This is a genomic window from Ramlibacter sp. (assembly GCF_050250995.1).
Classification (GTDB): domain Bacteria; phylum Pseudomonadota; class Gammaproteobacteria; order Burkholderiales; family Burkholderiaceae_C; genus Ramlibacter.
Genome location: NZ_JBFWNP010000002.1, coordinates 1 through 55,330 on the forward strand (window position 1 = coordinate 1; position 55,330 = coordinate 55,330).

The following is a 55,330-nucleotide window of genomic DNA, read 5'->3' on the forward strand; positions in this document are numbered from 1 at the left end:
GTATGGTCGAGGCATTGCTCACATTTTCGAAGGGGAGTGAATACCGGGCGTTGGCGCAGTTTCTGCGCGCAGGAATCTGGACGCTCAAGCCCGCGCACAGGGTCGTTACGCTTCTGAATATCGGCGAGCAGAACCACCTGCAGCGGAAGCTGCGCGTGGATGATCGGGCGCATATGTGTCTCGTTCTTCTCGCCACTCGCGCACTGGCAATCAGCCTTGGTTTGCTAATAAGTGAGCTGAACGTCGTGGACGTGCTCAACGTCGAGGCGCGACTGCGAGAGGAGCTTCATGATGGAGCGGAATCGCTTGCGCAAAAAGTAAGATTTGCAGATGCCATTCGTCGCCTGACGGGCGGCGCAGATTCGGAACAGGCCATCGATCACGCAGAGTTTCCCCGTCTCCTCGAAGAGGTCAATCGACTAATGATCAGGCGCTATGCGCTGAACGATGCCATCCGAATCACCGATCTAGCATTGCACTACTTCGCCGCCAGCACCGGCGCGCTGCCTCGCCACTTAAGCGGTAGCGATTCCAATCTATCCGCCAAGATGGCTTCCGACATTCTCACGCTGTTCGTCAAAAGTAACACGCTCGACATGGGCTTTTCCAAGGCCATCATCGGCCTGCTGGCGACGCCACATGACTCTATTTCTGATCAGGGCGACGACCAACGCACGGAAAACAGGGGAAAAGGCGAGCAGGTTTCATTGCTGGCCCCACTGCCTCCCCTAGAAGATCGGTGATCCGACCCTATTCAGAGCAAAGATGGGACAGTTCCCCCTGAGTGAAGTAGTTGCAGCGGCGCGAGCGAGAGATCAATCTGCGCAGCGCTGGATCACTGCGATCGATGCAAGCCACCGGCTAATGATCGAGAGCAGGACCGGACGATCACATGGGCGGCACCTCAGATCGGTGCCACGCCACTACGCACGCACCGCCCCCGAATCAATCGCTCTGAATATTGAACCGCTTCGCGCGTGAAGCCCACTTCTCCGCCTCGGCCGCGTTGAAGTCCTGGAACGCCTTCGGCCCGCTGCCGATCACGTTGCCGCCCACCTGGTGGATCGCTTCGCGCACTTCAGGCATCTGCGACACCTTGACCATGGCCGCGCCCAGCCTGTCGATCACGGCCTGGGGCGTGCCCTTGGGCGCCCAGTAGCCGTGCCAAGTCTGCGCGTCGACGCCGGGGAAGCCCAGCTCGGCGAAGGTCGGCACGTCGGGCAGTAGCGGCGAGCGGACCGGGCCGGTGATCGCCAGCACGCGGACCTTGCCGGAGCGCAGATGCACCATCGACGCGGCGACCGCGTCGAAGCTGATCGGCACGCGGCCGCCGGCCACGTCCATCGCGATCGCGGTGCCCGACTTGTACGGGATCTGCTTGACCTGCACGCCCGTGGCCTCGCGCCACAGTTCGGCGGCGAAGTGGCCGGCCGAACCGCGCAGCGTGCCGTAGTCGATCGGGCCGCCCTGCTTCTTGGCCCAGGCCACCAGGTCCTGGTGCGTCTTCACCGGCAGGTTCGCGTCGACCATCAGCACCATCGGCATGGCCGTGATCTGGCTGATGGCGACGAAGTCCTTCACGGGGTCGTAGGGCACGGCCTTCTGGAACACCGGCGTGATGACGTGGGCCGAGGAGCTCACGAGCAGGCGGTAGCCGTCCGGGTCCGAACGCTGCACGGCCTGCGTGCCGATGACGCCGTTGCCGCCGGGCAGGTTCTCGGTGAGCACGGGCTGGCCGAGCTCGGTCTCGAGGCGCTTGTTGATGATGCGCGCGATGATGTCGACGTTGCCCGCGGGTGCGTAGGGCGCGACGACGCGAACGGGTTTGGTGGGATAGGCCTGGGCCAGGCTCGCCGTCGAGAACGTGAGCGCGACCAGGGACGAAAGGAGTGCCAGGGTAAGACGCATGTCGAAAAACCTCATGGAAACGGGAACGGAAAAAACGGAAACGGAAAAATGGAAAGACTACAGGACACCCGAATGGGCGCCGCCGTCGAGGGTCAATGCCTGGCCGGTCATGAAACCGGCGTCGGCGGAACACAGGTAGGCGCATAGCGCCGAGAATTCCTCGGGGGTGCCGAAGCGGCCCGCGGGCGTGAAGACGGCGCGCTTCGCCACGACCTCGGCCTCGGTCAGGCCCTGTTCCGCGACGAGCCTGGCCGTGTTGGCCTTCTGCGTTTCGGTGTCGAAGATGCCGGGCAGGATCGAATTGACGGTGACGTTGTGCCGCGCGAGGTGGTTGCTGAGCGCCTTGATGTATGCGCTCAGGCCCATGCGGGCCGCCGCCGGAAGCGCGAGCTCGAACTCCGGCTCCTTGATCAGGCGCGACGTCACCACGACCATGCGGCCGAAGCCGCGGCGCGCCATGCCCTCGCCCACCGTGGAAAGCATCTGCGCCTGGCCGAGCAGCATGGACTCGAGCGCTCCTTGCCACGCCGCCGGGTCCCAGGGCGTGGCCTGCATGGCGCCTTTGGGCCAGCCGCTGCTCAGGACCAGGATGTCCGGGTCGGGGCACTTCGCCAGCACCGCGGCACGGTCCTCCGGCTTGGCCGTGTCGGCCACGATCCAGTCGGCGCGCACGTTGTAGCGCGTGCCGATCTCATCGCAGGTCGCGCGCAGCGCGCGCTCGTCCCGCGCGACGAGCGTCACGCGCGCGCCGGCCTCGGCAAAGCGCTCGGCGCACGCACGTCCGAGGCCCTTGCTCGCGCCCGTCAGCAGCGCGTGCCGGTTCTTGATCTTGAGGTCCATGGTCTTGCTTCGTCTGCTGCGATGCCTGCGCGCGACTTCAGTGCGCCGCCGGCTTGAACTTCCGGACGGTATCGGCAATGACGTCCATCAGCTCGGGCGAAGTGTTCGAATTGATCGAACAGTCCGGGCCGAGCACATGGTGGCGGCCCTTCATTTCCTCCAGCGAACGCTGCACGTGCGCCCGCAGCTCCTCGGGCTGCATGGCGGCGATCTTCGGCTTCGCGGGCGCGCCGGACATCACGGCGCGGCCGGTGAGCGAATGCATGTCCTGCAGCGACGGATTGCCGGGCGTCGTGGCCCAGCTGTAGACGTTCGCCGCGTGGTCCTTGAACCAGGGCGCCTGGATCGCGGGGCCGCACACGTGAAGAACGTTCATGGGGCAGCCCTTCGCCGCGGCGAGGATGCGGTCGTCGAAAGGACGCTGGAAGCGCTCGAACTGCTCCTTCGTACACTCGCCCGCGTTGCCGGTGGTGGTGGCGTAGAACAGGCCATCGACGCCCGCGTCGCGGCACAGGGCCACGTACTCTTCGAGCGTGCTCGTCATGCCATCGAAGGCGGCCTCGAGCGCGTCGGGGGCGCTGTCCTGCAGCGCCAGGGCGCCGGGCTTGCCGTCCTTGTGCATCAGCGTCATGTTCATCATGGGCGAGAACACGGTGGCGATGATGTGGACGTCGGGGCCCACGACGTCGCGGATGCGCCGGTAGGCGCGCACCTGCTCGGCGAGCGCGCCGGAATTGGCCGGCACCTTCCTGATGTTGCCGAGGTCGCCGTCGGCGTTCACCGCGAACTTGCTCGTCACGGGCCAGTCGTCGCGGCCCTTCGGCGGCGCCATTTCCTGGCCCCACATCTCCCCGAAGCAGTGCGCGCGGGTCTGGGGCTTGATGAAGTCGAAGTCGAAGCGCTCGTACAGGCGCACGGTCTCCTTGGCCAGGACCTCGTCGGAATATTCTTCCGCGAAGTTGTGCAACCAGATGCCGAAGGGCACCTTGTCGACGGCATCGCCGCGAATCGCGGCATCCATGCGCGCGCGCTTGGTCGTCATGTGTCTGCTTCCTCTCGTACTACGAAGTGCTAAGTGCCAGATGCTGGAGATACCGATTCTCCGCGACCGCCCGAGCATATAACGTCAATCGCGGGGCGAAATCCGGCCCCGGGAAGCATGGGATTCCAGGAGGCCGGAACTTCGTGAAATGATCTTTCCCGCGGGTCGATTTCACGCGCTCGCCAGCGCGAGCGGCAGCACGGTGGTGCTCTTGATCTGCTCCATCGAGAACGCGGACGAGACCCCCGACAGTCCCACCTGGCGGATCAGCTTCTTGTAGAAGCGGTCGTAGCCCTCGATGCTGTCGGCCACCACCTTCAGCATGTAGTCGACGTCGCCGCTCATGCGATGGAACTCCACCACCTCCGGCATCGAGGTGACGGTGGCCGCGAACCGCGCCAGCCACTTCTCGTCGTGCTGGCTGGTGCGCACGCTCACGAACACGGTCACGGGCAGGCCCATCTTCTTGCGATCGAGCACCACGAGGCGCGCCGCGATGTAGCCCTCGTCCTCCAGCCGCTTCACGCGCTTCCAGCAGGGCGTGGCCGACAGGCCGACGATTTCGCCGAGCTCCGCCATCGTGAGCGTGGCGTCGTTCTGCAGGGCGTCCAGGAGGTGCAGGTCGATGCGATCGAGACTTTCGAGCATGGAATTTCTCTGGAGGTCGGAGTCGGGAGTTCAGGATTCCAAATTATCGGCTTCCGCGGCGCGTTTCGCGAGTTTTTTCCCCGTGCTCCTTCCTAGACTCGATGCACCGCCAGCGAGCACCGCCCCACCGCCCCATGCACCACGAAATCTATCTCGACGCCAACGCCACGACGCCCGTGCTCCCCGCGGCCCTGGCCGCCGCGTCCGACACCATGCAGGCCAGCTTCGGCAACCCGAGCAGTTCGCACAGCACCGGGCTGGTGGCCCGCGAACTGCGCGAGGACGCCCGTGCAAGCGCCGCGCGCCTCCTGGGCAGCGGCGAGGGAACCGTCCTTTTCGTCAGCGGCGCGACCGAAGCGATCCAGACCGCCGTGCTGTCCAGCCTGTGCGAACTGCGCGAGCGCCGCAAGCGGGGCGACACGCGCCGGCAGGTGCTGGTGTACGGGGCCACGGAACACAAGGCAGTGCCCGAGAGCCTTGCGCACTGGAACCGGCTGCTCGGCCTCGAACTGGAGATTCGCGCGCTGCCCGTGAACGCGGAGGGCCTGCACGACCTGGAACTGCTGCGCGCCTGGGCGCCCGAGATCGGCATGCTCTGCACCATGGCCGCCAACAACGAGACGGGCGTGGTGTCCGATCTCGCCGGCATCGAACGCGCGCTCGTCGAAAGCGCAAGCCCGGCCCTGTGGCTCGTGGACTGCGTGCAGGCGCTGGGCAAGCTCGCACTGGACCTGAAGAACACGCGCATCGACTACGCCGCCTTCTCGGGCCACAAGCTCCACGCCCCCAAGGGGATCGGCATGCTGTACGTGCGCGAGGGCAGCCCATGCACGCCCCTGGTGATGGGCGGCGGACAGGAAGGCGGCTGGCGCTCCGGCACCGAGAACATGCCGGGGATCGCCGCGCTCGGCGCCGTCCTCTCCGCGGCGTGCCGCGGCGACACGTTCAAGCCGCACGAGACCCTGCATGCGTATCGCGACCGCCTGGTGCAGGCCTTGCGGGACGCGTTCCCCGGCGTCGCGTTCAATGCGCCGCTGGAGCGCACGCTACCCACCACGCTCAACTTCTCCGTGCCCGGCGTGAGCAGCCGCATGCTGATGGATCTGTTCGAGGCGGCGGGCGTGCGCGTCAGCGCGGGCAGCGCGTGCTCCGCGGCCAAGGCCGCGCCGAGCTACGTCCTCGAGGCGATGGGCCTTGCGGAGTGGCGCACGACGTCGGCGGTCCGCATGTCGTTCGGCCCCCTGGCGGACGAGGCGTTCATCGACGCGGCGTGCGCGGCGATCCGCGATTGCGGGCGCATCCTGCGCGACAGCGCCTCGGCGATCAAGCCGTCCGGCGAACGCGCCGCGAACGACGCCGATGCAGCCCACGTGCGGGCGCTGGACTGGCGAGAACTCGACACCCTGCTGCAGCGCGATCCGCAGGCCCTGCTGATCGACGTTCGCGAGCGTTTCGAAGTGGCCGCCGCCGCCCCCGTCGTCCGCGCGGGCAAGACGGCCGTCAATGTCCCCCTGACCGAGATCGAGCAGGAAGTGCCGCGCTGGATGCTCGAGCATGCGCACCCGCTGGTGTTCTTCTGCCGCAGCGGCAACCGCAGCCTGCAAGCCACGCTGGCCGTTCAGCGGGAGGGCCATGTGTCCTGCATCCAGCTGTCCGGCGGGCTGGCGCTGCAAGCCGTTCGCTGAGCCTGTTGCCCGCGCAGCAAGCCTCCGCGCCCCGGGCCGCGCCGGGGCTTGCGGCGTCTCTCGCTATTCCAGCTTCGCGCCGGCCTTCTTGATGAGGATCCCCCAGCGATCCTTCTCGTCCCTCACCTGCTGCGCGAACCGCTCCTGCGTCATGTTGCTGCCGACATAGCCCAGGTCGGCGAGCTTCGCGGCCACGTCGGGCTGGCGCACGATGCGCGCGATTTCGCCGTGCAGGCGCGACACCACGGCGTCGGGCGTCCTCGCGGGCACGAAGAGGCCGGCCCAGGTCATCATCTCGAGCCCCGTGTAGCCCTGCTCGGCGAACGTCATCACCTCCGGCGTCCACGCCGAGCGCGTGGAGCCCGTCACGGCGATCAGGCGCACCTTGCCCGCCGCGGCCTGCGGCTTGAGCGTGACGTAGTCGAGGATCACGGCGGACACTTCGCCGCCGAGCAGCGCGTTCAGCGCCACCGAGCTGCCCTTGAACGGCGCATGCACCATGTCGAGCCCCGCGCCTTCGTTGAGCGCGTGGCCGAAGAGATGCGTGGTGGAACCCAGGCCGATCGAGCCGTAGCTGTGCTTCTTCGGCTGCGACTTCACCTCGGCGACGAACTCCTTCAGGTTGCGCGCATTCATCTTCGCCGGGTTCACCGCCATCCACAGCGCGGAGTTCACCACCTCGGCCACCGGAACGAGGTCGCGGATCGGGTCGTAGGGCAGCTTCGACATGAGGCTCGCGGTCTGCACGACCAGCGGCACGTTCAGCAAAATCGTGTGGCCGTCCGGCGCGGCCTTCGCCACCGCGTCGGTACCGATCACCGTGCTCGCGCCGGGCTTGTTGTCGACGATGACCTGCTGGCCGAGCGACTCCGAGAGCTTGCTCGCGAGCAGGCGTCCCAGCACGTCGCCACCGCCGCCGGGCGCGAACGGCACCACGAGCCTGAGGGTCTGCGACGGGAATGCGGCCTGCGCGCTTGCCATCCCGGGCAGCCATACGCCGGCGGCCAGCGCGCCAGCCGCGCGCAACATCTCACGACGGTTCCGAACCATGGTCTTCTTCCTTGCGTCCCCGACCGGGGCATTTCGACAGGACGCAAGGCTAGGCGCTCAGGCTGGCGGGCGCCGCTTCCCGTTTCGATATCCTGACGGCCGTTTTGCCATGACGAACGGCCACCATCCCCGATCAGCGGCGCGGCCGGGTCACCGGGCGCAGTTGGAAGTTGCCGGACTTGATCTGGTCCATGACGGAGGCGAAGTCGCGGCTGACCGTGGCGTTCGGCCCCGATTCCCGTGCGAGCGCGGAAATCACCGGCGTGCCGACCAGGCGGCCGAAGGTGGTCTGCTGCCGCTTCAGCGTGGAATAGATCTCTTCCCAGATCAGCTTGTACAGCGCATCGGTCGGGTGGACCTCGTCGATCGTCGTGATCGGCCGCACGCCCGATGCGTAGCTGGTGGAGCTCACCTGCGTGGCGCGGCCCGTCATGGCGCCGGCCATGAGCCCGTAGTTGCCCTCGAACAGGCGCGCGATCGTCTCTTCGTTCAGCACGTTGCCGACCTCGGCCACCATGTCGCCCTGCGCATTGGCGTTGATCGCCATCTGCGTGTTGTACGCCATGACGCCGACCTCGAAGTTCTTGATGAGCGCGATCTTCTCCTCGATCTCGCGGATGGCGCGGCCCATCTTGGTGAAGCGGTCGCCCGTGTGCCGCCGCGCGGTGGCGACGGCCAACGCCTGCTGCGCATGCCACAGCGAGCTTGCACGGCCACCGCTCACGGTGGCGACGCGCTCGTTGTTCAGGGCGCGCAGGAGCGCGTTCTCGGCCTCCTGCAACTGCTTCGTGTAACGCACCGAGGTCAGCGCGCGCGCGAGGTTGCAGAACACGAAGCGCGATTTGCCGCCCTTGCCGCGGACGATCTCCTGCAGCCGCGCGCGCTGCGTGTTGCCCACCATGTTCGCCACGTCGCGCATCTCGACGGCCTTGCGCCCGGCGGTGTAGAGGTCGTTCGCGCCGAACCAGACGATGAACAGCGTGTTGCCCAACTGCAGGTTGGGGTTCTTGCGGAGGTCTTCCTCGAACCAGTCGACCTCGTCCTTGAAGGTGCTGAGGAAAGGCCCCTTCGACGCCGGCTTGTCGCCGCAGGCGCCGCCTTCGGCGTAGTTGACGTACTGGAAGGGATGGTCGAGCGAGCCGAAGAGGCTGTCTTCGCTCAGCTCGATGTGCATCTTCGACAGCGCGATGGTGCCCTCGGCCGTCCTCGTGACCTGCGGCTGCCCGGTCGCCGCCTCGATCATGTAGTCGCACCAGTTGCGGCAATCGCTGAAGCGCCCGCTCGGGTTGACGTACATCTGGTTGGTGGCCGTGGCCATCTTGCCCGACTTGGTCTTCCACTTGCGCCCGATGTCGGAGAGCGAGTCCCCGAACACGACGACGCTGTCCATGAGCATTGGGCCCGGCATACAGCACCTCCACTGAAATGTCAGCAGATACTAACCGGCGCGTGCGGTGCGCGCCATGCCGGACCGCCGAATGGCGGACGAAACTCGGTAAAAACCCGCAGCCGCCGTTCTACTCGGCCTTCGCGCCCGTGTACTTGATCACTTCGCCCCAGCGCCCGATCTCGGACCTGATCCATGCGGAGAACTGCTCCGGCGTGCTCGCCACGATCTCGAACTCCATCTCGCGCAGGCGAGCGGCGATGTCGGGCATCGCGAGGATCTTCATCATCTCGCGGTGGTAGCGGTCCACGATGTTGCGCGGCGTGCCGCCCGTGGTGAGCAGGCCGATCCACGAGGTCGCCTCGAAGTCCTTGTAGCCCGCCTCGATGAGCGTGGGCACGTCGGGCGTGCTCGGGAAGCGCTTCGTGCCGCTGGAGGCGAGCAGCTTCAGCTTGCCCTCCTTCACGAACTGCTGCACGTTGCCCGGCACGAAGAACGCGGCATGCACGTTGCCGGCGAGCAGGTCGGTGACGGCCGGCCCGGCGCCGCGATACGGGATGTGCGTGATGTGGAACTTGCCCGCCGACTTCAGCATTTCCATCGTGAGGTGCGAGGCGCTGCCCACCGCGACCGACGCGTACGAATACTTGCCCGGCGCCGCCTTGGTCTTGGCGACGAAGTCGCGCACGCTCGCGATGCCCGAGTTCGAATTCACCACCAGGTACTGCGGCGACTTCACCATCAGCGTGATCGGCGCGAGATCCTTCGTGGAGTCGTACGGCATCTTGTCGAACAGCGTCGGGTTGATCGCGAGCGGGCCGTTGTAGCCGATCAGCAGCGTGTGCCCATCGGGGGCCGCCTTCGCCACCATGTCCGCGCCGATGTTGCCGCCGGCGCCGGCGCGGTTCTCGACCACGACGGGCTGGCCCAGCACTTCCTGGAGCTTCGGCGCGATGAGGCGCGCGAGCACGTCGTTGGTGCTGCCGACGATCGGCACGATGATGCGCACGGGGCGCGTGGGATGCCACTCCTGCTGCTGCGCACGCGCGAGCGGCGCGGCCGCGACCGCGGCGACCGCGGAGGCGATGAGGGTTCTGCGGGCGATGGGCATGTCGTCTCCTTGGGGTCTTGTCGTTGTGGTTGTCTGTCGATGTCGATGTCGGGGTCGGGGTGTCAGGGTCGCTGCGCCTGCAGCACCACGAGCGCGGGCCGCTCGCCCTCGGCCTTGCCCGTGATCGGCGCGGGCGGCAGCGAATCGTCGCCGGGCGCGATGGTGAAGGTGTGCTCCAGCGAATACCAGGGGCCGGTCACGTCGCCGTCGGGCGCGGGGTCGGCATCGTGCCGCACGTAGTGGCCGATCAGCGCGCGCGTCACGCCGAACTGCACGTCGGTCAGGAGGTTCGGGTCGTCGCTCGAATACACCTGCGAGAACTGCGTCTTGTACCCGGGCTTGTGGACGAGGAAGTGGATGTGCGCGGGCCGCATGTTGTGCCGGCCCTGCGCGCGCAGCATCGTGCCGACCGGGCCGTTCACCGGGATCGGGTAGCCGCTCGGCTTGACCGTGCGGAACGCGATGCGCCCCGCCTCGTCGGTGACGAATCGGCCACGCAGGTTCATGTCGGCCTGGGCGCGGTCCTGGTTCTCGTAGAAGCCCTCGCCCGACGCTTGCCAGATGTCCACCGAAGCACCGGCGACGGGGTGGCCCTTTTCGTCCTTCACCCAGCCGATGACGAACACGGGCTCGCCGGGCGTGGTGGAGCGCACGATGGAATCGCCGTTCTTCATCGCGGGCGCACCCTCGCGCCAGAACGGGCCCATGAGGTTGGCCGTGGTCTCCGCGTGCGACGCGTCGGTGTTGTTCAGCATGCACACCAGCGCGGACACGCCGAGCGAGCCGGCCGCCAGCACCACTTCGTTGTGCGAGCTCGTCGTGAGCTGGCCGCACTTCGCGATGGCGCCGCAGAGCTGGCGGAATTCCGCTTCGGTGAGTCTCGCGTCGCGCACGAAGTCGTGCAGGTGGCGAATGGCCGCCTGCAGGATCGTGCGGAATCGCTCGTCCTCCGTGCCCGCCGCTTCGGCGAGCACGGCGCGGGTCAGGTCCCGGTCGTTGGTGATCATGGATTCACTTGATGTGCAGGCCGCCGTCGACGACGAGGGTCGTGCCGGTGATGAACGAAGCTTCCTCGGACGCGAACCAGAGGATCGGATACGCGATCTCCATCGGGTCGGCCCAGCGGCCGAGCAGCGACGTGTCCTGCCGCTGCGTCTTGAGCTCCTCCACGCTCTTGCCCGCGGCCACCGTGCGGTTGACGTGGAATTCGGTGAGCGTGGAGCCCGGGCACACCGCGTTGACGCGGATGCCGTGCGCGACCTCCTCGAACGCGAGCGTGCGCGTCATCGCCAGCAGCGCGGCCTTGGTCGCGTCGTAGATCGCCATGCCCTTGCGGCCCTTGACGGCGTAGCAGGACGACACGTTGACGATCGCCGCCTTGCCTGCCTTGCGCAGGTGCGGCAATGCCGCGCGGCAGTAGTTCGCGTTGCCCATCAGGTTCACGCCGAGCACCGCCCGCCATTCCTCGGTCGAGGCGTCGGCGAAGGACGAGTAATTGCGCATCGCCGCATTGTTCACGAGGATGTCGATGCGGCCGAAGGCGTCTATGCATTGCGTCGCGGCCCGCTGCGCGGCGGACTCGTCCGCGACGTCGGCGGCGAGGAACCGCACGCCCGCGCCCGGCGCCGCCTCGCGCGCCAGCGCCGCCGTGCGCTCGAGCCCCTCGGCGTTCATGTCGACGAGCATCACGCTCGCGCCTTCCTTGCAGAAGAGCGCCGCCGTCGCCGCGCCGATGCCGCCGCCCCCGCCCGTGACGAGCGCGACCTTGCCTGCAAGACGTCCGCTCACAGCGAATACACCGGCATGTTTTCGTCGTAGACGAGGTGCGTCTTCGCCCAGTCCTGCGGCTTCTGCTCGCGCGGCAGCAGCACACCGGCCGCGCGCACGTGCTGCGCCCGCGGCCTCACCGCCGTCGGCTCGACGCCTTGCGACAGGCCCACCGTCGCTTCCCACAGCATGCGCCGAGCCATCACGATCGCGCGGTCGGAGGGCAGCAGCTTCTCGATGTCGTGATTCTGGATCGGACCCATGCTCTCCTGCAGGGACGCATCCTGCGCGGCGAAGCCGAAGACGCCGCTGAAGGCACGCCCTTCCTTCTGCGCGACCCGGTCGATCAGGTAGTCGTTGTCCTTGTTCGCCTTCGGCCGCCAGGTGCCGCCGGGCACGTTGGTGCCGGGCTCGTACTCGCAATGCACGCCCTTGCCGTCCCGCAGGTGACCGAGTTCCTCGTCCGACAGCGGCTTCGTCGGATGGAAGTTGATGCTCCACGCCCAGCAGTTGTGGTCGTCGATCGGCACCCACATGTGGCCGCCCAGCGCATGGTCGCCGAAGGGCGGGATGAGGTTGTACCAGGGGAAGATCCACTGCGTGACGCGCCAGTAGTACGAGTCCGGCTCGCCGTTGCGGCGTCCGAAGAGCGTGAGGCCGCCGTCGTGCTTCTCGACCTCGAACGTGACGTTGCCGTCCGCCTTGATGTAGTCGTTGGCCTTCGTGCCCTGGTGGAACGGGTCGTTGTCGACCTCGAACTTGTGGACGAAGGAGACGTGGCTCGTGTCGATGCCGCCTTCCATGGCCTGCAGGTAGTTGCACTCCTGCAGCCGCTTGGACGCGAAGACGTGGCTGTCGGGCAGGTTGGCCCACTCGACGCCGGGCCCCTCGGGCTGCTTGTCCTTCGGACCCATGTAGGCCCACACGATGCCGGCACGCTCGAGGCACGGGTAGCCGGCGATGGAGAACTTCTCGCACATCTGCGGCGCCTGCGGAATGTCGACGCACTTGCCGTGGATGTCGAACTTCAGGCCGTGGTACGAGCAGCGGATGCCGTTGCCCTCGTTGCGGCCGAAGTAGAGCGAGGCGCCGCGATGCGAGCAGAACTCGGAGATGAGGCCGGGCCGGCCTTCGCTGTCGCGAAAGGCAAGCAGCTTCTCGCCGAGGATCTGCACGCGCACCTGCGGCCCGTCGGGCTCCGCGATCTCGCTGGACAGCAGGATGGGGATCCAGAAGCGGCGCAGCAAATCGCCGGTGGGGGTGCCGGGGCCGGTGCGCACCAGCGTCTTCATCATTTCATTGGCGGCCATGGGAGTTCAATCGTGGAGGGGTGTTCGTACTGCGATCAAGCTGTCCATTGTACGGACTCTAGGAATCCCAGCCAAGCGCGCGCGAAATTCCGGACGCCGCCTTGCCGAGGTAGCGGCCGAACTCGTGGACCTGCGCTTCCGTGAGACGCACGTCGGGGCCGAAGACGGCCACCGATCCTGCGATGGCGCCAGTGGCGTCGAAGAACGGCGCGGCCACCGCCCAGGCGCCCTGGATGAGCTCGTTGTGGCCCATCGCGTAGCCACGCTCGCGCGTGAGTTCGAGCTGCTTGCGCGTCCACGCGACGTCGACGGCGGTGCCGGCCGCGAATTGCTCGATCTCGCCTTCGGCGAGCGGCGTGAAGGCGAGGATGGCGCGGCCGCTCGCGCCCTTCACCAGCCGCTCGCTGGAGCCGATGCCGCGGCTGAAGCTGAGCGGCTGCGGGCTGCGCAGCTCGGCGATGCACAGGCGCATGTCGCCGCGCGGCACGAACAGCGCCACCGTCTCGCGCGTGTGCGCCCACACGTCGTTGAGCACCGGCCGCGCGAGCGCGGCAAGGTCGAGGTTGGCGACCCACACGTTGGCAATTCGCCCGAGCGCCGGGCCGAGGTGGAAGCGCTGCGGTTCGCCGCCGCCGGTGACGAAACCTTTCTTCTCCAGCGTGCGCAGCAGCCGGTAGAGCGTGGGCCGGCTCAGGCCGACGCGCTTCTGCAGGTCCGCGACCAGCAACTCGCTGTCGCCGGTGGCGAACGCCGAGAGAATGTCGAGCGCACGCTCGACGGCGCGAACGCCACCGTCTTTTTCGGGGGCTTCAGGGGCTGCTGGGGCTGCTGGGGCTGGCATACTGTCCATATTGTGCGGCAACTGTCCGCACAGTGGACAGTACCATACCCATCCCCAGGAGACGAATCCATGACCCAGCGGGTCTTCACGCGCCGCGCGGCTTCCGCCCTCGCCCTTTCGCTTGCCGCCACCCTGCCCCTTGCAGCCCACGCGCAGCAGGACTATCCGAACAAGCCGATCCGCCTCGTCGTGAGCTTCGCCGCGGGCGGCCTCACCGACGTCATCGCACGCGCGATGCAGCCGAAGCTCTCCGAAGCGCTGGGCCAGCCCATCGTGATCGAGAACCGGCCCGGCGCGGGCGGCACGCTGGCCGAGGCGCTGGTCGCGCGCGCGCCGGCGGACGGCTACACGCTGCTCATGACGGCCGACAGCGTGCCGGCCAACCCGCACCTGATCCCGAACCTGAGCTACGACGCGATGAAGGACCTGATTCCCGTCGCCGTCCTCACGCGCATCCCGCTCGTGATGCTGGTGAATCCGTCGCTGCCGGTGAACAACGTGAAGGAACTCGTCGCGTACGCGCAGGCGAACAAGGGCAAGGTGAGCTACGCGAGCCCGGGCATCGGCACCAGCAATCACCTGTACTTCGAGGTGTTCAAGGACCTGGCGAAGGCCGACATCGCGCACGTCGCGTACAAGGGCGGCGGCCCGGCCATGGCGGACGTGCTCGCGGGCCACGTGCCCGTCACGCTCATCTCCTCCACCCTCGCCGCCCCGCAGGTGGCGGCCGGCAAGGTGCGCGCCATCGCCGTGACGAGCGAGACGCGCTCGAAGCAGATGCCGAACGTGCCGACCTTCGTGGAACAGGGCTTCGCGGACTTCAAGCCGCAGCAATGGAACGGCCTGTTCGTGCCGGCGGGCACACCCGCGCCCATCGTCGCGAAGCTCACCGCGGAGTTCTCGAAGGTGCTGAAGTCGCCGGAGGTCGTGGCCAGGCTCACGGAGCTCGGCGCGGAGCCGGTGATGAGCACGCAGCAGGAGTTCTCGTCGCTGCTGCGGCGCGACTACGACGTGCTGGGCAAACTGATCCGCGAGCGCGGGATCAAGGCGCAGTAGGTCTCCGACCCGTCACGACACCGCCTGGTAATACAGGTTCTGCGGGTGCCGCGCCTGCGCGAAGAAGAACCAGCGCTCGGCCAGCATGCCGAGCGCATGCGCGACGAGCGCGAGCAGCCAGGCCGCCGAGGCGCCCGTTGCGGCGGCCCAGGCGAGCAGCACGAGCGGCACGGCGAACGCGAGGATCTGGAAGCCCGCCTTCACGTTGCCGATGGCGTGCGCCGTGGCGCCGTGGAAGAACTCGCGCGTGTTGAACGACCCGCCCGTCATGCCCATCGCCGTCTGGACCACGCGCGCGGCCTGGATGCCGGTGGCGGATTGAATCGTCGACCTCGGCACGAGCCGCGCGTTGCGGCGCAGGGACAGCGTGCGCGTCAACCAGGCGAGCCAGAGCGCGGCGATGGCCCAGCCTGCGATGGCTCGAGCGAAGGCCACGTCTCCCGCCAGCACCGACACCGCCCCCGCCACGATGCAGCCCGACGCGAGCCCCAGCGTCACGTAGTTCACCGCCGTGAGCGGATGCGCCCACTCCTGGATGAAGCGGATGCAGGCATAGATCATCGCGGTGCAGTACCAGAGCGCGAACGCCCCGAGGATCGCGAGCGCCGCCAGCAACCTCGATGCGGGCATCGTCGCCCATAGCGCCACGAGCGCGATGAAGGCCGGCAGCACGATCACCTCGCGCGACATCCACGAGGTGCGCCACATCAGCACCGTGCGCCATGCGCGCTGGGGGTGGCCCAGGTGGAAGAACGACGCGACGAGCGCCGCGACGAGCAAGGCGACGGCCGTCCACAGCATCGCCGCGGCGGGCCCGGGCGCCGCGCCGGCCAGGGTGGCGCCGGCCGCCACGACGCACATGCCCTGCGCCGCGCCCGCAAGGGTCGTGAACAGAATGATCGATGCGGCCGGCTTCATCGCGTCGTCACCTTGCGCGGCAGGTACTGGTTCGCCGGCTGCGTCTCCCACTCCGGCATCAGCGGGTAGCCGCCCCGTTCCCTGATCGCGACCGAGACGTCCGACGTCGGGTCCTTCACGTCGCCGAAGAGGCGCGCCCCCGTCGGGCAGGCCTTCACGCAGGCCGGCTTGCGGTCCTGCGGCGGCAGCAGCTCGTCGTAGATGCGGTCCACGCACAGCGTGCATTTCGTCATCACCTTGCGCTCTTCGTCGAACTCGCGCGCGCCGTAGGGGCAGGCCCAGCTGCAGTACTTGCAGCCGATGCACTTGTCGTAGTCGACGAGCACGATGCCGTCGCTCTCGCGCTTGTAGCTCGCGCCGGTGGGGCACACGGGGACGCAGGGCGGATCTTCGCAGTGCAGGCAGCTCTTGGGGAAGTGGATCGTCTGCGTGTCGGGGAACTCGTTGGCTTCGTACGTCTGCACGCGATTGAAGAACGTGCCCGTCGGCTTCTCGTCATACGCGCGCAGGTCGCTCAGGGGGCCGGCGGCGCCCGAGGTGTTCCACTCCTTGCACGAGGTCACGCACGCATGGCAGCCCACGCAGACGTTGAGGTCGATGACGAGGGCGAGTTGCTTCGCGAGGGTTTCGCTCATGCCGCCCCCACCTGCGGAAAGGATTCGTCGGCTTCGTCCGGCTCGGCCGGCGAAAGGTTCACGCGCACGTCGTACCACCCGGCCTGCCCCGTGATCGGGTCGGAATTGCTGATGCGCCCCTCGCCGAACGGCAGCTCCTCGGTGATGAGGTGGTTCAGCAGGAAGCCCTTGCGCGATTCGTCGGCCTGCGGCGACAGGTTCCACGCGCCCGAGGCCTTGCCGATCGCATTCCAGGTCCACACCGTCCCCGGCTCCACCGCTTCGCTGTAGCGCACCATGCAGCGCACGCGGCCCCAGGCGCTGCGCACCCAGGCCCAGCCGCCGTCGGCGATGCCGGACGCGCGCGCGGTGAGCGGATTGACGTGCAGATAGTTGTGGCTGTGGATCTGGCGCAGCCACGCATTCTGCGAATCCCATGAGTGGTACATCGCCATTGGCCGCTGCGTGATCGCGGAAAGCGGGAACTCGGCTTTGTCGATGCACGCATCCTCGAGCGGCGCATACCAGAAAGGCAGCGGGTCGAAATAGGTCGCGATGCGTTCGCGCAGATGCTCGGGCGGCTGGCGCCCCGCGGACTTGCCCTGCGCCGCGAGACGGAAACTCTGCAGCGTGTCGGAGTACAGCGCGAGCTGCACCACGTCGTTCTTCTGGCGCCAGCCTTTTTCCTTCGCGAAGTCGAGGTACGCGCGGTTCCAGTTGCGCATGTACTGCTGGTCCGGCCGCAGGTGATGGCGGAACACGCAGTTGTTCTTCGCGTACATCTCCCACTGGTTCGGGTTCGGCTCGCCGCGCAGGTGCTCCGTGCCGTCCTTGCCGCGCCAGCCCATGAGAAAGCCGATGCCCGGCTGCGCCTGGTAGTTGACGACGAAGTCCGGGTAGTCCTTGAACTTGCGCGTGCCGTCCTCGTTCGTGAAGGCGGGGAAGCCGAGGCGCGAGGCCAGTTCGACCAGGACTTCCTGGAACGGCCGGCATTCGGCATGCGGCTTCACGACCGGCACGCGGACCGAATCGACCGGCCCGTCGAACTCCGAGATCGGCCGGTCGAGCATGCTCATGACATCGTGCCGCTCGAGGTAGGTCGTGTCGGGAAGCACGAGGTCGGCGAAGGCGACCATCTCGCTGCGGAACGCGTCGCACACCACGAGGAACGGGATCCTGTATTCGCCGTCTTCACGCTTCGCGTTCAGCTTCGCGCGGACCTCCATCGTGTTCATGGTGGAGTTCCACGCCATGTTCGCCATGAAGATCAGCAGCGTGTCGATCTCGTACGGGTCGCCGCGCACCGCGTTCGTGATGACGTTGTGCATCAGTCCGTGCGCCGACAGCGGATGCTCCCACGAGAACGCATGGTCGATGCGCAGCGGCGTGCCGTCCTCGGCGATGGCGAGTTCTTCCGGGCTCGCCGGAAAGCCGAGCGGCGCGGCGTTCAGCGGCGTGTTGGGCCGGATCATCGCCGGATCGTTGAACGCGCGGTAGTTCGGCACGATGTGCCTCGGATACGGCGCCTTGTGGCGAAAGCCGCCCGGCGCATCGATCGTGCCGAGCACGCTCATGAGAATCGCGAGCGCGCGCACGGTCTGGAAACCGTTGGAGTGCGCGGCCACGCCCCGCATCGCATGGAAGGCGACGGGACGCCCCTTCGTCGTTTCGTGGCGATGGCCCCACGCATCGGTCCAGGGGATGGGGAGTTCGAACGCCTGCCGCAGCGCCGTCTCGCCGAGTTCACTCGCCAGCGCCCGGATGCGCGCGGCGTCAATGCCCGTGATCTGCGCGGCCCACTCGGGGGTGCAGCTCGCGACGCGCTCGCGCAGCAACTGGAACGAGGGCGCGACGCGCGTGCCGTCCGCCAGCGTGTAGTGCCCTTCGAGCGCAAGCACGCGCCCCGCTTCGATGCCTTGCGGATACGCCTGCACCACCTGCCCGCTCGCCGTGTCCCAGGCCAGCTTGTTGTGCGGATTGCGCCCGTCGCCGGGCACGCCGGCCTCGGGATCGAAGGCGAACAGGCCTTCGCGCTCGCCGTCGTCCAGCACGACGAGCTGCGGTGCATTCGTATGGCGGCGCAGGAAGTCATGGTCGATGCGGTCGGTCGCGATCAGTTCGTGCAGCAGCGCCATGAAGAGCGCGCCGTCGGTGCCGGGGCGGATCGGAATCCACTCGTCCGCGATGGCGGAGTAGCCCGTGCGCACCGGGTTGATCGAGATGAAGCGACCGCCCGCGCGCTTGAACTTGCCCAGCGCGATCTTCATCGGGTTGCTGTGATGGTCCTCGGCGGTGCCGATCATCACGAACACCTTGGCGTGCTCGAGGTCGGGCCCGCCGAACTCCCAGAAGCTGCCGCCCACCGTGTAGATCATGCCGGCGGCCATGTTGACCGAGCAGAAGCCGCCGTGGGCCGCGTAGTTGGGCGTGCCGAACTGGCGCGCGAAGAGGCCGGTGAGCGCCTGCATCTGGTCGCGGCCGGTGAAGAGCGCGAACTTCTTCGGGTCGGTCGCGCGCAGGTGCCGCAGGCGTTCGGCCAGGATGTCGAAAGCGCGCTCCCACGAGATGGGCTCGAACTCGCCGTCGCCGCGCTGCGCGCCCGGTTTGCGCAGCAGCGGCTGCGTGAGTCGCGCGGGGGAGCGCTGCTTCATGATGCCCGCGCTGCCCTTGGCGCAGATCACGCCCTGGTTGATCGGGTGGTCGGGGTTGCCGTCGATGTAGCGGACATCGCCGTCGCGCAGGTGGACGCGGATGCCGCAGCGGCAGGCGCACATGTAGCAGGTGGTGGTCTTGACCTCGGTGTCCGCGGTGGCCGTCACCTGCGGATCGTGGACGGGGGCGCGCGAGAGGAACTTCAGCATCGTTCCATCGTCGCCGATGCGGCGATCCGATTCGCGGATAATTCCGCTTTCTGTGACCCGGAAAATCGATCAGCAAACTCCTTGCTGGTCATGCTGCTTTGCGGCTCGCCTGCCGCGTGGAGTACCTCTGTCCTCAAAAGCCGATCAACGCCTCAAGCTCACCCTGCGCCAGCTCGAGGTGTTCGCCGCCGTCGCACGCGGCGGCACCACGCGCGCGGCGGCCGACGAGATCTCGCGTTCGCAGTCGGCCGCAAGCAACGCGCTCGGCGAACTCGAGGCGGTGCTGGGCGTGCAGCTGTTCGACCGCGTTGGCAAGAAGCTCGCGATCAACGAGAACGGGCGCGCCCTGCTCCCGCGCGCTGCCGGCATCCTCGAACAGGCGGGCGAGACCGAGACGCTCTTTCGCAGCGCGCATGCCGCGCCGCTGCGGATCGCCTCCAGCTACACCATCGGCGAATACCTGCTGCCGGAACTGATCGCGAAGTGGAAAGCCGCGCATCCGCACAGCCACGTCCACGTGCGCATCGCCAACACGCACGACGTCTTCGAATCGGTGGCCGGCTTCGCGGCCGACGTCGGCTTCATCGAGGGCACGCACACGCATCCTTCGCTCACGGTGCGCCGCTGGCGCAGCGACAACATGGTCATCATCGCGCCGCGCGGGCATCCGCTCGCGGGGCGCAAGGTAAATGCGCGCCAGCTTCATCGCGCCACGTGGGTCCTGCGCGAAGCCGGCTCCGGCACGCGCGAGGCGTCGGACCGCTGGCTCATCCCGCATCTGGCGGAAATGCAGGTGGAGCTGGAACTCGGAAGCAACGAGGCGGTGAAGCGCTCGGTGGCCGCGGGCATCGGGCTCGGCTGCCTGTCGAGGCTCGCGGTCTCCGATGCCGTCGCGCAAGGCTGGCTCGTGCAGTTGCAGCCGACCTTCCCCATCGTCGAGCGCACGCTGTCGATCGTCGTGCATCGCTCGAAGCGCCTCGGCGCGGCCGCCGAGGGATTCATCCGCCACTGCGTGACGCAGTAGCCGCGACGGCGTTCAGGCGCGACGCGGCTTTCGAACCGCGCGCCGCTTCAGTCCCGTCGGGTCCGCCGAAGGCAACGACCCCTGCGCCGCGGAGCGCAGCAACCGCTGGAACGTCGGGCACTCGGCATGGCGCGGCGCCGGACAGACGCTGGCGTGGCGCAAGCCGTTGCTCATGGCCTTCAGGCGCTTGATGGTGGCGTCGAGCTCGTCGGCCTTGGCGGCCAGCATCGCGCGGTCGATGCTCGGCTCGCCTTCCGAAGTGAACATGGTGCCGATCTCCACCAGCGAGAAGCCCGCCGCCTGCCCCAGCGCGATGAGCGCCAGCTGGTCCAGCACGTTCGGCTGAAAGCGGCGGCGCAGGCCCTGGCGCTCGACCGACGCGATCAAGCCCTTCTCCTCGTAGTAGCGCAGCGTCGACGCGGGCACGCCCGACCGTCTGGCGACTTCGGCGATGTCCATGCAAATACCTCTTGACCTCAAGTTGACTTGAACTTCTATAGTGGCTTCACACCACCCCGAAGTCAACCGGAACCGCACCATGATCACACTCGCCGACGACGCAACCCGCATCCTTTTCATCGGCAGCGGCGCGACGGCCGTCATGGATGCGTGGCTGTTCCTGCTGAAGCGCTTCGGCATCGCCGGCCTCAACTTCGCGATGGTGGGCCGCTGGGTCGGCCACCTGGTGCGCGGACGGTTCGCGCACGCGGCCATTGCCAAGGCCGCGCCGATTCGCGGCGAGGTCGCCTTGGGCTGGTTCACGCACTACGCCATCGGCGTCGTCTTCGCATCGATGCTCGTCGCGATCGCGGGCGAGTCGTGGCCGGGCGACCCGCAACTGCTGCCGGCCGTGGCCTTCGGCCTCGCCACGGTCGCCGCGCCGCTTCTCGTGATGCAACCGGCGATGGGCGCAGGCATCGCTTCATCGAGAACGCCGACGCCGCTCGCGAACAGCCTGCGCAGCGTCGTCAACCACACCGTCTTCGGCGCGGGCCTGTATCTCGCCGCCGCGTGCATCGAATGGATCTCGCGATGACACGGATTGCCTCTCCAGAGATCGCCCCCTCCACTCCAAGGAAAACACCATGATCCCCCGCCGCTTCGAACCCTTCCTCTTCAGCTTCATCCTCTCGGGCCTGATGTCGCTCGCACTCGCGGCGCTCTCGACCGCGGTGTTCCGCGGCATCGGCTCCGGTTTCGCGCTCGCATGGGCCAAGGCATGGCTGCCGGGCTGGCTCACGGCCTTCCCGCTCGTGCTGGTGGTCGCGCCGCTCGCGCGGCGAATGGTCGGCTACCTCGTGGGCCCGAGGTCGGGATCCTGACGCGCCGTCAATCCAGCTTGATCCCCAGGTCCACCGCCAGCTTGATCCAGCCGGGCACGTCGCGCTCCCAGTCCTTGCGCGTCTCGGCCAGGTTCTTCGGCTTGTTGGGGATCGCGAAACTCTCGCGCAGCTTCGCCGCGGTCGGCGTGTTCGACCACTCGACCGCCGCACGCGAGAGCACCTGCAGCACGGCCTCCGGCGTGCCGCCGGGCGCCATGAGCGGCAGGCCGCCATCGAGCGTGACCAGCGTCCCCTCGATCCCCTGCTCCACCAGGGTCTGAACATCGGGCAGCCTGGGGCTGCGGTGGTAGCCGGTCACGCCGATGGGCCGCACGCCGCGCGTCGAGATCGTATTGAAACCCTGATAGCTCCCGACGGCGATCTGCACCTGCCCCCCGGCCAGGTCCACCCACATCGGCGCTTCGCCGCGGTAGTGGACCGCCTGGATCTTCGTGCCTTCGGCTCGGTTGATCTGGTCGGCCACCATGTGCGGATACGAGCCGGCGGCATACGAACCCATCGACGTGGGATTCTTCTTCGCGAAGGCGATGAATTCCTTGAAGTTGGACACGCCGATCTTCTCGGGCACCGCGACGACGAGCGCGCCCGCCGGGAACAAGGCGATGGGCGTCAGGTCCTTGTCGAGGTTGTACGGCAGCTTGGTGTAGAGCACGCGGTTCTGCCAGACGGTGCCCGAGGTCGTCATGAGCAAGGTGTAGCCATCCGGCGGGGACTTCGCGACGGCCTCGATGCCGATCATCGCGCCGGCGCCCGGCTTGTTCTCCACCGTCACCTGCTGGCTGAACTTCTTCGAGAGGAACTCGCCGTAGTGGCGCGCGTATGCATCGGTGAGGCCGCCCGGCGGGAAGGCGACGATGATGCGGATCGGCCTGGACGGGTATCGGGCGGACTGTGCGAACGCCGCCGGCGCCAGCGTCGCCACGCCCACCGAGGCGGCCGTCATCAGGAAACCGCGGCGTCGCGTGCCGTTCGCCGCGCCGCAGCGCTGTTCCGTGGAGGGACGAGGATCAGGCATGGACGGCTCCTTGTTTCGGATGCGGTGTCAGGCATTGTGACTATTCCTTGCGGCCAAGTCATCAGTAATTCGCTCCTTTTTTCATGCGCCATCCCCGCCCCGCTGCGGCGCGCGGACGACAATGGCCGAAACGAAAGGATCGTCGCGCCATGCCCATCGCCATCTACGGCCACCCGTTTTCCTCGTACACGCAGAAGGTGCTGATCGCCCTTCACGAGAACGGCACGCCGTATGAACTGCGCACCGTCTGGCCGGAGAACGAGGACACGGCCGAGTGGCTGCGCCGCTGGCCGATCCGCAAGTTCCCGATGCTGCTGGAAGACGGGCAGCATGTCGTCGAGACCAGCATCGTCATCGAGTACCTGCAGCTGAAGCATCCCGGCCCGGTGCGCCTGATTCCGGCCGAACCGATGGAGGCGCTGCAGGTGCGCTTCCTCGACCGCTTCTTCGACCTGCACGTGATGAACGCGATGCAGCACGCCGTGGACGGTGCGCTGACCGGCGATGCGACGAAGCGCAAGGACGGCCTCGACCTCGCCATCCAGAAGCTCGATCGCTCCTATGCATGGCTCGAAGGGCATCTCGCCGGCAAGACCTGGGCGAGCGGCGATGCGTTCACCATGGCCGACTGCGCCGCGGCGCCTTCGCTGTTCTACGCGGACTGGACGCATCGCATTCCCGAGTCCTGCCCGAACCTGCGCGCCTACCGCGCGCGCTTGCTCGCGCGGCCCTCGTTTGCCCGTGCGGTCGACAATGCGCGGCCGTTCCGCAAGCTGTTCCCGCTGGGCGCGCCGGACCGGGACTGAGGCCGCAAGCGATGAACCTGCGCATTGTGCTCACCCTGGCGCTTGCCGCGCTCCCCGCGCTCGTCGCGTCCGCGCCCGACGAAGTCCTCCTCGGGCGCGACGAAGGCTATCCCCCGCCGCCGCGGCCGATGCAGACGCATCAGCAGAAGCACATCGTCGCGTCCTTCAGCGGGATGGATGCGATCCTGCCGCATTGCAGCCTTGCGCCCTCGCCCACCCCCGCGCCCCTGCGGCCCGCCGCGATTGCGCAGCCGGTGACCTATCGCTACCAGGGCCGCGCGTTCACGCTCGACGACTACATGGACCATCAGCGCGCGACGGCCGTCGTCGTCGTGCGCGACGGCGAACTCGTCGCGGAGCGCTACAACTACGCGCGCACGCCCGAGATGCGCATGCTGTCGAACTCGATCGCCAAGACACTCACCGCGCTCGGCATCGGCGCCGCCATCGCGGACGGCCGCATCCGCTCGGTCGACGACCGCGCGGCGCAGTACGTGCCCGAGCTGAAGGGCACGCTCTATGGCGAGACGCGCATCGAGGACCTGCTGCGGATGGCGTCGGGCGCGAAGTATGTCGAGGACTACACGGCCAACGACGACCGCACGCGCTACAACCTGCTCGCCCGCCGCGAAGGCGTGGTGGCGGCGGCGCGCAGCATCACCGAGCGCGAGGCCGCGCCGGGCGAGCGCTTCAATTACAGCGGCGCGCAGACGGACGTCCTCGCGCTGGTGCTGCGCACGGCGACGGGCAAGGGCCTGTGCGAATACCTCGGCGACAGGATCTGGCGGCCGATGGGCGCCGAGGCGCGGGCGACCTACATCATCAATCCGGGCGACGGCTCGGAGCAGGCGCAGGGCGGCTTCAATGCGACGGCGCGCGACTACGCGCGGCTCGGCATGTTGCTCGCCAACGATGGGCAGGCGCAGGGCCGACAGGTCGTCCCGCGCGACTGGGTGCTGGCCATGACCGACGCAGCGCGTCAGCCCGCGGCCTTCCGGCCCGGCACCATGGAGAACCGCGGCAACCGCTATTTCGGCTATGGCTACCAGGTGTGGCTGCTGCCCGGCCCCGACCGGCAGTTCGCACTGCTCGGCATCTACGGCCAGGCGATCTTCGTCGACCCGAAGCACAAGCTCGTGATGGTCCACATGGCCGTGGCACGGGATGCATCGGGCGATGCGAGCGGCTCGCGGCTGGGGGCGGAGCGGATGGCGCTGTGGCGGGGGGTTCTGGCGCAAACGTCGCCCTGATCGCCGGAGCGGATCGCTCGGATCCACGTGCATTTCACGCCGGACTTCCGGCGTTTCGTCGCAGCCGGCTGGTTCTGCGAGGGGGCATTGCGCACATTACGGCATCGGCCCACCGGCCACGTCCCCCCACTCCCCGGAGAACCCCATGCTGCTGCAACTCGTCGTCAACCATCCCGAAGCCATCGTCACCATCGTGCGCAACACGCCGGTATGGGTCTGGGGCCTGCTGGCCGGCCTGCTCGCCCTCGGCGCGAGCCAGCTGCGCGACCGCACCGCCAGCTTGATGCGCGTGTCGCTGCTGCCGCTGGGCATGACGGTCTTCTCGGCATGGGGCACGCTCTCGGCGCTGGGCGCATCGCCGCATCTTGCGAACGTGCTGGCAGCGTGGCTCCTCGCCGCCGCCATGGCCTTCTCCCTGCTCGTGCCCGGCCGCGCCGCGGCGCAGTTCGACGCGGCGCGGCGGACCTACCGGCTGCAAGGCAGCGTCGTCCCGCTGCTGCTGATCGTCGGCATCTTCATGACCAAGTACGCCGTGGGCGTCGAGCTCGCGATGGCGCCGCAACGGGTGCAGGAGACGCAGTTCGCGCTCGGCATCGCTGCGCTCTACGGCGCATTCACGGGCATCTTCGTCGGGCGCGCTGCACGGCTGTGGAAGCTGGCCCTCCGGCCGGCGACGGTGGGCCTGGCGGCGTGATGCGGTTCGCGACCGCGAGTAATTCCTCCTCGATTCCCCCCGTTCTTGACCTTGACCCTGCGTCAGGGTTTCCAATGGGGACATGAACGAGAAAACTCCGGCGCCGGCCGACTGCTGCCAGGTCGTTCCCCCCGGCCCGCAGGCCCACGAACACGGTCACGCCCACGGCGCCCATCGCAGCGAAGACGGTCGCGATCATCACGATCATCACGACGGCCACGGACACGACCACGACCACGCCATCGAGGGCGGCTTCGCCCGCATGGGCATCGCGCTCGGCCTCGCCATCGCGGCGGAAGCCGCCGGCTACTTCCTGCCGGAGAGCCTCGGCTGGAAGCTCCTGGGGATGGCCCTCGCGGCGGCCGCGATCTGGATGGCCGGACTCGACGTCTACAAGAACGGCATGGCGTCGCTGCTGCGCGGCAAGCTCAACATCAACGCGCTGATGGCCGTCGCCGTGACGGGCGCCTTCGTGATCGGGCAGTGGCCCGAAGCCGCGATGGTGATGGCGCTGTATGCCATTGCCGAGCTGATCGAGGCGCGCGCGGTGGACCGGGCGCGCAACGCGATCCAGGGCCTGCTCGCCCTTGCGCCCGAGGAAGCGCTGGTACAGCAGGCCGACGGAAGCTGGCAGGCGACGCCTGTTGCTCAGGTCGCGATGGGGGCTGCCGTGCGCATCCGTCCCGGCGAGCGCGTGCCGCTCGACGGCGTGGTCACGCGCGGCAACGGCGCCATCGACCAATCGCCCGTGACGGGCGAAAGCATCCCCGTCGACAAGCGCGCCGGCGACGCGGTGTTCGCGGGGACCATCAACGAGACCGGCGAACTCGAATTTCGCGTGACGGCCGCCGCGGGCAACACGACGCTCGACCGCATCATCCACGCGGTGGAGCAGGCGCAGGGCAAGCGTGCGCCCACGCAGCGCTTCGTGGACCGCTTCGCCGCGATCTACACGCCCGCCGTGTTCGCCATCGCCGTCGCGGTCGCCGTGCTCGCGCCCTTCCTGATGGGCATCCCCTGGCTCGAAGCGATCTACAAGGCGCTCGTCCTGCTGGTCATCGCCTGCCCGTGCGCGCTCGTGATCTCGACGCCCGTCACGGTGGTGAGCGGGCTCGCGGCGGCCGCGCGGCGCGGCATCCTCATCAAGGGCGGCGTCTACCTGGAGTCGGCGCGCCGCCTGAAGGCCATCGCGCTGGACAAGACCGGGACCATCACCGAAGGCAAGCCGAAGCTCGTGGCGTGGCGCACCTGGAACGGCGCGAACGAGCCCGATGCGCGGCTCTGGTCCGCGAGCCTGGCCAGCCGCTCGGACCACCCCGTCTCGCGGGCCATCGTCGCGGGTCTCGACGGCGAAGGCGAGCGCGCCGAGGTCGAGGACTTCACGGCGCTGCCCGGCCGCGGTGTCAAGGGACGCGTGGCCGGGGGCGAACTGCTGCTGGGCAACCACCGCGCGATGCATGAGCTGGGCCTGTGCGGCGACGAGCTCGAAGCCGAACTCCGCACGCACGAACGGCAGGGGCGCACGGTCACCCTGGTGGCGCGCGACGGCCGCGTGGTGGGGATCTTCGCGGTGGCCGACACGATGAAGGATGGTTCCCGGCAGGCCATCGAGGAACTGAAGGCGCTGGGCGTCGCGCCCGTCATGCTCACCGGCGACAACCTCGCGACGGCGCAGGCCATCGCCGCGCAGGCCGGCATCGCGGATGCGCGCGGCGACCTGCTGCCCGAGGGCAAACTCGCGGCCATCGGCGAACTGCAGCGCCGCTACGGACCCACCGGCATGGCGGGCGACGGCATCAACGACGCGCCCGCGCTGGCCCGGGCCGACATCGGCTTCGCGATGGGCGCCGCGGGAACCGACGTCGCGATGGAAGCCGCCGACGTGGTCATCATGAACGACAAGCTCCAGCGCGTCGCCGAGACGGTGCGCTTGTCGCGCCGCACGCACGCCGTGCTGTGGCAGAACATCGCGCTGGCGCTGGGCATCAAGGCCGTGTTCCTGGTGCTGGCCGTGTTCGGCTCCGCCACGATGTGGATGGCGGTGTTCGCCGACATGGGCGCGAGCCTGCTGGTGGTGGGCAACGGCTTGCGGCTGCTGCGGGGCGCGGGCGCCGATCCCGCGCCCGCGCGAATCGCCTAGAACCGGATCGCCAGGTCGATCAGGTTCGCCGGTCCCGTGGCCCCGCCGATCGGCGCGATGGCGGCCAGCACGCCCGTCGTCAGGTTCACGTTGTAGAGCGTGAACGGACCGCTGCCCCCGGTGCGCGCCGCCGCGAGGGCCACGCCATTGGCGCCGCCGCCGATGTCGAAGGCCGTCGCGCCGGACACGTTCAAGCCGAGGGCGCCCACGTCCACGAGCGTGCCGTTGTTCGGCGGGTTCTGCAGCGCGAGCTGGTCGGTGTTCTGCTCGATGTCGTAGAGCGAGGTCGTCGCCGTGCCCGCGAAACTGTTCGTGTAGGCGCCCGCCACGACCGACGCCGCGCCGCTCGCACGATTGATCGCGCCGTCGGTGGTCGTGTGGCCCGCGGTCACGGTCACGCCGTTGGCGGTCGCGGTCTCGACGACGATGCGCAGGTTCTGCCCATCGCTGGTGATGACGCGCAGGCGGTCGGCGGCCGGGTTGAAGTCCACCGCGGTGACGAGGCCCGTGAGCCCGGCGTAGGGCAGCGTGGTGTCGCTCGGGTCGGCGGCCAGCGCGGCGCGGAAGGTCGCGGCGCCCGTCGCCGTGTCGATCGTGTAGAGACGCGCCGTGTTCGACAGGCCCCACAGCACTCCGTCGCGCGGCCGCACGTCGATGCCGACCAGCGTTTCGCCCGCGGCGAGGCCGGTGACGAGCGTGGTACTCGAGATCGTGCCGGGCTGGCGCGGATCGATCGTGTGCAGGCGGTTGTCGTTGGCGAGCGCGAGAACGCGCGGCGCGGCGGTTGCCGCGAGCGCCAGGCCCACGATGGCATCGCCCTCGCCGATCGCGCCGATGCGCGTCGCGGCCGCATCGGTGGCGGCGAGGTTGATGCTGTACAGCACGTTCTCCGTGCCGACGCGCATCGCGGCGTAGCCGACGTTGGTGCGCGCGTCGATGTCGAAACCATTGACCTGGTTCGAGGTGACGCCGAGTCCGACGCCGGCATTCAGCGTGCCGTTGTTCGGCGGGTCCTGCAGCTGCAGGCGGCCGGAGCCCGTGTCCAGCACGTAGAGCTGCGTCGTCGTCGTACCGGCGAACGAGTTCGTGTAGCCGGCGGCCGAGACCGCCGCCGTGACGGGATTGATCGCGCCATCGGTGATCGCGTCGCCGGTGTCGACGTTGATGCGCAGGTTCTGCCCCGTGTTGCTCACCACGCGCAGCCGATCGGCCACGGGGTTGAAGTCCACGGCGAAGCTGCCGCCGAGAAGCGCCGCATAGGGGTTGTCGTCGCCCGCCGCGGCGCGCAGCGCGGACTTGCGCGTGGCCACGCCCGTGGACGCATCGAGCTGATAGATCGTCCCGGCATTGCTCAGGCCGTACAGCATGCCGTCCGCGGGCCGCACGTCGATGCCGACCAGCGATTCGCCGGTGCCCAGACCACTCAGGGCGATGCTGCCGACGCGCGTGGCGGGCGCCGCACGGTTGAAGGACACGAGCCGGCCGGTGGCCGTGAGCGCCACGGTGTCGCCGACGGCGACGGGCGTGGGAGGGGTCGGGCTGACGGGGGCCGGCGAATCGTCGCCGCCGCCGCCGCATGCGGCCAGGAAAAGGGTGACGAAGGCCAGAGCCGGCCAGCGGCCGGACGGTCGATACGACATGGAAGCTCCCTGATTTGTTGCCGCCGTCCGAGAAATCCGAAGGCCGGCAAGCGGACGATACGGACGAGCGACAACCCCGTGGGGTCGGATCCGGGGCCCACTTGTGCGAAGTTGTAACTACGGTCGAGCGGATCATTGCATCGCGTCACGCGTTTTGGATGCACGCCGGGCTGCGGGATTCGCGAGTTGCTCGACGAATGCGGCCGCAATGCTCGACAGGTGCGACCCTTTGCGGTAGGCCACGCCGAGCGCGCGCTTCGCGAGGGCCCCGGCAATCGGCACCGTCTTCAGCCCCTGCATGTTGAGACCGCCGATCAGGCTCGAAGGCAGCGTGGTGATGCCCAGTCCCTCGCGAACCATCGCCACCGCGGTCGCGACGTACTCGACGTCGAACGCGGCCTTCAGACGCAGGTTGCTCGCGAGCAGCGCGCGTTCGGCCGAGCCCCGCCCCATCATGATCATCGGAAAGTTTTCCAGCTGCCGCCACGTGACGCCCGGACCCGCGAGTGCGTGATGTGCCGGCACGATCGCGAGCAGCTGGTCGCTGCCCAGCGGCACCCATTCGAGTTCGGGATCGGGGCGCAGCAGGCAGCCCAGTCCGAGTTCGGCCTCGCGGGCCTTCACGGCGTCGAACACCTCTTCGTTCATGCGCTCGCGAAGCACCACCTCCACGCCGGGCAGCGCCGCGCGAAAGCCCGCGAGCACGCGCGGCACGAGGTCGAACGACATCGATGGCAGCGCCGCCACGACGAGCCGTCCGCGCTTTCCCGCGCCGATTTCCTTCATGTGCGCGTAGACGCTCTCCAGGTGCTCCAGCGGCGAACGGAGCGTGTCCGCCAGCACGCGTCCCGCGTCGGTGAGCGTGCATCGCCGGGTGGTGCGTTCGAAGAGCACGACGCCGAGGTCGTGCTCGAGTTCCTTGATGAGCGTGGAGAACGAGGCCTGTGTCACGGCCATCGCATCCGCCGCGCGCGTGAACGACTGCGTCTGCGCCGCGAGCGAGAACGCCTTGAGCTGGCGATACTTGATATTCATAGCCTACGGCTGATAAACGTCAAAGAATATCAGATTGATCTGAATCAAAGGTCCTGCGTGTAATCAGGCATCGACACCGCAAGAGGAACAGAAAGCACATGACGACGACTTCCACGGACAAGCGCCGCCGCCTGCGGGAACGGCTGGGACAGCCGGGCATCATCGTCGCACCCGGCACGGGCGATGCGCTGGGCGCGCTGCTCATCGAGGAGGCGGGTTTCGAAGCCTGCTACATGTCGGGCTACGCGGTCGAGACGACCTGCGGCAAGCCGGACGTCGGCCTGCTCACCCTGCCGGAGATGGCCCGCCGCGCCGCCGAGATCGACGAGGCGACCTCGCTGCCGCTCATCTCGGACGCCGACGCCGGCTACGGCAACGTCGTGAACGTGACGCGCATGACCCGCGAATTCGAGCGGGCCGGCGTCGCGTGCATCCAGCTGGAAGACCAGACCATGCCCAAGAAATGCGGCTCCATGAAGGGACGCGGCGTGGTGCCCGTGGCCGAGATGGTGGGCAAGATCAAGGCATTCCTCGATGCGCGCACCGACGAGAATTTCACGATCATCGCGCGCACCGACGTGTGGTCCAGCGAAGGCATGAACGCCGCGCTGGACCGCATGGCCGCGTATCGCGACGCCGGGGCCGACCTGCTCATGACGATGGGTCCCTACGACGAAGCCGAGCTGGCCGAGTACGTGCGCCGCGCCGCCGGGCCGGTCGCCCACCTGAACTCGGAATCGTTCACCATGGCCATGGTGCCGTCCGACCGGCTGGAGGAGATGGGCGTGAAGATGGTGATCCTCCCGCTCGCGCTCACCATGTCCAAGATCCACGCGATGCGCCGCACGCTGCAGGTGATCCGCGAGAACAAGGCGGACACGCGCAGCCATGCGAAGGAAGCGATGGCGACGTGGGCCGATTGCAACCGGCTCACCGGCTTCGACGAGATCACGCGCATCGAAAAGACTTTTGGCGTCACCGCCTGAACCCCGCAGGAGCTTCGAATGACTTCCCTCTCCCTCAGCCGCCGCCGCCTGCTCGCATGGGCCGGCGCCACCTCCGCCCTCGCTGCCGCCACCACGCTCCCGCGCATCTCCTTTGCCCAGGCTTTCCCGACGAAGGCCGTGCGCCTGGTCAATCCCTTCGCACCCGGTGGCTCGGCGGACATGACGGCACGCCTTTTCGCCGCGAAGATCGCGCAGTTCTCCGGCGCCAACCTCTTCGTCGAGAGCGTCACCGGCGCGGGCGGCACGATCGGCTCCGACCGCGTCGCGAAGTCGGCGCCCGACGGCTACGGCCTGCTGCTGTCCAACGTCGCATCGCAAGGCGTCGCGCCGAGCCTGTACCCGAGGCTTCCCTACGACGTGATGAGCGACTTCGAGCACATCGCGTTCTTCGGCAGCTTTCCCAACGTGCTGGTCGTCCCTTCCGATTCGCCGGTGAAGACCTTCGCCGAATTCATGGCGGTGGCGAAGAAACCGGGCGCGATGCTGAACTTCGGCTCGGCCGGCAACGGCACGACGACGCATCTCACGTCCGAGCTGTTCAAGGCGCGCATGGGCATTGCCGCGCAGAACATCCCGTTCAAGGGATCGGGTCCCGCCATGATCGCCCTGCTCGGCGGCCAGACGAACTTCATGTTCGAGAACCTCACCGGCGCGCTGCCGCACATCCAGTCGGGCAAGCTGCGCGCGCTGGCGATGACCGGCGCGAAGCGCGCGCAGCTGCTGCCGAACGTGCCCACCATGCAGGAAGTCGGCGTGTCCGACTTCGTGATCGGCTCCTGGTACGGCCTCTCGGCGCCGGCGAAGACGCCCGCCTCCGTCGTCGACTACTTCTCGAAGGCGACGACTGCCGCACTGAACGATCCCGCAACCCAGAAGCAGATGGCCGAAGCCGGCATCGAAGCCACCGCGATGACGCCTGCGCAATACCGCTCATTTGTCGACGCCGAGATCAAGCGCTGGAACCACATCGTCAAAGTCAGCGGCGCCAAGCTGGACTGACCTGCGCCGCAAAACGACAGAGAGACAAACATGAGCATCGAACTGAGACAACTGTCCGCCGGCCTCGGCGCCGAGATCGTCGGCGTGAACCTGTCCGCCCCCATCGACGACGCGACGTTCCGCGAGATCGAGGATGCGTGGCGCAAGCACCAGATCCTGCTGTTCCGCGGCCAGAAGCTCGATCACGCGACGCACATCGAGTTCAGCCGCCGCTTCGGCCAGCTCGACGATCACGCCGCGCTGCCGCGGCTGCGCCATCCGGAGCAGCATGAGATCCTGCCCGTGACCAACCAGGAAGTCCTCGGCCGCAAGCAGGCGGTGGGCCAGCAGTGGCACTCCGACCTCTCGCATACGCTCTACCCCGCGCGCGCTTCGCTGCTGCGCTGCGAGGTGATCCCTCCGGTGGGCGGCGACACGATGTGGAGCAACCAGTACCTGGCGTACGAGACGCTGTCGGCCACCATGAAGTCGGTCGTCGACAAGCTCTGGGCGGTGCACGACATCACGTTCTCCAAGGTCAACGAAGGCCGCAGGGACATGGACGAAATGCGCGTCAACACGCCGCCGGTGATGCAGCCCATGGTGCGCGTGCATCCGGAGACGGGCCGCAAGGCGCTGTACATCAGCGAAATGGTCACGAGCGACATCGTCGGCATGCGCCGCGAGGAGTCCCAGCCCTTGCTGAACTACCTCTTCACGCACTCGGCCAGGCCGGAGTTCTGCTACCGCCATCGCTGGCAGGTGGGTGACCTCATTGCGTGGGACAACCGCTGCACCAACCACCTCGCGCTGACGGACTACGACATGGCCACGCCGCGCCGCCTGTTCCGCACCACGCTGCTCGGCGAAGCCTGCGGCAAGCGCCTGGCGTCCGAAGAAGCGCTCGCGTAGTGCGCATCCTGCCGGTCAACCTCGACGCCGTGCTGCTGGAACTCGACGATCTTTCGCGGACGCTGTCGGTTCTCGACCAGTTGCAGGCGAATCCGATTGCCGGTGTCGAGGAGCTGATCCCGGGGGCGCGGACCCTGCTGGTGAAGGCGAGCAGCGCCCGTACCCTTGCCGAAGTGAAGGAGTCGCTGGGCCGCATTCGCGCGGGCGCACGCTCGCAAGGCAGCGGCCGAGTCGTCAAGGTGCCGGTGCGCTATGACGGCGAGGATCTCGACGAGGTCGCGCGGATCGCCGGACTTTCGCGGCAAGAGGTGATCGATCTGCACACAGGCGCCGAGTACCGCGTCGCCTTCACCGGCTTCGCGCCGGGCTTCGCCTATCTCACGGGCGGCGACGCGCGGCTGCACGTGCCGCGTCGGGCGGTGCCGCGCACGCGCGTGCCCGCGGGTTCCGTCGGCCTCGCGGGACCTTTCAGCGGCATCTATCCGCGTTCGAGCCCGGGTGGATGGCAACTCCTCGGAACGACGGGGCTTGCGATGTGGGACCTCGCACGCGAGCGACCCGCGCTGCTACAGCCCGGGGATCGCGTGCAATTCGTGGCGGTGGACGAGGCTTCGCTCGACTCGATCAAAACCGCTTCGTTCCTCGACATGCCGGCGCCGCAAGGCGAACCCGCATTCGAGGTTCGAAAGGCCGGCCTGCAGACACTGTTCCAGGACCTCGGCCGCCCGGGCCTTGCCGGACAAGGCGTTTCCCGCTCGGGGGCGATGGACCGACAGTCGCTGCGAACCGCCAACCGTCTTGTGGGCAACGAGATCGATTGCACGGTGCTCGAACTGTTCGGCGGCGGCCTCGAACTCGTTGCCTTGCGCGACGCCGTGCTCGCGCTCGCTGGAGCCGACGCGGTCATCGAACTGCATCGTGCCGACGGATTCGTCGAGTCGCTCGCGCGTGGCATGCCATTTGCCGTCTGCGCGGGGGACATCGTCCGCTTGAAGTCGCCGCAAGCCGGCGCGCGCGCCTACCTCGCCGTGCGCGGCAGCTTCGACGCACCGCGTGTTCTCGGCAGCTGCGCCACCGACACGCTCGCCGGCATCGGACCTCTCGCTATCAGGCCCGGCGATCGCCTGCACGTGCATAAGTCGAGAGCCGCACACATCGTCGCAACACCCGACATGGCGTCCCCGCCTGTTCCGCGCAGCGGCGAGACCATGACGCTCGACGTCGTCCTCGGCCCGCGCGACGACTGGTTCTCCGCAGACGCGATGGCGCTCTTCCGCGGCCAGGCGTGGGACGTCACGCACGAATCGAGTCGCGTCGGATTGCGCCTGCGGGGCGCGGAGCCCCTGAAGCGAAACGACGCCACCGCGCAGGCGGAATTGCCGAGCGAAGGCGTCATGCGCGGCTCGATCCAGGTGCCGCCCAGCGGCCAGCCCGTGATCTTCATGGCCGATCATCCGCTCACGGGCGGCTACCCGGCGATCGCCGGCATCGCCAGCCATCACCTCGACCTTGCCGCGCAACTGCCCCCCGGCTCGCGCGTGCGTTTCCGCCCCCTCCCGAAAACATGAAGAAAGTCCTGATCGCCAATCGCGGCGAGATCGCCGTCCGCATCGCGCGCGCCTGTGCCGACCATGGTGTGCGCTCCGTCGCGGTGTATGCCGACGCCGACGTCGGCGCCCTGCACGTGCGCATGGCGGACGAAGCCTGGTCGCTGGAGGGAGAGCCGGCGGCGGACACCTACCTCGACATCGCCAAGCTCATCGCGATTGCCAGGCGCAGCGGCGCGGACGCGGTCCATCCCGGCTACGGCTTCCTCTCGGAGAACGCGGCGTTCGCGCGCGCGGTCGTCGATGCGGGCCTGGCCTGGATCGGTCCTCCGGCGAACGTCATCGAGTTGCTGGGCGACAAGGTGAAAGCGCGCGCGGCTGCGGCCGCAGTGGGCGCGCCGCTCGCGCCCGGAACGCCCGACCCCGTGAAAGGGGCCGATGAAGCCGTGGCGTTCGCGCAGGAGCATGGCTTGCCCATCGCGATCAAGGCGGCCTTCGGCGGCGGCGGCCGCGGCATCCGCGTCGCACGCAACATCGAAGAATTGCCCGAGCTCTACGACTCGGCCGTGCGCGAGGCGACCGCGGCCTTTGGGCGCGGCGAATGCTTCGTCGAGAAATTCCTCGACCGGCCCCGGCACGTCGAGGCACAAGTCATCGCCGACACGCACGGCCACGTGCTGGTGCTCGGCACGCGAGACTGTTCGCTGCAGCGGCGCAACCAGAAGCTGGTCGAAGAAGCGCCGGCCCCCTTCCTCTCGGATGCGCAGCGCGAGCGGATCGAGTGCGCGGCGCGGCGCATCTGCGCCTCCGTGGGCTACGTGGGCGCGGGCACCGTGGAATTCCTGGTCAGCGCCACGGGCGAGGTCTCCTTCCTGGAGGTCAACACGCGACTGCAGGTCGAGCATCCGGTGACGGAGCAGGTGTTCGGCATCGACCTGGTCGTCGAGCAGCTTCGCGTGGCCGAGGGGCTGCCGCTTTCGCTGACCGCAACGCCTTCCCCGCGCGGGCATGCCATCGAGTTCCGCATCAATGCGGAGGACGTGGGGCGCGGCTTTTTGCCCTCACCCGGGACTGTCGTCGAGTTCGCCGCGCCTTCGGGTCCGGGCGTGCGTGTCGATTCCGGCGTCGAGAGCGGCAGCGTCGTTCCGGGTCACTTCGACTCGCTCGTTGCGAAGCTCGTCGTGCATGGTGCGACGCGCGGCGAAGCGCTGGCCCGCGCGCGCCGCGCGCTTCGCGAACTGCGCATCGAAGGCGTGCCGACCGTGCTGCCCTTCCATCGCGCGGTCGTCGAGCATCCGGACTTCGCAGGCGAGGACGGATTCCAGGTTCACACGCGCTGGATCGAGACCGAGATGCAGCAGGACTTCGAGCCCGCGAAGCGGCCCGCACCGCCGGTCGCGATGGCACTGAAAAGATTCCTGGTGGAAATCGACGGGCGCGTCGTTCGCATGGGTCTGCCCATGGAACTCCTGCAAGTCCTGAACTCGACAGGCGCATCGCCCGCACCTCATTCCCGAGAGGCGCAAGCGCAGTCGGTCGACGTCACCGTCCCCGCCGCCGGCAAGCTCCACAGCTGGAAAGTCGACGAAAGCGCGCTCGTCGCGGCCGGCGACCCGATCGCCATCGTCGAATGCATGAAGATGGAAATGGAAATCAATGCCCACCGCGCCGGAAGACTCACGCGGCGAGTCGCGAGCGGATCGCTCCTCGCCGCGGGCGCTGCCATCGCATCGATCGATTGACACACGCGGGACCGGCAGGCCGCCTCGCTCGATCAGGCCGTTCGATTCGGCGTCTTCTGCGCCGACTGCTCGATGACGCGCAGCGTCTGCACCGGGCCCAGCGTCGCGTAGCGCGGCCCGCCGAGCCGCGCCACCGGGTCGAGCTTCTCGGTCTCGATCTTGCCGTTGACGATGATGTCGTCGCGCACATGGAACAGCACCACTTCGCCGACGATGAACTCCGCGCGCTCGCCGAGGCGCATCGAATCGTGGAAGCGGCACTCCATCGCCACGCGCGGCGCGACGAGGCGCGGCACCTTCACATGCACCGAGGGGATGTATTCGAGGCCCAGCAGGTCGGGCTCGCTCACCTCCGGCGGATGTTCCTCCGAGCTCTCGTGCATGACGTGCAGCAGGCTGTTGTCGACCACATGCACCACGTACTCGCGATTGGCGAAGATGTTGCGCGCGGTGTCCTTGCGCACGCCCGGCGTGCGCTGGCCGCAGTTGAAGCCCAGCATCGGCGGGCGGGAACACACATAGGTGAAGGCGCTGAAGGGCGCGAGGTTGACGACGCCCGCTTCGGACATCGTCGTGATCCACGCGATGGGGCGCGGCACGACGACGCCCGTGAGCAGCTTGTACATCTCGGCGTTGTTGAGGTCGGAGCTTCTGATTTCCATTCAGCCTCCGCAGAGCCGCCTCAAGGCGGCTGAAGCCCCCTCGGGGGGCAGCGCAGTACACGAAGTGACAAGCGTGGGGGTCGACATGACTCTACCCTATCGCAATCCGCCATCGACCACCCAGCCCGCCGTGGGAAACCCCACGTGGACCGACGTGCCCAGCGGATGACACTGAGCGCCCGCGAGCGGCTCCATCACGCGAAACTCCTTCTTGCCCACCTGCACGGTGTACTTGGCGAGGACGCCGAGGTACTCCGCCGCGATGATCGTGCCGGGATGCCAGTCGACGCCGTCGATGGCGTCGGGCGCGGCGCCAGGGCGCAGGCTCAGGCGGTCCGCGCGGATGCGCGCGTGAACGTCGGCGTCGTTACCGGCCATTCCCGCCATGCCCGGCGAGCGCACCGCGAACAGGCGGCCGCTTTCCGCATCCGCGATCGTGGAAGTCCCCGCCTCGCCGGAGGCACGGCCCGCGATCTCGTTCACGTCGCCGAAGAACTGCGCGACGAAGGCCGAGGCCGGCGCGCTGAAGATCGCGTGCGGCGTGCCTTCCTGCTCCATGCGGCCGGCGTTCATCACGATGACCTTGTCCGACATGGAAAGCGCCTCGGCCTGGTCGTGCGTGACGAACAGCGTCGGGATCTTCAATGCACGCTGGATGCGGCGCAGTTCGCCGCGCATCTCCTCGCGCAGGCCCGCGTCCAGCGCGGACAGGGGCTCGTCGAGCAGCAACAACGAAGGCTCGATCACGATGGCGCGCGCGATCGCCACGCGCTGCTGCTGGCCGCCCGACAGCTGCGACGGAAAACGGTCGGCCAGGTGCGGCAGCTTCACCATCGCCAGCGCGGCATCGACCCGGGCCTTCACCTGCTCGCGCGAAACGCTGCGGAACTGGAGACCGTACGCCACGTTGTCGCGCACGGTCTTGTGCGGAAACAGCGCGAGGTTCTGGAACACCATGCCGATGTTGCGCTTGTGGATCGGCACATCGTTGACGCGCACGCCGTCGATGCGGATGTCCCCGGCCGTCGCATCCTCGAGGCCCGCGATCATGCGCAGCGTCGTTGTCTTGCCGCAGCCCGACGGGCCGAGCAGGGAAACGAACTCGCCCGGCGCGATGTCGAACGAGACCTCGTGGACCGCGACCGACTTGCCGAAGTGCTTGGCGACGCCGCGCACCGAAACCGCTGCGTTCTCGCCGCTCATTCGCCCATCCCCTTCGCGAAGCGCTTCTTCAGCAGCCACCCGACCAGCGGGAACAGCAGGGTGAGGAGGATCAGGACGGTCGCGAGCGCGTTGACGACGGGCGTGAGGGAGAACTGCTGCATCGCGAGAATCTGCGTCTGGATGGTTTCGGTGTTGGCGGGTTTCCAGAACATCGTGGCGGTGACTTCATCGAAGGACATGGCGAAGGCGAACACGGCGCTGACGGCCACCGCCGGCAGGCTGATGGGCAGCACGATGTGCAGGACGGAACGCAGCTGCGAAGCGCCGAGGCTGCGCGCGGCTTCCTCGTATTCCTTGGGCATGCGTGCGAAGCGCGCCGCCATCGTGGTGAACACGTAGGGCAGCGTCAGCGCGACGTGGCCGCAGACGAGCAGCGTGAAGCTCTTGGACGCGCCGATGGCGCCGAACAGCAGCAGCACGCCCACGCCGATGATGACGTGCGGAATGATCAGCGGCGCGGCGAACAGCGTGCCCATCGTGCCAGCGCCCCGGCGCCAGTAGCGGCGCAGCGAATACGCCGCGAGCGCGCCGAAGATCGTGGAGAAGATGCCCGACACCACGCCCAGCAGCAAGGAGGTGCGCAGCGACTGCAGGATCGCCCGGTCGTTCACGAGCTCGGTGTACCACTTCGTCGTGAAACCCGTCATCGGATAGCCGCCGTTGGGGGACGGGTTGAACGACAGCAGCATGAACGAGAAGATCGGCAGCAGCATGAACACGACCACCGGCGCGAGCGCCAGCACCATGAGCCCTCGCAGCAACCATCGGCGCGCCTTCATGCCGTCCCCTTGCGCAGCAGCTTGTCGAACCCGACGAAGCGGCTGAAGATGCCGATGGCCAGCGCGATCACGCCGAAGAACAGGATGGCGAGCGCCGCGCCGAGCGGCCAGTTGAGCTGCATGATGAGCGATTCGTAGATCAGCAGACCGAAATACGCGGACTTGGGTCCGCCCAGCAGCATCGGCGTGATGTAGGCGCTCGACGCGAGGATGGTGCAGATCAGCGAGCCCGCGGCCAGGCCCGGCAGCGACAGGGGGAACGTCACCGTCCAGAACGCCGACCATGCGCTCGCGCCCAGCGTGCGCGCGGCGCGCTCGATGTTGCGGTCGAGCGACTCCAGCCCCACGAAGATATTGATGATCATGAAGGGCAGCAACCAGTAGGTCAGACCGAGGACCACCGCGAAATCGGTGTAGAGGAGTTTCAGCGGCTTGTCGATCCAGCCGGCCCACAGCAGGATGCGATTGAGAAGACCGAACTCGGCCAGCACCTCGGTCCACGCCATCATGCGCACGACGTAGCTGATCCAGAACGGCACGACCAGCGTGCCGAGCAGCAGGCCGCGGGTCCAGCCTTTCGTCGACGCGATGGCAAGCGCCGCCGGATAGCCCACCACGACGCAGATCGCGACGCAGATCGCCGCCGTCTTGAGCGTGTGCAGCAGCACCGAGAAATAGAAGTCGTCCGCGAAGACTTCCTTCCAGGTGACGAGCGACGGCTTGCCGCTCACCGCCGCCCCGTTGGTCGACTCGAAGAAGGAATACGCGCCGATGATCAGCAGCGGTATCCACACGAAGCCCAGCACCGCCACCGCGCCGGGGATGGCGAACGACTTGCCGAGCGCGCGTTCCTTGCCTTCAGCCATTCGATTGCGTCGCGCTTCGTGTCACGCGTAGTTCTTTCGATCCTGCGGCGGAATCACCCGGCGGCCGTTCGGCACGTTGAGCCAGTGGCGCATCAGGTCGCGCACATTGCCCGGGCCGTCCTTGAAGTTCGTGCGGGCATGCAGCGTGGTGAAGTTGTTCACCATCATTATTTCGCCGGGCTCCAACATGAACTCGACCGCGTTCGCCTTCGCGCGCTGGTCGAAGAAGTCGAGCGCTTCCTTCAGGTCTTCGGGGAAGGGTATCCCGAGCACCGTGGCCGCGCGCGTCATGAACTCGCGCACATAGTGGCAGCTCACCTGTCCGTCCACGCAACCGAAGACGGGCACGCTGTGCGGCGTGACCGGCTTGCCCGTCACCGACGCTTCGCGCGTGGCATACGGCAGGCCGCGGTACAGAGGCTCCAGCAGCTCGGGCCGCATTTCGAGAATGTCGTTGTGGATCGCGAGGACGTTCACGAGCCGGCTGTAGCCGCCTTCGGCCGCCTTCTGCACGCACATCAGGCCGACGATCTCGTTGGAGTCCGAATGCAGCGTGAGCTCGTCGTTGCCGCGGTAGGCGCGATTGGTCGGATTGTCCGGGCCGACGGGGACGAAGCGCACGCGGCCGATGCGGTCGCCCTTGGCGCTCTGCACGATGGCCTCTCCCCAGTGCGTGCCGAAGCCCCAGTAGATGCGCTCCATCGCCTCGGCGTCGTACTTCTCCGGGGTGATGCCGGTGATGACGAGCGCGCCGCGGCCGTGCTGCAGGATGTCGAAGACTTCCGCGAGCATCGGGTCGAGATCGGGGTGGCTGAACTCCGCGCGCGTCACGGCCTGGATCGGCTTGTGCCGGGTCGCGGCGAGCAGCGCGTCGATGGCGGCGAGGTGCTTCGCCGACAGCGGGTACTTCAGACCCTCCTTGCCGCCGACGGATGCGGCCGTCCAGACGTCGGGGCCTTCAATGCGCGTGCGGCGAATTTCGGGCGCGGGGCCGCCAGCTTGCGCGGTTGCAGACGGTTCGGCGGCGACGGCTTGCGTCATTCGGATCTCCTTGAAGTTCGCGGGGCGCGCCTTAAAGCGCTGCGGCCTCGCGTTGAGGCCAGATGTCGTGGTGGCGATTCAATTGCGCATCGCCGGCGAGGAAGGGCTCGAACGACGCATCCACGGTGCCCACGAGCGGGCGCACGGTGACGTCGTAATCCGGATGGACGAACATCGGAATCGAATAGCGGTCCAGCCCGTAGCGGTTGATCACGCGGTGCGAGGTCGAGGAGAACTGCCCGTTGCTCCAGATCTGCAACAGGTCGCCGATGTTGATGACCAGCGAGTTCTCCACCGGCGGCACGACGACCCACTCGTCGTTCCTGTTCAGCACCTCGAGGCCGCCCACGTTGTCCTGCCAGAGGATCGTGAACGCATCCCAGTCGGTATGGCCGCGCACGCCGATCAGTTCGGCATCCTTCGGCGGCTCCTGCGGCGGGTAGTGGTTGATCTTCAGCAGGTTCGCACGCGAGGCGAACATCGGCGCGAGTGCGTTGGCCTCCAGACCCAGCGCCTGCGAAAAGCCCGTGAGCAGCAGACGCGAGACGCGCTCGAACTCGGCATAGAGCTTCTCCATCGCCACGCGGAATTCGGCCATGCCTTCGGGCCACTGGTTCGGCCCGTTGAGGCGGTGGCCGCCGCGCGGGCGCTCGGACCCCATCACGAAGCCTTCCTGGATGTTCTTGCCCTCGGTCGCGCGGCCCTTGTAGCGGATGGGCATGTAGCCGCGGAACTGAGGCGAGTTCTCCATGGCGATGGCCATCTTGCGCTCGACGTCGCCGTCGAAGAACTTCTTCGCGACGTCCTGCACTTCCTGCATGAGCGCGGGCGGCACGCCGTGACCTTGCACGTAGAAGAAGCCGACGTCGGCGCAGGCGCGCTCGATCGCGCGGACGGTCGCCTGCGCATCGCCGCCTCGCGAAGAATCCGCGAGCGGCGCGATGTCGATCACCGGGACCTCGCTGAACGCGAGTCGCCTCGAGAGCGGAAGCATGGCGACCCTTTCGCTCAGGCGCGCGACAGGACGCGGCGGTACTCGCGCGACCAGCGGTCGGCGTTGTTCGCCCAGTATTCCGAGTCCATGTTGACGATGCCGTCGTACTTGCCGGTGGGGTCGAAGCCCGGCACCGCGGCCAGCTGCGGCGTGACCTGCAGCCGCGTCGACTGCACGGCCGGCAGGAAGCCGAGTTCGATGGCGGCGGACTGCTGCACCTCGGGGCGCAGCATCATGTCCGCGATCTCGTAGTACGCATTCAGCGGGCTGCCCTTCAGCGCGAAGATGCCGCCGACGCCCTGGTAGAGCCCGCGCGGGCGGAACGAGCCGATGGGCGCGCCGTTCTTGCGCAGGTTGAACACGCGCACGCCCCACGCATCGCTCGCCCACACGGAGCCGCCGGCCAGCAGCGACATCTGCTCGGCCGCCGTCGTCCAGTACTTGAGCACCAGGTTCTTGCTTTCGCGAATCTTCGCCCAGATCGGCTCGAGGTCCGTGATGTTGTTCGGGTTCTGCCCGGTCTGCAGCGCGGCGTACCACATGCGGGTGCGATAGTTGTCCTCGCCCGCGATGCGCTGCTTGAGGTCGGGACGGATCAGCAGGTTGGCGCCGGCCTTCTCGGCGTCTTCCTTCGAGATGTGCGTCGTGTTGTACGCGATGGTGACCACGCTCAGGTAGTACGGCACGGCGCTCAGGCCGCCCGGGTGCACCTTCTTGTAGTCGGCGATCGCCTGCGGCAGCACGTCCTTCAGGCGCGGGATCTTGGCCTCGTCGAGTTCGGCACCGAGGCCCAGCTTCGTGAAGCGCAGGTACGACAGCGTCGGCGCGCATTCGAAGAAGTTGTAGTCGCCGGGTTTCGCGGTCTGCACCTTCGCGAGGAACTCCTCGGGCGAGCCGAAGGAGCCCTGGTTCACCGTCGCCTTGATCTTGGCGGCCACCGGCGTGAGCACGTTGTCGGAGAAGTACTTCTGCCCCACGCCGCCGTAGGCGTCGTAGCGCAGCGTCACCGCCTCCTGCGCGCGTGCGATGGACGGCGCGCACAGCGTCGCGTAGTAGCCGAGCAGGCCGCCCACGCCCTGCATCAGGCGGCGGCGCGAGATGTCGCCGTCGCGATGCTGCTTCAGGAGACGTTCGCCGAGGGCATGAATGTCGAGGGTTCTCATCGCGTGGGACCTTCCGTGGTGGACGTGGTGAAGAAAAGGCTATGCAGGAATCGGGCCGCTTGCCTCAGGCGGGTTGCGGACTGCGTTGCGGATAGATGCGCTTGTAGATGTCGTGCGTGTACTCGCCGCTCACGAAGGGCTTGAAGTCCGCGGGCGCCTCGCCCAGCAGCGGCTCCACCACCACGTCGTAATTCGGGTTCATGAAGAACGGGATGGAATAGCGGTCGGTGCCGTAGCGGTTCACGACACGGTGCAGGGTGGACGCGAAGCGGCCGTTGGTCCACGCCTGCATCATGTCGCCCACGTTGATGACGAAGGTGTCGGGAATGGGCGGCGCGACGACCCACTCGCCCGCCTTGTTCAGCACCTCGAGCCCTCCCACGTCGTCCTGCCAGAGGATGGTGAAGCCGCCCGAATCGGTGTGGCCGACCACGCCGATGTCGAGGTCGTGCTCGGGCTTGTCCTGGGCCGGATAGTGATTGAGCTTGAGCAGCGTCATCGGCTCGCTGAAGCGGCTGGCGAGTCCGTCCGGCCCCATGCCGAGCGCCATCGAGAAGCCGCGCAGCAGCCGGTTCGCCAGCGTATTCGCGTGCGCGAAATAGTTCGTCATCGCCGGCTTCAGCGCGGGCAGCGCGGAAGGCCAGCGGTTCGGCCCGTGCGTCGGCGCCCGCGGGTTCGTCGGCCGCTCGGGCATGACCAGGAAACCCTCCTGGATGTTGTTGCCCTTGTTGCCCGTGCCCTTGTAGTTGAGCGGCAGGTAGCCGCGGAACTGCGGCGAGTCGGCGATGGCCACCTCCTCCTTCCGCGCGAGCGGCAGCGAGAAGAACGCCTTCGTCTGCGCCACCAGTTCGTCGAGCGCGGCCCGGGGCAGCCCGTGGTTGCTCACGTAGAAGAATCCGACCTCGCTGCAGGCACGCGACAGCGCGTCGACGGTGCGCGCCATGTTCGATTCGTCGCCGCCCACGAGCGCGGCGATGTCCACCACGGGGATGTCGGAGAAGGCCAGGGCGCGTGACGGGGGCAGCATGGGTAGCGGTATCCTTTGACTCGTATACTTTATCCGGGAGTGCGGCCAGCCTGTCAAGCGCCTAGCCGTCCGCGATCTGCCGGACGGAACTGAAGGCCAGCGCCTCGGTGTGCTCGAGGTGCGCGAGCGTGAGCCGCTCGGCCTCGTCGCCGTCGCCGTCGCGAATCGCCTCCATGATCGCCTTGTGCTGCGACATCGATTCGCGGCGCTGCTTCCAGTCGACCGCGATGAAGTAGCGCCGCATGCGCGCCTCGAGGCCGGTGACGGTGTCGAAGATCAGGTCGTTGGCCACGGCCCCGGCCATCACGTTGTGGAAGCGGCTGTTCACCGCGGTGGTGCGGACGACGTCGCCATCGCGCACCGCCTCCATGCCCTCCTTCACCAGCGCCTTGAGCTCGCGCACGTGCTCCTCGGTGCGGCGCCCGGCGGCCAGGCGCGCGCAGTAGGGCTCGAGCACGCGGCGCATCTCGAAGACCTGGCGCAGCTCCTGCGACGAGAGCGGCCGCACGAAGGTGCCGCGGTGCGGGCGGATCTGCACCCAGCCGCTCGCGGCGAGCGCCTTCAGCGCCTCGCGCACGGGGATCTTGCTCACGCCGAAATGCGCGGCGACCTCGTCGACCATCAGCCGCTCGCCGGGCGCGATGACGCCCGAGAGGATGGCCTCGTAGAGCGTGTCGTAGACATGCGTTGGCATGTCTCGTGCAGGCGCCTTGCGCGCCACGAGATGCAGGTTCGACGCGTCGCTCATGTCGACGTCGAGCCCGCGGACCGTGGAAGACAGGGCCGCCTTGCGAGTGTCGTTGCCGTTGTCGTTTGCCATTTTTATAAAGTATACTTTATCCGAAACTTGGAGTAAATCGATGTTGTCCGTGTTCGATCCCGTTCCTTCCAACCGTTTCCGCAAGATGCGCCGCGCGCTCGTTTCCGCTGCGGCGGCGACGCTTGCCCTCGGCATCGGCGTCGCGCACGCCCAGGCCAGTCGCCCCATCACCATCGTCGTGCCCTTCGCCGCAGGCGGCGCGACCGACATCACGGCGCGCCTCGTGGCCGAGCGCCTCACGCAGTCGCTCAAGACGAGCGTGGTCGTCGACAACAAGGCCGGCGCGAATTCGCAGATCGGCACCAGCTTCGTCATCAACGCGCGGCCCGACGGCCACACGCTGCTGATGGGGACCACGTCCCTCATCAACAACATCCACCTCTATCCGCGCATCCAGTACGACGCCTCGCGCGAGCTGCGTCCCGTGGCGGGCGTGGTCGAGGTGCCCGCCTTCCTGATGGTCGGCCCCAACGTGAAGGCGAAGAACACGCGCGAGTTCGTGTCGATGGCCAAGGCGTCGAAGGGCGCCCTCAACTACGCCTCGGCCGGCGCCGGCAGCACGCTGCACCTTGCGGCCGAATGGTTCAGGAACAATGTCGGCTTCGACGCGACGCACGTGCCGCAGCGCGGCAGCGGCCCCGCCGTGGTGGCGCTCGCGCAAGGCCAGGTGGACTTCAGCTTCGAGAACTACGGCCCCGCCCTGCCCCAGATCCAGGCGAACCGCCTGCGCGTGCTCGCCATCGCCTCGCCCAAGCGCTTCCCCAGCCTGCCCGACGTGCCGACGCTGAAGGAAGCCGGCATCGACGGCCCCGACCTCGCGAGCTGGTTCGTGCTGATGGCGCCGGCCGGCACGCCGGACGACGTGGTCGCGAACCTGAACAAGGAAGTCAACGCCGTGCTCGCGCAACCCGACGTGCGCCAGCGCCTGCTCGACATCGGCCTCGTGCCCCTCGGCGGCACGCCGCAGGACGTGACCGACCGCATGCGGCAGGACTCGGGCAAGTGGGGCTCCATCATCCGCACCGCCCGGGTGAAGGTGGAGTAAGGCGCCCATGGCCCGCGACGATTCCACCTTCCGCGTGATCGGGCAGCCGCTCGAGCGCGTGGAGGACGAGCGCCACCTGCGCGGCCGCGCGTGCTTCGTGGCCGACATTCCCGCCGTGCGCTGCCACGAGGTCGCGTTCGTGCGCAGCCCGGTGCCGCACGGCCGGCTCACGGGCCTCACGCTGCCGCCGCAGCTCGACGCGTCGCGCGTGTGGGATGCGAAGCGCATCGCGAATCTCGTGCGGCCCATCGAGGCGCGGCTGCTGCGAAAGGAATTCAACGGCGCGCCGCTGCCGCCGCTGGCCGTCGACCGCGTGCGCTTCGCCGGCGAGGCCATCGCAGCCGTCGCCGCGCCCACGCGGGCGGAGGCCGAGGATGCGGCGGAGGAAATCTTCGCCGACATCGAGCCGCTGCCCGCCGTGATGAATGCCTGGAACGAGGTCGAAAACCCCGGCCCGGTCCTGCACGACAACCTGCAGTCGAACATCGTGATGCGCTTCGGCCGCACGATCGGCGACGAAGCCGCGTTCGCGGGCCGCTCGCTCACGCGCCGCTTCTCGATGGCGCGCGTGCTCGCCTCGCCGCTCGAAGGTCGCGGCTGCCTTTGTCGCATCGATCCCGCATCCGGCGAGCTCGTGGTGCATATCTCGCACCAGCGCCCTCACCTGCTGCGCAGCTTCCTCGCGGAGCACCTGGTCGGCATCGCGGAGTCCGACATCCGCGTCGTCGTCCCCGACGTCGGCGGCGGCTTCGGCGCGAAGAGCAATTTCTATCCGGAGGAACTCGTCGTCGCCGCGATGACGCTCGCCACGGGCGAAGCGCATCGCTGGACGGAAGACCGCTACGAACACTTCGTCGCCGCGAACCACAGCCGCGAGCACGATCACGAGATCACGGCCTGGTTCGGCGACGATGGCCGCATCCATGCGCTGCACGCGAAGGTGGTCGTCGACTCCGGCGCTTACTCGAGCCGCACGTCGACCGGCGCGATCGAGGCGAACATGGCGACCAACGTCATGCTCGGCCCCTACGACATCCGCAACTACCGGTTCGAGGCGATCAGCGTCTACACGAACAAGACGCCGGTCGGTCCGTTCCGAGGCGTGGGCCGGCCGGCGGGCTGCTTCGCGATGGAACGCATCGTCGACGAGATCGCGCACGAGCTCGGCATGGCGCCGATGGACGTGCGCGCGGCCAACCTGATCGCGCCCGAGCAGTTTCCGTACACGACGGCGACCGGCCTCTACTACGACTCCGGCAACTACGCGCAGGCCCTGCGCGCGGCGCAGGATCACGTGCGCACCGAATGGAAGCCGCGGCCTTCCGCGGGCGATGCGCGCTTCGTGCGCGGCATCGGCTACGCGACCTACGTCGAACAGGCGGCGCATGGCTCGGTCGAATGGCACCGCCGCGGCTCGACGCTGGTCTACGGCCACGAGGCCGCGCGCGCGACGATGGCGCCGGACGGGACGCTGACCTTCGACGTCGGCACGCTCAATCACGGACAGGGCCACTTCACGACCTACGCGCAGATCGCCTCCGAGCTGACGGGCGTGCCTGTCGCTTCGGTTCGCGTGCGCCAGGGAGACACGGGGCGCTCGCCCTACGGCATGGGAACGGTGGCATCGCGCTCGATCGTGATGGGCGGCGGCGCGGTCGCCGCGGCCTCGCGCATGCTCGTTGCCAAGGCGCGCGAGATCGCCGCATCGATTCTCGAATGCCCGGCCGCGGACCTCGTTCAGCAGGGCCCGGCGCTCGCCGCGCCGGACGGCCGCACGCTGTCGCTGCAGGAGATCGCGCGCCTGTCGCTGGTCGAACTGCATCGCCTGCCCAAGCACGTGCCGCCGGGCATGTCGGTCGAGGGCTTGTATCGCCCCGAAGTGGAAACCGGCACGTTCTCGTACGGCGTCCACGCGGCCGAGGTCGAGGTCGATACCGACACGGGCGTCGTTCGCGTGCTGCGCTACCTCGTGGTCGAGGACTGCGGCACGGTGGTGAATCCGCTCGTGCTCGACGGCCAGATCCGCGGCGGCGTCGCGCAAGGCATCGGCCAGGCGCTCTACGAGGAGCTGCGCTATACCGAGGACGGCCAGCCCGTCTCCGTCACCTTCGGCGACTATGCGCTGCCGAGCGCGGTGGAGATTCCGCGCATCGACATCGTGCACCAATGCACGCCCTCGCCCTTCTCGGAGTTCGGCATGAAGGGCATGGGCGAAGGCGGCTGCGTCGCGCCGCCCGCGGCGATCGCGAACGCGGTGCGCATCGCCTTGAAGGACCGCGGCATCCACGTGAACGCGACGCCGATCCGCCCCGACGATCTGCTCGCGAAGCTGATGGAGGCCACGTCATGAAACTGCCTCCCTTCGAACTCCGCGCCGCCGAATCGCTGGAACATGCGCTCGACGTGCTGGCCTCGCTCGGCAGCGACGCGAGCGTGTTGGCCGGCGGGCAGAGCCTGCTGCCGCTGCTGCGCTATCGCATGGCCCGACCGCACGTGCTGCTGGACATCAACCGCATCGCTTCGCTGAGCAAGGTCGAGGCGAGCGGGGACGAATTGCGCATCGGCGCGCTCGTGCGCCACTGGGAGCTGGAGACGCTCGCCGATGGCATCGCACCCTCACCCCTGGGCTCGCTGCTGCGCGAGCACGCGCATGGCATCGCGTTCCGGCCGATCCGCACTCGCGGCACGGCGGTCGGCAGCCTCGTTCATGCCGACCCCAAGGGCGACTGGCCGCTGGCCTTCCTTGCGCTCGATGCGCAGGTGGAGCTCGCCAGCAAGCGCGGCGTGCGACGCGTGGCCGCGCGCGACTTCATCACGGGTCCGCTGCAATCGGACAAGAGCGTCGACGAGCTTGCGACGGCCGTGATCCTTCCACGCACGAGCGCGCTGCGCCGCTGGGGCCGCGCGAAGCTGCAGCATCGTGCGGGCGAGTACGCGATGTCCTCGGCCCTCGCCCTCGAAACGCACAGGGGCTGGGAATGCTGGCTGGGCGCGGCGGGCGACAAGCCTTTCGCCCTGCCCGGCCTCGCGTCGCTGCTGAAAGGCACGTCCACGCGCAGGCAACTGATCGACGCCGCCACCGCCTCGCTGCGCGATGCCTTGCCCGATGCCACCGACGTCGAGCGCCGCCGGCACGCGGCCGTCGCCGCCGATGCGGCCGAGCGCGCAATGAAAACGAGACCCTGATGGAACACATCCTCCACCTCAACGGCCGCCGCCTGCCCCTCGACGGCGAACACCGCCAGTCCCTCGCCGACTGCGTGCGCGAAGCCGGCGCGACTTCCGTCCACCTCGGCTGCGAACACGGCGTCTGCGGCACCTGCAACGTGCTGGTCGACGGGCGGATCGTGCGCTCGTGCCTCACCCTCTCGCACGCCTGCACCGGCGCAGAAGTCGTCACGCTCGAAGGCCTGAACGATCCGCTCGCCGAGCGCCTGCGCGCCGCGTTCAAGCGCTGCCATGCCCTGCAATGCGGCTACTGCACGCCGGGGATGTTCGTCGCCGCGCACGAGTTCCTTACTTCCGGACTCGAAGTCAACGAAGCCAATGTTCGCGAAGCCCTCGCCGGCAACATCTGCCGCTGCACGGGCTACCAGGGCATCGTCGATGCGGTGCTGCAGGCCGCGACCGCGGAGGAAAGCGCATGAAGAGCACGAAGCGAAAGCCCGCCGGCATCGTCGCGGCCGCCGCGGTTCCGCACGCGCCGCAATTCCTGTCGCTGCCCGACACCGAGGACCTCGAACAGGTCGCGCGCGTGAAGGCCAAGCTCGGCGAGATCGGCGCCGCCTTCCGTGCGCAGGAGCCCGACACGATCGTCGTGATCTCCAACGACCACGGCGACCATTTCGTCACGCACGGCGTGCCCGCCTTCTGCGTGCATGCGGGCGCCTCGGCCGACGGCATGCACAAGCACCGCGGCGACTGGAAGGTCGACAGCGAGCTCGGCTACGCGCTCGTGCCGGAGATGAGCGCGCTCGGCTTCGACCTCGCGTTCACCCTCGGCGCGCAGTTGCCGACCGCCTTCACCATCCCCTACGAATTCATGGGCTTCGGGCGCGAGACGCCCATGACGCCGATCTTCGTCAACGCCTACATGCCGCCGCAGCCGAGCGCCGCGCGCTGCCACGCCTTCGGCCAGGCGCTCGAACGCGCGCTGTGCCACCTCGGCCGGCGCGCGGTGCTCCTCGCCAGCGGCGGCCTCTCGCACTATCCCGGCACGAAGCACTATCCGCACCCCGACCTGGAGACCGACAAGGAGATCTTCCGGCGACTCGAGGCCGGCGACCTGCAGCATCTCATGGGCTTCAGCGAACGCGAGATGGACCGCACGGGCAACGTGGAGTTGCGCGCGATCCAGATCCTGGCCGGCGCCATCGGCGACCGCAAGCCCTTCGCTTCCCAGCTCGAGCCTTCCTGGCACCACATCTACGCCACGCTCGCGTGGAACCTCGAGACCGAGGTCGAGCCTTACGAGTTGATCTACCCGCCGCTGCCCGCGCAGCACGGGCAGCTGGTCGAGGCCGTGCTGCGCCTGCGCACGCGGCCCGAGGACGCGAAGCGCTTCGTCGCCGACCCCGCGGCGTATGCAGCGACGTTCAGGCTCGCCGACGACGAACGCGCGGCGCTCGTCGCGCTCGACCTCGAAGCCCTGCGCGACAGGTTCCACATCCACGCGCTGCTCACGTCCGGCGCCGGCATGCAGGTGGGCATGCAGCGCGCGAAGTCCTGATTTCCTTTTTTTTTCTTTCCTGGAGTTTCCATGTCCCTCTCCGCCTTCCAGAGCCTCAAGGGCAAGACGCCCGAAGAACGCATCGCCGAGCTCGGCATCGACCTGCCGGCCAAGCGCCAGCCCGTGGGCAACTACACCGGCGCTGTCAGCACCGCCGGCAAGCTGGTCTTCATCGCGGGCCACGGCACCTTCGCCGGCGGCCAGCAGACGCACAAGGGCAAGCTCGGCCGCGAGTACGACGTGGAAGAAGGCAAGAAGGCCGCGCGCGTCGCGATGATCAGCGCCCTCGTGTCGCTCAAGGCCGAGATCGGCGACCTGTCGCGCGTCAAGCGCGTCGTGCGCGTGCTGGGCATGGTCAATTGCATGCCCGACTTCGAACGCCAGCCGGAAGTGATGGACGGCGCGTCCGACGTGCTGACCTCCATCTTCGGCGAAGCGGGCGTGCATGCGCGCGCCGCCGTGGGGTTCTGCTCGCTGCCGTTCGGCATGCCGATCGAGCTCGAAGCCGTGGTCGAACTGCACTGAGCGGCGAACGTCCATGAAGACCGCGGAAATCGCAGGCGGCGGCATCGGCGGCCTCGCCATGGCCGCACTGCTCGCGCAGGCCGGCTGGAAGGTGCGCGTCCACGAGCGGCACGATTCGATCCGCGAGATCGGCGCGGGCATCTACATCAAGAACAACAGCATCGAGGTGCTGGATGCCATCGGCGCGTTCGAGCGCATGCGGCCCGAGGGCCTCGAGCTCGAGCGCGCGCAGATCCGCTTCGCCGACGGCAGCATCCGGCAGGAGCGCAGGCTCGCCGGCCTCTCGCGCGTGCATGTGTTTCCGCGCCAGTCGGTGGTGGAGGCGCTGCGCGACACGGCCATCGCGGCCGGCGCCGAGATCGTCACGGGCTCGACGGTCGCGTCCGCCACGGCAGACGGGACGCTCGTCACCGCGAACCGCGAAACCCTGAAGGCCGACCTCGTGGTCGGCGCGGACGGCGTGAATTCGGCGGTCCGCACCTCGATGGGCATCGCATCGCGGTTCCGCCTGCTGCCCACGATCATCGACCGCTTCCTCGTCGAGTCGCGCGAGTTCACGCGCGAGCCGATGACGGTGGAGCACTGGTCCGGCAACCGCCGCATCGGCGTGACGCCGAGCGGGCCGAAGCACACCTACGTGTACATGGTCGCGCCCGAACGGGATGCGGTGGCGCGCAAGCTGCCGCTCGACGTCGCGGACTGGTCCGCGCGCTTCCCGAAGCTCGCCGGCCTGATGGCGCTGCTCGGCCGCAGCGAGGCGACGCAATTCAACTACGGCCTCGTCGACTGCGCGCACTGGTCGCGCGGCCGCGTCGCGATCCTCGGCGACGCGGCGCACGGACTGCCGCCGACGCTCGGCCAGGGCGCGGGCCTCACGCTCATCAACGCCTATGCGCTCGCGCACTACCTGCGCGCGAACGACGACGTGCCCGCGGCGCTCGCCGCGTGGGAACGCGACGTGCGCTTCATCAGCGACCGCACGCAGGCCTGGGCGGTGCGCTACGACTGGTTCACGCGCCAGTGGCCCACGCAGCTGGACGTGATGCGTCCGCTCGTGACCTGGGCCTTCGGCCGCATCCGGTTCCTCAACGACCGCATGCGCATCGCCGACCAGGGGCTGCGCCCCGCGAACATCGAGATCGCGAGGATCTGATGCGCATCGAGGGAACGAAAGCGCTGCCCGCCGCGCGCGCGGCGGTGTGGCAGGCCTTGAACGATCCGGTGTTCCTGCAGCAGGTCATTCCCGGTTGCCGGGAGGTGCGGGACCTGGGCGACGGCCAGCTCGACATCGCGCTCACGTCCGCGGTGGGGCCGATCCGCGCGAACTTCAAGGCGCAGGTGGCGATGTCGGAGGTCGTCGAGGGCGAGTCGTACGTGCTGAGCGGAAGCGGCAGCGCGGGCGCGGCCGGAAGTGCGAGCGGCAGCATGCGCCTGCAGCTGAGCGACATTCCCGCGGGGACGCTGCTCGTCTACGAAGCAGGCACGGAGATCCAGGGGCGGCTCGCGCAACTCGGCGCGCGCATGATCGACAGCACGGCGCGGCGCTTCTCGGAGGAGTTCTTCGCCAATGTCGTGCGGGCGCTGGATCCGCAGGCGGCGCGTGCGTCGACGGATGCGGCTGCGATGCCTGCCTCGTCTTCGTCGTCGCCTTCGACCCCTTCGGCCTCTTCGGCCTCTTCGCCGTCGTGGCCATGGCCTGGGGCGCTGCCGGGGCCAGCACCCACGTTCGCCCTCCATCGCCTCCCGTTGAAGCTCTTCATCGCCTGCACCGTCGGCGCTTTCATCGGCACCGCGGCCGCGCTGCTGATCGTCCGCTGATGCCCGCGAACGGCCGCACCAAGAGCCTGTACGGCCGCCGCCGCGCGGTCGTCACGGGCCACCATCTCGCCACGCGCGCGGCGGAAGATGTGCTGGACGACGGCGGGACGCTCGTCGATGCGATGGTGTGCGCCTCCGCGGTTCTGACCGTGGCGCTACCGCACACGAGCTCGCTCGGCGGCTGCGCGATGGCGATGATCCACGATCCCGCGCACGGCGGCTTGCACGCCTTGAACGGCACGGGCCGCGCGCCGCTCGCGGCGACCGCGGAGCACTTCGCCGCCGGCATGCCGCAACGCGGCGCGTCCGCCGCCGTGACGCCGACGCTGGTGCGCTTCTGGGCGCGCGCGCACGAGCGGCTCGGAAGCCTGCCGTGGCAGCGTCTGCTCTCGCCCGCGATCGAGCTGGCCGAGGAAGGCGTGCCGCTGCCCGAGGAACTCGCGCGCAACCTGGGCAATGCGGATGCCGCGATGCGTTCGCAGCCCGGCTTCGCCGATACCTTCGCCATCGACGGCCGCTGGCTGCGCCGTGGCGAGTTGCTGCGCCAGCCTCGCATCGCCGCGGTGCTGCGCGAGATCGCGGCGCGGGGCGAAGCGGGCTTCTACGAGGGCTGGGTGGCGAGCGGACTGGTGCAAGGCGTGCAGTCGCGCGGCGGCCTGATCGCGCAGGAAGACCTCGCACGCGCGCAGGCCGACTGGGTGCAGCCGCTGCGGGGCACGTTCCAGGCCCACGACATCTTCGTCATGCCGCCCAACTCGATGGGCGTGCTGATGCTGCAGCAGTTGCAGGACGCGAGCGGCGGCGACCTGGCGCGCGAAGTCGCGTCGGCCATCGACATCATCGCGCGCGGCCAGCGCAGGATCGGCGACCCCTCGCGCGTGTCCGAAGCGGATTTCACGACGACGAACGCACCCGCGATCCGTGCCGAACCCGGCGACACCACCGGCTTCGTCGCCATGGACCACCAGGGACGCGCCATCGCCATGCTGCAAAGCGTGTTCCAGCCCTTCGGCAGCGGGTATGTGGACGCGCGGACGGGTGTGCTGCTGAACAACCGCATGTTCGATTTCAGCCTGGCGCCGGGGCACGTCAACCAGGTGGCACCGGGCATGCGCCCCGCGCACACGCTGAATCCCTACATTGCCATGCGCGACGGGGCTGCGCGACTCGCCGGCGTGTCCCCCGGCGGCGTGAGCCAGACCACCACCGGCGCGCAGGTCCTGCGCGGCGCGCTGGGCGAGCCGGCCGCGAGCCTCGGCGAAGTCGTCAGCCGCGACCGCTGGAGCCTCGGGCGCGACGGCGCGGTGCTGCTCGAAAAGGGCGTGCCCTCCGAAGTCGCGGCGCGCCTTCGCGAAGCGGGATTGCGGGTCACCGAGAACTCCGAACACGAGTTCTATTTCGGCTCCGCCAAGGTCATCCGCCGCCTCGCGGACGGCACGCTCGAAGCTGCCGCCGATCCGCGCCGGCAGGCGCATGCGGCGGCGGGGTGACAACCCGCGATTGGCAGATCAACACCGTCCTCAAGCCCCCCGCCGCCCAACCTGCACGCTCACCGCATACCCCAACACCCCCAGCGCCACGGCGCACACCGCGAACACCGGACGGAAGCCGCCCGAGTCCACCACCTGCGACGCCGCGACCACGCCCAGCGCGATGCCGGCGAACATGGCCGACGCGAAGAGGCCGACGGCGGTGCCGCGCAACTCGGGCACCATCTGCGTCGCATGGGTCTGCAGCACGCCGTGCAGGGAATAGAACCCGAGGCCGGCGACCAGCACAGCCGGCACGACCAGCGCCCAGTGCCCAACAAGCGCGATGCTCATCCAGCTGACCGCCATGGCGATGCCGGCCCGCCAGGCCATGCCCGTCTCCCCGTAACGCGGCACGAGCCGGCGCGCGAGGAACGAATAGGCGAATCCCCCGATGCCGTACAGAGCCGCCACGCCCGAGGCGGTCGACAGACCCAGGCCGTATTCGCGCACGAGAAAGGTCGGCAGGAACACCATGGCAGCGAACGTGAACGTGCCTTCCGCAACGGTGAACCCGATGATCCAGCGCGGCCAGGGCAGCGACAGCACCCGTCCCATGCCCTGGAAATAGCCGCTCTGCGACGGCGAGCCGCGTTCGCGCCGTACAGCCGGGTCGCAGAGCACCGCCAGGCCGCCGACGCAGAACAGCACCGCCAGCATCGCGAAGACGCTGCGCCAGCCGAACCAGTCGGTCATGACCCCCGAAACCCATTGCCCCAGGATCACGCCGGTGAGCGACGACGCCATGAAGCGCGCCAGCACCGTCTGCCGGTGCTCGTAGGGCACCGTATCGCCGAGCCACGCGAGCATGAGCGGGCCCATGCCGGCCGCCGTGATGCCGGCGACCACGCGCGCGACGACCAGCGCGTCGAGGCTCCACGCCACCAGCGCGAGGAGGTTGCCGATCACGCAGCCCAGCCCGCACACACCGATGACG

At 68.4% G+C, this 55,330-nt stretch carries 52 protein-coding genes (1 of these 52 cut by a window edge); 24 read left to right on the forward strand and 28 right to left on the reverse strand.

Annotated features, from left to right (window positions below):
* Positions 1–743: hypothetical protein (locus AB7E83_RS01855; RefSeq protein WP_428564748.1), on the forward strand; the 743-nt coding region annotated here is incomplete at its 5' end.
* Positions 744–945: 202 nt separating this feature from the next.
* On the opposite strand, the gene AB7E83_RS01860 is transcribed toward AB7E83_RS01855, so the two are convergent.
* The 4 genes from AB7E83_RS01860 to AB7E83_RS01875 all read right to left on the reverse strand — a co-directional run bounded on the left by AB7E83_RS01860 (position 946) and on the right by AB7E83_RS01875 (position 4,438).
* The gene (locus AB7E83_RS01860; RefSeq protein WP_428564751.1) at positions 946–1,908 is read right to left on the reverse strand and encodes a Bug family tripartite tricarboxylate transporter substrate binding protein; all 963 of its coding nucleotides are present in this window, start codon (positions 1,906–1,908) and stop codon (positions 946–948) included.
* Positions 1,909–1,965: 57 nt separating this feature from the next.
* On the reverse strand, positions 1,966–2,748 hold the full coding sequence (locus AB7E83_RS01865) for an SDR family oxidoreductase (protein WP_428564754.1): 783 nt from the start codon (positions 2,746–2,748) through the stop codon (positions 1,966–1,968).
* Between the two features lie 37 nt (positions 2,749–2,785).
* Positions 2,786–3,790 carry a uroporphyrinogen decarboxylase family protein gene (locus tag AB7E83_RS01870; RefSeq protein ID WP_428564757.1) on the reverse strand — a complete coding sequence of 335 codons (1,005 nt, stop codon included), beginning with the start codon at positions 3,788–3,790 and terminating at the stop codon, positions 2,786–2,788.
* Positions 3,791–3,961: 171 nt separating this feature from the next.
* Entirely contained in the window at positions 3,962–4,438 is a 477-nt protein-coding gene (locus AB7E83_RS01875; RefSeq protein ID WP_428564760.1) for an Lrp/AsnC family transcriptional regulator, read from the reverse strand.
* A 134-nt stretch (positions 4,439–4,572) separates the two neighbouring features.
* Between AB7E83_RS01875 and AB7E83_RS01880 the strand changes: the two genes are divergently transcribed.
* The gene (locus tag AB7E83_RS01880) at positions 4,573–6,123 is read left to right on the forward strand and encodes an aminotransferase class V-fold PLP-dependent enzyme (protein WP_428564763.1); all 1,551 of its coding nucleotides are present in this window, start codon (positions 4,573–4,575) and stop codon (positions 6,121–6,123) included.
* A gap of 63 nt (positions 6,124–6,186) precedes the next feature.
* Here the strand turns inward: AB7E83_RS01880 and AB7E83_RS01885 are convergent, their stop codons facing one another.
* From AB7E83_RS01885 to AB7E83_RS01915, 7 genes are all read right to left on the reverse strand, one after another.
* Positions 6,187–7,173 (reverse strand): Bug family tripartite tricarboxylate transporter substrate binding protein, encoded by a 987-nt coding sequence (locus tag AB7E83_RS01885; protein ID WP_428564766.1) that lies wholly within the window; start codon positions 7,171–7,173, stop codon positions 6,187–6,189.
* Positions 7,174–7,306: 133 nt separating this feature from the next.
* Complete coding sequence (locus AB7E83_RS01890; protein WP_428564769.1) at positions 7,307–8,581, reverse strand: SGNH/GDSL hydrolase family protein; 1,275 nt, start codon at positions 8,579–8,581, stop codon at positions 7,307–7,309.
* 109 nt (positions 8,582–8,690) lie between these two features.
* Positions 8,691–9,671, reverse strand: coding sequence for a Bug family tripartite tricarboxylate transporter substrate binding protein (locus AB7E83_RS01895; RefSeq protein WP_428564772.1), 981 nt, complete (start codon positions 9,669–9,671; stop codon positions 8,691–8,693).
* A gap of 62 nt (positions 9,672–9,733) precedes the next feature.
* A complete protein-coding gene (locus AB7E83_RS01900; RefSeq protein ID WP_428564775.1) occupies positions 9,734–10,678 on the reverse strand; it encodes a dioxygenase in 945 nt (314 codons plus the stop codon).
* Positions 10,679–10,682: 4 nt separating this feature from the next.
* Positions 10,683–11,459, reverse strand: coding sequence for an SDR family NAD(P)-dependent oxidoreductase (locus tag AB7E83_RS01905; RefSeq protein ID WP_428564778.1), 777 nt, complete (start codon positions 11,457–11,459; stop codon positions 10,683–10,685).
* Complete coding sequence (locus tag AB7E83_RS01910; RefSeq protein WP_428564781.1) at positions 11,456–12,748, reverse strand: Rieske 2Fe-2S domain-containing protein; 1,293 nt, start codon at positions 12,746–12,748, stop codon at positions 11,456–11,458. The genes AB7E83_RS01905 and AB7E83_RS01910 overlap by 4 nt, the downstream gene beginning before the upstream one ends.
* Positions 12,749–12,806: 58 nt before the next feature.
* A complete protein-coding gene (locus AB7E83_RS01915; RefSeq protein WP_428564784.1) occupies positions 12,807–13,589 on the reverse strand; it encodes an IclR family transcriptional regulator in 783 nt (260 codons plus the stop codon).
* Between the two features lie 69 nt (positions 13,590–13,658).
* Between AB7E83_RS01915 and AB7E83_RS01920 the strand changes: the two genes are divergently transcribed.
* The gene (locus tag AB7E83_RS01920; RefSeq protein ID WP_428564787.1) at positions 13,659–14,645 is read left to right on the forward strand and encodes a Bug family tripartite tricarboxylate transporter substrate binding protein; all 987 of its coding nucleotides are present in this window, start codon (positions 13,659–13,661) and stop codon (positions 14,643–14,645) included.
* A 12-nt stretch (positions 14,646–14,657) separates the two neighbouring features.
* On the opposite strand, the gene AB7E83_RS01925 is transcribed toward AB7E83_RS01920, so the two are convergent.
* From AB7E83_RS01925 to AB7E83_RS01935, 3 genes are read right to left on the reverse strand one after another with little or no spacing between them, the layout of a single operon-like run.
* Positions 14,658–15,563 (reverse strand): dimethyl sulfoxide reductase anchor subunit family protein, encoded by a 906-nt coding sequence (locus AB7E83_RS01925; RefSeq protein WP_428564790.1) that lies wholly within the window; start codon positions 15,561–15,563, stop codon positions 14,658–14,660.
* Positions 15,560–16,198: a 4Fe-4S dicluster domain-containing protein gene (locus tag AB7E83_RS01930; RefSeq protein WP_428564793.1), complete on the reverse strand. Its 639-nt coding sequence runs from the start codon at positions 16,196–16,198 to the stop codon at positions 15,560–15,562. The genes AB7E83_RS01925 and AB7E83_RS01930 overlap by 4 nt, the downstream gene beginning before the upstream one ends.
* Entirely contained in the window at positions 16,195–19,038 is a 2,844-nt protein-coding gene (locus AB7E83_RS01935; protein ID WP_428564796.1) for a molybdopterin-dependent oxidoreductase, read from the reverse strand. Before AB7E83_RS01935 ends, AB7E83_RS01930 begins: the two co-directional genes overlap by 4 nt.
* Before the next feature lie 16 nt (positions 19,039–19,054).
* Between AB7E83_RS01935 and AB7E83_RS01940 the strand changes: the two genes are divergently transcribed.
* Complete coding sequence (locus tag AB7E83_RS01940) at positions 19,055–20,062, forward strand: LysR family transcriptional regulator (protein ID WP_428564799.1); 1,008 nt, start codon at positions 19,055–19,057, stop codon at positions 20,060–20,062.
* A gap of 12 nt (positions 20,063–20,074) precedes the next feature.
* Here AB7E83_RS01940 and AB7E83_RS01945 read toward each other — a convergent pair whose 3' ends face one another.
* Positions 20,075–20,521: a helix-turn-helix domain-containing protein gene (locus AB7E83_RS01945; protein ID WP_428564802.1), complete on the reverse strand. Its 447-nt coding sequence runs from the start codon at positions 20,519–20,521 to the stop codon at positions 20,075–20,077.
* Between the two features lie 79 nt (positions 20,522–20,600).
* On the opposite strand from AB7E83_RS01945, the gene AB7E83_RS01950 reads away from it, so the two are divergent.
* Positions 20,601–21,098 carry a DUF2938 domain-containing protein gene (locus tag AB7E83_RS01950; RefSeq protein WP_428564805.1) on the forward strand — a complete coding sequence of 166 codons (498 nt, stop codon included), beginning with the start codon at positions 20,601–20,603 and terminating at the stop codon, positions 21,096–21,098.
* A gap of 49 nt (positions 21,099–21,147) precedes the next feature.
* Entirely contained in the window at positions 21,148–21,384 is a 237-nt protein-coding gene (locus AB7E83_RS01955) for a DUF2798 domain-containing protein (protein ID WP_428564808.1), read from the forward strand.
* A 7-nt stretch (positions 21,385–21,391) separates the two neighbouring features.
* Here the strand turns inward: AB7E83_RS01955 and AB7E83_RS01960 are convergent, their stop codons facing one another.
* The gene (locus tag AB7E83_RS01960; RefSeq protein WP_428564811.1) at positions 21,392–22,420 is read right to left on the reverse strand and encodes a Bug family tripartite tricarboxylate transporter substrate binding protein; all 1,029 of its coding nucleotides are present in this window, start codon (positions 22,418–22,420) and stop codon (positions 21,392–21,394) included.
* Positions 22,421–22,569: 149 nt separating this feature from the next.
* Here AB7E83_RS01960 and AB7E83_RS01965 point away from each other — a divergent pair, with 149 nt between their 5' ends.
* The 4 genes from AB7E83_RS01965 (at position 22,570) to AB7E83_RS01980 (ending at position 27,310) form a co-directional block, all read left to right on the forward strand.
* A complete protein-coding gene (locus AB7E83_RS01965; RefSeq protein ID WP_428564814.1) occupies positions 22,570–23,226 on the forward strand; it encodes a glutathione S-transferase family protein in 657 nt (218 codons plus the stop codon).
* Between the two features lie 11 nt (positions 23,227–23,237).
* Positions 23,238–24,476, forward strand: a complete 1,239-nt coding sequence (locus AB7E83_RS01970; protein ID WP_428564817.1) for a serine hydrolase domain-containing protein — start codon at positions 23,238–23,240, stop codon at positions 24,474–24,476.
* Positions 24,477–24,621: 145 nt separating this feature from the next.
* A complete protein-coding gene (locus AB7E83_RS01975) occupies positions 24,622–25,170 on the forward strand; it encodes a DUF6622 family protein (RefSeq protein WP_428564820.1) in 549 nt (182 codons plus the stop codon).
* An 82-nt stretch (positions 25,171–25,252) separates the two neighbouring features.
* On the forward strand, positions 25,253–27,310 hold the full coding sequence (locus tag AB7E83_RS01980; RefSeq protein WP_428564823.1) for a heavy metal translocating P-type ATPase: 2,058 nt from the start codon (positions 25,253–25,255) through the stop codon (positions 27,308–27,310).
* Here AB7E83_RS01980 and AB7E83_RS01985 read toward each other — a convergent pair.
* Together AB7E83_RS01985 and AB7E83_RS01990 are read right to left on the reverse strand one after the other, a co-directional pair.
* Positions 27,307–28,950: a DUF4394 domain-containing protein gene (locus AB7E83_RS01985; RefSeq protein WP_428564826.1), complete on the reverse strand. Its 1,644-nt coding sequence runs from the start codon at positions 28,948–28,950 to the stop codon at positions 27,307–27,309. The genes AB7E83_RS01980 and AB7E83_RS01985 overlap by 4 nt on opposite strands.
* 132 nt (positions 28,951–29,082) lie before the next feature.
* A complete protein-coding gene (locus AB7E83_RS01990) occupies positions 29,083–29,985 on the reverse strand; it encodes a LysR family transcriptional regulator (protein ID WP_428564829.1) in 903 nt (300 codons plus the stop codon).
* 98 nt (positions 29,986–30,083) lie between these two features.
* Here AB7E83_RS01990 and AB7E83_RS01995 point away from each other — a divergent pair, with 98 nt between their 5' ends.
* The 5 genes from AB7E83_RS01995 to AB7E83_RS02015 are packed head-to-tail and all read left to right on the forward strand — an operon-like array spanning position 30,084 to position 36,171.
* On the forward strand, positions 30,084–30,971 hold the full coding sequence (locus AB7E83_RS01995; RefSeq protein WP_428564832.1) for an isocitrate lyase/PEP mutase family protein: 888 nt from the start codon (positions 30,084–30,086) through the stop codon (positions 30,969–30,971).
* 18 nt (positions 30,972–30,989) lie between these two features.
* Positions 30,990–31,991 (forward strand): Bug family tripartite tricarboxylate transporter substrate binding protein, encoded by a 1,002-nt coding sequence (locus AB7E83_RS02000; protein ID WP_428564835.1) that lies wholly within the window; start codon positions 30,990–30,992, stop codon positions 31,989–31,991.
* A gap of 30 nt (positions 31,992–32,021) precedes the next feature.
* Positions 32,022–32,882: a TauD/TfdA dioxygenase family protein gene (locus AB7E83_RS02005; protein WP_428564838.1), complete on the forward strand. Its 861-nt coding sequence runs from the start codon at positions 32,022–32,024 to the stop codon at positions 32,880–32,882.
* Entirely contained in the window at positions 32,882–34,450 is a 1,569-nt protein-coding gene (gene pxpB, locus AB7E83_RS02010) for a 5-oxoprolinase subunit PxpB (RefSeq protein ID WP_428564841.1), read from the forward strand. Before AB7E83_RS02005 ends, pxpB begins: the two co-directional genes overlap by 1 nt.
* Complete coding sequence (locus AB7E83_RS02015) at positions 34,447–36,171, forward strand: acetyl/propionyl/methylcrotonyl-CoA carboxylase subunit alpha (RefSeq protein WP_428564844.1); 1,725 nt, start codon at positions 34,447–34,449, stop codon at positions 36,169–36,171. The genes pxpB and AB7E83_RS02015 overlap by 4 nt, the downstream gene beginning before the upstream one ends.
* A 32-nt stretch (positions 36,172–36,203) precedes the next feature.
* Here AB7E83_RS02015 and AB7E83_RS02020 read toward each other — a convergent pair whose 3' ends face one another.
* The 9 genes from AB7E83_RS02020 to AB7E83_RS02060 all read right to left on the reverse strand — a co-directional run bounded on the left by AB7E83_RS02020 (position 36,204) and on the right by AB7E83_RS02060 (position 44,747).
* A complete protein-coding gene (locus AB7E83_RS02020) occupies positions 36,204–36,833 on the reverse strand; it encodes a flavin reductase family protein (protein ID WP_428564847.1) in 630 nt (209 codons plus the stop codon).
* A 96-nt stretch (positions 36,834–36,929) separates the two neighbouring features.
* Positions 36,930–38,036, reverse strand: a complete 1,107-nt coding sequence (locus AB7E83_RS02025; RefSeq protein WP_428564850.1) for an ABC transporter ATP-binding protein — start codon at positions 38,034–38,036, stop codon at positions 36,930–36,932.
* Positions 38,033–38,836 carry an ABC transporter permease gene (locus AB7E83_RS02030; RefSeq protein WP_428564853.1) on the reverse strand — a complete coding sequence of 268 codons (804 nt, stop codon included), beginning with the start codon at positions 38,834–38,836 and terminating at the stop codon, positions 38,033–38,035. Before AB7E83_RS02030 ends, AB7E83_RS02025 begins: the two co-directional genes overlap by 4 nt.
* Complete coding sequence (locus AB7E83_RS02035; RefSeq protein ID WP_428564856.1) at positions 38,833–39,702, reverse strand: ABC transporter permease; 870 nt, start codon at positions 39,700–39,702, stop codon at positions 38,833–38,835. Before AB7E83_RS02035 ends, AB7E83_RS02030 begins: the two co-directional genes overlap by 4 nt.
* A gap of 21 nt (positions 39,703–39,723) precedes the next feature.
* Complete coding sequence (locus tag AB7E83_RS02040) at positions 39,724–40,743, reverse strand: TauD/TfdA family dioxygenase (RefSeq protein ID WP_428564859.1); 1,020 nt, start codon at positions 40,741–40,743, stop codon at positions 39,724–39,726.
* A 31-nt stretch (positions 40,744–40,774) separates the two neighbouring features.
* Complete coding sequence (locus AB7E83_RS02045) at positions 40,775–41,737, reverse strand: isopenicillin N synthase family dioxygenase (protein WP_428564862.1); 963 nt, start codon at positions 41,735–41,737, stop codon at positions 40,775–40,777.
* A 14-nt stretch (positions 41,738–41,751) separates the two neighbouring features.
* Entirely contained in the window at positions 41,752–42,900 is a 1,149-nt protein-coding gene (locus AB7E83_RS02050) for an ABC transporter substrate-binding protein (RefSeq protein WP_428564865.1), read from the reverse strand.
* Between the two features lie 64 nt (positions 42,901–42,964).
* A complete protein-coding gene (locus AB7E83_RS02055) occupies positions 42,965–43,927 on the reverse strand; it encodes an isopenicillin N synthase family dioxygenase (protein ID WP_428564868.1) in 963 nt (320 codons plus the stop codon).
* Positions 43,928–43,988: 61 nt separating this feature from the next.
* Positions 43,989–44,747: a GntR family transcriptional regulator gene (locus tag AB7E83_RS02060; RefSeq protein ID WP_428564871.1), complete on the reverse strand. Its 759-nt coding sequence runs from the start codon at positions 44,745–44,747 to the stop codon at positions 43,989–43,991.
* Between the two features lie 49 nt (positions 44,748–44,796).
* On the opposite strand from AB7E83_RS02060, the gene AB7E83_RS02065 reads away from it, so the two are divergent.
* Genes AB7E83_RS02065 through AB7E83_RS02105 form a run of 9 tightly spaced genes read left to right on the forward strand, consistent with a single transcriptional unit; the run spans position 44,797 to position 54,354 of the window.
* A complete protein-coding gene (locus AB7E83_RS02065) occupies positions 44,797–45,792 on the forward strand; it encodes a Bug family tripartite tricarboxylate transporter substrate binding protein (RefSeq protein ID WP_428564874.1) in 996 nt (331 codons plus the stop codon).
* A 7-nt stretch (positions 45,793–45,799) separates the two neighbouring features.
* Positions 45,800–48,142: a xanthine dehydrogenase family protein molybdopterin-binding subunit gene (locus AB7E83_RS02070; RefSeq protein WP_428564877.1), complete on the forward strand. Its 2,343-nt coding sequence runs from the start codon at positions 45,800–45,802 to the stop codon at positions 48,140–48,142.
* Positions 48,139–48,978, forward strand: a complete 840-nt coding sequence (locus AB7E83_RS02075; protein ID WP_428564880.1) for an FAD binding domain-containing protein — start codon at positions 48,139–48,141, stop codon at positions 48,976–48,978. Before AB7E83_RS02070 ends, AB7E83_RS02075 begins: the two co-directional genes overlap by 4 nt.
* Positions 48,978–49,439 (forward strand): (2Fe-2S)-binding protein, encoded by a 462-nt coding sequence (locus tag AB7E83_RS02080; protein ID WP_428564883.1) that lies wholly within the window; start codon positions 48,978–48,980, stop codon positions 49,437–49,439. The genes AB7E83_RS02075 and AB7E83_RS02080 overlap by 1 nt, the downstream gene beginning before the upstream one ends.
* Positions 49,436–50,521 carry a hypothetical protein gene (locus AB7E83_RS02085; protein ID WP_428564886.1) on the forward strand — a complete coding sequence of 362 codons (1,086 nt, stop codon included), beginning with the start codon at positions 49,436–49,438 and terminating at the stop codon, positions 50,519–50,521. Before AB7E83_RS02080 ends, AB7E83_RS02085 begins: the two co-directional genes overlap by 4 nt.
* Positions 50,522–50,551: 30 nt before the next feature.
* Positions 50,552–51,046, forward strand: a complete 495-nt coding sequence (locus AB7E83_RS02090; RefSeq protein ID WP_428564889.1) for a RidA family protein — start codon at positions 50,552–50,554, stop codon at positions 51,044–51,046.
* Positions 51,047–51,059: 13 nt separating this feature from the next.
* Positions 51,060–52,199, forward strand: a complete 1,140-nt coding sequence (locus AB7E83_RS02095) for an FAD-dependent oxidoreductase (protein ID WP_428564892.1) — start codon at positions 51,060–51,062, stop codon at positions 52,197–52,199.
* Positions 52,199–52,864 (forward strand): CoxG family protein, encoded by a 666-nt coding sequence (locus AB7E83_RS02100; RefSeq protein ID WP_428564896.1) that lies wholly within the window; start codon positions 52,199–52,201, stop codon positions 52,862–52,864. Before AB7E83_RS02095 ends, AB7E83_RS02100 begins: the two co-directional genes overlap by 1 nt.
* Positions 52,864–54,354: a gamma-glutamyltransferase family protein gene (locus AB7E83_RS02105; protein ID WP_428564899.1), complete on the forward strand. Its 1,491-nt coding sequence runs from the start codon at positions 52,864–52,866 to the stop codon at positions 54,352–54,354. Before AB7E83_RS02100 ends, AB7E83_RS02105 begins: the two co-directional genes overlap by 1 nt.
* A 30-nt stretch (positions 54,355–54,384) precedes the next feature.
* Here the strand turns inward: AB7E83_RS02105 and AB7E83_RS02110 are convergent, their stop codons facing one another.
* Positions 54,385–55,330, reverse strand: partial view of an MFS transporter gene (locus tag AB7E83_RS02110; protein ID WP_428564902.1) — the 3' portion only. 212 nt of this gene lie beyond the right edge of the window; the window shows 946 of its 1,158 coding nt (coding positions 213–1,158); its start codon lies off the right edge, out of view — the gene reads right to left on this strand; it ends in the stop codon at positions 54,385–54,387.

Coding starts and splice junctions, on each gene's coding strand:
- AB7E83_RS01860 (WP_428564751.1), bottom strand. CDS start 1,908: ATGCGTCTTACCCTGGCACTCCTTTCGTCCCTGGTCGCGCTCACGTTC.
- AB7E83_RS01865 (WP_428564754.1), bottom strand. CDS start 2,748: ATGGACCTCAAGATCAAGAACCGGCACGCGCTGCTGACGGGCGCGAGC.
- AB7E83_RS01870 (WP_428564757.1), bottom strand. CDS start 3,790: ATGACGACCAAGCGCGCGCGCATGGATGCCGCGATTCGCGGCGATGCC.
- AB7E83_RS01875 (WP_428564760.1), bottom strand. CDS start 4,438: ATGCTCGAAAGTCTCGATCGCATCGACCTGCACCTCCTGGACGCCCTG.
- AB7E83_RS01880 (WP_428564763.1), top strand. CDS start 4,573: ATGCACCACGAAATCTATCTCGACGCCAACGCCACGACGCCCGTGCTC.
- AB7E83_RS01885 (WP_428564766.1), bottom strand. CDS start 7,173: ATGGTTCGGAACCGTCGTGAGATGTTGCGCGCGGCTGGCGCGCTGGCC.
- AB7E83_RS01890 (WP_428564769.1), bottom strand. CDS start 8,581: ATGCCGGGCCCAATGCTCATGGACAGCGTCGTCGTGTTCGGGGACTCG.
- AB7E83_RS01895 (WP_428564772.1), bottom strand. CDS start 9,671: ATGCCCATCGCCCGCAGAACCCTCATCGCCTCCGCGGTCGCCGCGGTC.
- AB7E83_RS01900 (WP_428564775.1), bottom strand. CDS start 10,678: ATGATCACCAACGACCGGGACCTGACCCGCGCCGTGCTCGCCGAAGCG.
- AB7E83_RS01910 (WP_428564781.1), bottom strand. CDS start 12,748: ATGGCCGCCAATGAAATGATGAAGACGCTGGTGCGCACCGGCCCCGGC.
- AB7E83_RS01915 (WP_428564784.1), bottom strand. CDS start 13,589: ATGCCAGCCCCAGCAGCCCCAGCAGCCCCTGAAGCCCCCGAAAAAGAC.
- AB7E83_RS01920 (WP_428564787.1), top strand. CDS start 13,659: ATGACCCAGCGGGTCTTCACGCGCCGCGCGGCTTCCGCCCTCGCCCTT.
- AB7E83_RS01925 (WP_428564790.1), bottom strand. CDS start 15,563: ATGAAGCCGGCCGCATCGATCATTCTGTTCACGACCCTTGCGGGCGCG.
- AB7E83_RS01930 (WP_428564793.1), bottom strand. CDS start 16,198: ATGAGCGAAACCCTCGCGAAGCAACTCGCCCTCGTCATCGACCTCAAC.
- AB7E83_RS01935 (WP_428564796.1), bottom strand. CDS start 19,038: ATGCTGAAGTTCCTCTCGCGCGCCCCCGTCCACGATCCGCAGGTGACG.
- AB7E83_RS01940 (WP_428564799.1), top strand. CDS start 19,055: ATGCGGCGATCCGATTCGCGGATAATTCCGCTTTCTGTGACCCGGAAA.
- AB7E83_RS01945 (WP_428564802.1), bottom strand. CDS start 20,521: ATGGACATCGCCGAAGTCGCCAGACGGTCGGGCGTGCCCGCGTCGACG.
- AB7E83_RS01950 (WP_428564805.1), top strand. CDS start 20,601: ATGATCACACTCGCCGACGACGCAACCCGCATCCTTTTCATCGGCAGC.
- AB7E83_RS01955 (WP_428564808.1), top strand. CDS start 21,148: ATGATCCCCCGCCGCTTCGAACCCTTCCTCTTCAGCTTCATCCTCTCG.
- AB7E83_RS01960 (WP_428564811.1), bottom strand. CDS start 22,420: ATGCCTGATCCTCGTCCCTCCACGGAACAGCGCTGCGGCGCGGCGAAC.
- AB7E83_RS01965 (WP_428564814.1), top strand. CDS start 22,570: ATGCCCATCGCCATCTACGGCCACCCGTTTTCCTCGTACACGCAGAAG.
- AB7E83_RS01970 (WP_428564817.1), top strand. CDS start 23,238: ATGAACCTGCGCATTGTGCTCACCCTGGCGCTTGCCGCGCTCCCCGCG.
- AB7E83_RS01975 (WP_428564820.1), top strand. CDS start 24,622: ATGCTGCTGCAACTCGTCGTCAACCATCCCGAAGCCATCGTCACCATC.
- AB7E83_RS01980 (WP_428564823.1), top strand. CDS start 25,253: ATGAACGAGAAAACTCCGGCGCCGGCCGACTGCTGCCAGGTCGTTCCC.
- AB7E83_RS01985 (WP_428564826.1), bottom strand. CDS start 28,950: ATGTCGTATCGACCGTCCGGCCGCTGGCCGGCTCTGGCCTTCGTCACC.
- AB7E83_RS01990 (WP_428564829.1), bottom strand. CDS start 29,985: ATGAATATCAAGTATCGCCAGCTCAAGGCGTTCTCGCTCGCGGCGCAG.
- AB7E83_RS01995 (WP_428564832.1), top strand. CDS start 30,084: ATGACGACGACTTCCACGGACAAGCGCCGCCGCCTGCGGGAACGGCTG.
- AB7E83_RS02000 (WP_428564835.1), top strand. CDS start 30,990: ATGACTTCCCTCTCCCTCAGCCGCCGCCGCCTGCTCGCATGGGCCGGC.
- AB7E83_RS02005 (WP_428564838.1), top strand. CDS start 32,022: ATGAGCATCGAACTGAGACAACTGTCCGCCGGCCTCGGCGCCGAGATC.
- AB7E83_RS02015 (WP_428564844.1), top strand. CDS start 34,447: ATGAAGAAAGTCCTGATCGCCAATCGCGGCGAGATCGCCGTCCGCATC.
- AB7E83_RS02020 (WP_428564847.1), bottom strand. CDS start 36,833: ATGGAAATCAGAAGCTCCGACCTCAACAACGCCGAGATGTACAAGCTG.
- AB7E83_RS02025 (WP_428564850.1), bottom strand. CDS start 38,036: ATGAGCGGCGAGAACGCAGCGGTTTCGGTGCGCGGCGTCGCCAAGCAC.
- AB7E83_RS02030 (WP_428564853.1), bottom strand. CDS start 38,836: ATGAAGGCGCGCCGATGGTTGCTGCGAGGGCTCATGGTGCTGGCGCTC.
- AB7E83_RS02035 (WP_428564856.1), bottom strand. CDS start 39,702: ATGGCTGAAGGCAAGGAACGCGCGCTCGGCAAGTCGTTCGCCATCCCC.
- AB7E83_RS02040 (WP_428564859.1), bottom strand. CDS start 40,743: ATGACGCAAGCCGTCGCCGCCGAACCGTCTGCAACCGCGCAAGCTGGC.
- AB7E83_RS02045 (WP_428564862.1), bottom strand. CDS start 41,737: ATGCTTCCGCTCTCGAGGCGACTCGCGTTCAGCGAGGTCCCGGTGATC.
- AB7E83_RS02050 (WP_428564865.1), bottom strand. CDS start 42,900: ATGAGAACCCTCGACATTCATGCCCTCGGCGAACGTCTCCTGAAGCAG.
- AB7E83_RS02055 (WP_428564868.1), bottom strand. CDS start 43,927: ATGCTGCCCCCGTCACGCGCCCTGGCCTTCTCCGACATCCCCGTGGTG.
- AB7E83_RS02060 (WP_428564871.1), bottom strand. CDS start 44,747: ATGGCAAACGACAACGGCAACGACACTCGCAAGGCGGCCCTGTCTTCC.
- AB7E83_RS02070 (WP_428564877.1), top strand. CDS start 45,800: ATGGCCCGCGACGATTCCACCTTCCGCGTGATCGGGCAGCCGCTCGAG.
- AB7E83_RS02075 (WP_428564880.1), top strand. CDS start 48,139: ATGAAACTGCCTCCCTTCGAACTCCGCGCCGCCGAATCGCTGGAACAT.
- AB7E83_RS02080 (WP_428564883.1), top strand. CDS start 48,978: ATGGAACACATCCTCCACCTCAACGGCCGCCGCCTGCCCCTCGACGGC.
- AB7E83_RS02085 (WP_428564886.1), top strand. CDS start 49,436: ATGAAGAGCACGAAGCGAAAGCCCGCCGGCATCGTCGCGGCCGCCGCG.
- AB7E83_RS02090 (WP_428564889.1), top strand. CDS start 50,552: ATGTCCCTCTCCGCCTTCCAGAGCCTCAAGGGCAAGACGCCCGAAGAA.
- AB7E83_RS02095 (WP_428564892.1), top strand. CDS start 51,060: ATGAAGACCGCGGAAATCGCAGGCGGCGGCATCGGCGGCCTCGCCATG.
- AB7E83_RS02100 (WP_428564896.1), top strand. CDS start 52,199: ATGCGCATCGAGGGAACGAAAGCGCTGCCCGCCGCGCGCGCGGCGGTG.
- AB7E83_RS02105 (WP_428564899.1), top strand. CDS start 52,864: ATGCCCGCGAACGGCCGCACCAAGAGCCTGTACGGCCGCCGCCGCGCG.